We start from the raw sequence: 57,671 nt of genomic DNA on the forward strand, positions 1-57,671 counted from the left end.
CGTCGGCCAGCCGGTCATGAAAGATCGCCTCCGCCTCCTGCAACCGCTCGACCGCGCGCAGGGTCATGGGGTCGCCCCCCGGCGCTGCGCCGACCAGAGAGACCTGCCCAACGCGCGGCCCGCCGCCATGGCGTCCTTGATCATCCCCGCCAGCCCGGCGATTGCCTCGGCCGTCTCGCCCGTCATCCGGAGCAGCATCAGCAGCGAGCTCACCGCCTCGGCGTGGCCACTTCGCCCAGCATCAGCGTCATGTCATCGGGCACCTCACCCTGCGGCAGCGACCGCAACCGCCCCGGCCCCCGGTCCAGCGTTCCGACAGGCTCATTCGCCCTCTTGATCGCGCTGCCGATGGCGGCAAGACGGCAACGGCCGAGGAAGGGCCCACCCGCCCGCCGGGTAGGCCAGGTCAAAGATCAGCGCCTCGCGCATGTGGCTGAGGTCGACCCCATCGTGGATCAGGCCAAAGAACCCGGTGCGGTCGCCGTGTCCTTGACGACAAGACCGGCAGGCTGGCGGGTCCGCGTCGCCCCCCCTGGCCTGCTCATAGAGCGGCGCGGCCGAAGAGATGCCCGTCGACCTCCAGGCATTCACCCGCGGCCAGCACGTCCGGGTCCGATGTCAGCGTCTGCGCATCCACCACGATGCCGCGACCGCCTCGATACCGGCGCGTTGGCCAGCCGGATCTCGGGGTGGATGCCCACAGCCTTGAACACGAGGTCGGCCACCAGCCCGGTGTTGTCCTGCACGAGCACGCGCTCGACACGGTCCTTGCCCAGGGGCGCGGCGGCAGCGACCTTGGTCACAACCTCGATGCCGCGCGCCTCCAGGTCCTTGCGCGGCAGGTCGCCCGTTGCCGGGTCGAGCTGACGCTCCAGCAGGTGCAGCGCCGTGACCTCCCGGCCGCGTTCATGCAGGCCCCCGCCCATGACCACCGCCTTTCCGCCCTTGGCAGAGGCCTCGATCATCGCGTTGGTGTCGTCGAGATCGCGGTATGTGACCTCGCCCTTCAGGTCCCGCCCCTCGACCGGGATGATGAAGGGGGCCGACCCGGTGGCGATCAGCAGCTTGTCGCGCCGTTCTGCCCGTGCCCCCCCCTGGCGGCGCGGTCGATCCGGGTGACGTGCTCGCCGACCCGGCAGGTGATGCCATGCGCTCAGCGGTTCGTCCAGCGGCAGCGCCGAGCGCAGCGCCGGCTTGGTCGCGGTGGCCGACAGACCGGCGGAAAACAGCGTTTCGTTGCGCTGTTCGACCATGGTGTAGGGCCTGGCCCGCTTGGCGGCCTTGGCCTGCGCGTCCTCGTGCAGGGTGACCGCCTCGGCCCGGAGTTGCGCCGGACCGGGCACCGCCAGCAGGCGCCACAGCTCCGTCATCCGGTCCCGCGGGTTGACCCCGGCGGCGGCCTTCAGCGCCGGGGTGATCCAGCTCAGGCCCGGCACCCGGAACCATGTGTCAGCGGCGTTGATGCGGGTGAACAGGCGCGCGCGCCGGGCCTCGCTTGTGGCATAGCTCGGGTCGATGGCGGTCGTGTCTGCGGTCTCCTGTGCCGCCGGTCAGCGTGGCGGCCCCCGGGAATGCATGTGCTGCGGTGGCGGTTGCGCGCGCGGGGAGCGGGGCGCCCGCGGCCGGGGACGGTGGGCGGGGCGTCGCGCTTGCGCGCGCGCCGTCCCCCGGCCCGCGGCATCAGCCCTTGACCTCGGTGCCGACCACCGCCTGCACGCCCTTCAGGCCGATCGGCAGACTGTCGAGGCAGGCGCTTGGCGTGCGGCCGGGGTCGGCGCCGTGTAGCCGTCGCCCTCCCGGGGGAAATCGGCCGCGTCGGCCAGTCCCTCGTCGACCGGCCGGCGCGCCGCCTGCAAACAGGTTTCGGGGCGGGAGACCTTGCGCGCCACCTCGTCGCACCAGCTGTCCGGCTGGGCTTCCGGGATCTGCGCCCAGCGGCGCATCTGCGTCAGCTCCCACACCGCGTCCGAATAGAACGGTCAGGTCGCCTTGTGGCGGAAGAACTTGACGTCGGGAATGTCCCGCTTGTCGCCCCTCTCGAACTCAAAAAGCCGGTCATCGCGTTGGCGATCGCCTCGGCATCGGCGCCCCCGATTTCCGGCCGCGCCACGATCTCCACCGCCTGCGCGGTTGGCGTTGTCGTTCTCGTCCGGCCAGATGGCAGCCGAGATGCGCCGCGCCGGCCCCGCCTGCCGCACCGGAGCGTCGTGCTGCCGTGCTCCGACCGGATCGCGCGCGCCTTGGGCGCCGCGGGGTCGTCGCAACGGCGGACAGGGCCGCGCCGTGGCGCCGCCCAGTTGCGGTGTGCCTCGGGTCGACAGGGCGCGCGTCAACGGACGCGCGCCCGCCGCGTGTTACTTGAACAGCGACAGCAGCGACTGCGGTGCCTGGTTGGCGATCGACAGCGCCTGCACGCCCAGCTGCTGCTGCACCTGGAGCGCCTGCAGACGGGCCGAAGCCTCTTCCATGTCGGCATCGACCAGGGCGCCGATACCCGATTTCAGCGCATCGGTCAGCGACGACACAAAGGCCGCCTGGGTTTCGATCCGGCCCTGCGCCGAACCGAAGGCGGCGGCCGAGTCGATGGCGATCTGGATCAGCGTCTCGACCTCGGTCAGGGCCGCGTCCACGCCGGTCTGGGTCGTGACGTCGATGTTGGCCAGTTCCTCCAGCCGGCCGCCGACGGTGGTGTCGGTGGTGGCATAGCTGCGCACCTGCACCGAGAAGTTGTCGCCGGTGTTGTTGGCGCCGGTGAAGTTGATCTGGTTTGCGCTGGTTCCACTGACCGCCGCCGCGATGCCCAGACCGTCGGTGATCGACGAATTGTCCGAGACGTACTTGTTGAAGGCCGCGACCAGGCCCGCGGCCACGTCCGCCTCGGTATCGCCGTCGCGGGCGACATAGGTGATCTCCTGCGCGCCGGCGGTTGCGGTGGTGTTGAAGGTGGTCAGCCCACCCGCGCCCGCGGTGATCTCGATCGAGAAACCGGTGCCGGCGGCGACCTCCGCGGTGCCCGCGCCCGCGGCCTGGCCGACGACGGCCAGCGTGGTGGGCTGCACGGCCGCACCGGTCAGCGCGACAGCGGCGGTGTTGGCCGCACCCGACAGCGCGTCCGTACCGACCGCCACCGCCGCGGCCGAGGCCACGTTGATCGACGACGCCCCCACACCCAGGTCCTGCTTGTTCACGGTGATGTCGGAGGCGGTCACCCCGGTGCCGGACCGGTCGAGCGAGGCCAGCACGTTGATCCGACCCGTCCCTGCGGTCTTTGCGGTGTTCGACAGCAGGTTCAGGCCGTTGAACTGCGCCGCGCCGACCACTGCGGCGATCTGGTCGCGCAGCGCATTGATGTCGGCCTGGATCTTGCCGCGATCGACGTTTTCCTCCTGGGCGGCAACGATGCGGCCCTTGATCTCGGTCAGCAGGTCGGTCGTCGTCTCGGCCGCCTGGCGGGCGACGGCGACGGTCGACTGGCCCAGGTTGAGACTGTCGGAGATGCCTTTGAAGCCCTTCACGTCCGCTTCCATCACCTTGGAGATGGCCCAGACGGCAGAATTGTCCTTGGCGGTGGCGACGCGCTTGCCGGTCGAGATCTCCGACTGCGTGTCCAATAGGTTGGCGTTGATGGATTTGAGGGTTTGCAGCGCCACCATGGCGCCGTTGTTCGTCAGGATGCTAGACATATTCTTGCCCTTGCTTTTCGAAAGCGCGTTTTGGCGCCGGTTTCATTTGCCGCGATCGACATTTTCTGACGTCGTTCTGACGGATGCAGTCCGAACTCCTTGCCGGCCTGCGCCACCGCTTCAGGTGCGAGGCCAACCTCGCGCTTTCGTATGAACAGAAGCCTAAAAGCCTCTTCTTGCTTGCCTAGAATTTGTCTGAAACCGGAAGCATCGCCGCGGGGCCCCCGCAACGACATCGCGCGCGCAGGGGTCTGTCCCTGCGCGCGCGTCCGGGGCCTGCACCCCTGTCCTGCTCGAAAATTCGTGACTGCGGTCCGGGCGTCAGCCCAGGTAGGCGCGCAGCGCCGCCTCGGTGCCCTCGGCCCAGATCCGCGTCAGCGCCTCGGCAAAGGCGGCGGAGAACCGGGCGTCGTCGGCCAGCTTGCCGTAGAAATGGCGCTGTTCCAGCCAGGCCTGCGGGCTCTCGCGCGCCTCGATCGACGCCTTGACCAGGTCGTCCCAGACCGGATCGTTGGCGATGATCTCGGATCCGTCCTCGCGCGTGCCGTAGCACATCCGCGCCCACAGCGCCTGGCTCAGCGCCAGCCCCTGCAACGGCGTGCCGGCGGCCACCGCGTCGCGGATCACCGGCAGCACCGCGCCGGTGTGGCGGGACGACCCGTCAAAGGCCACGCGGCGCACGGTGTCGATGATCCTGGGGTTGGAGAACCGTTCGTCGATCAGGTCGACATAGGCCTGCGGGGTCATGCCCGGCACCGCGTGCACATGCGGCGCGATCTCGTCCAGCGCCACCTTGCGCAGCAGCCCGCGGATCAGCGGATGCGCCATCGCGCCGTCGATCGACTCGATGCCCAGGATCTCGGCCGGGGCGGCGATGATCTGGTGGCCGCCATTCAGCATCCGCAGCTTCATCGCCTCGTAGTCATGCACCAGGTCGGTGATCGTGGCGCCGACCTGTTCCCAGGCCGGCCGCCCGGCGCAGAACTTGTCCTCGATCACCCACTGGCGGTAATTCTCGTGCGTGACCGGCACGTCGTCGTCGATGCCGAATTCGCGCACCAGCGCCAGTTCGCGCGGGCCGGTCGCCGGCACGATGCAATCCACCATCGAATTGGGGAACGTGACCTCGGCGGCGATCCAGTCCGCCAGCGCCGGATCGGCGAGGCGCGCGAGGCCCAGCACAACCTCTTCCAGCTTGGTGCCGTTGCCCGGCAGGTTGTCGCAGCTCTGGCAGGTGAACGGACCCGCGCCGCTGTCGCGCCGCTTGCGCAGCGCGGCGATCATCGCGCCAAAGGCGGTGCGCGGCGTGTCCAGGTTGGCCACGTCGTGCCGGATGTCCGGATGCGTGGGGTCAAAGCTCTTGGTCGCGGGGTCCAGGTAATAGCCACCCTCGGTCACCGTCAGCGCGACGATGCGGATCGCCGGATCGGCCATCTTCTCGATCAGCGGGCCGTTGCCCTCGACGATCGGCACGTAGTCGATCATCGCCCCCACCACCTCGGCCGAGGATCCCTTGGGGTCCAGCTCGATCAGCGTGGTCAGGTAATCCTGGTTCGCCATCTTCTCGCGCATCGCCGCGTCGTAGGCGCGGACGCCCGCGCCGACGATGGCCCAGTCGTGCGCCTGCCCCTGCTGCATCAGCCGGTGCAGATACCACGCCTGGTGCCCGCGGTGGAAATTCCCCAGCCCGATGTGCACGATCCCGGGGGTCAGGGCCGAACGGTCGTAGGTCGGCACCAGAACGCCCTCGGGCAGGTCGGATAGATTGGCGGCACAAAGCTTGATCGCCATGGGGTCCTCACAGGCTGGCCGGGGGGTGTCCCCGGTCTCGGTCTTGTTTGCGTGCGGCGGGATGCGCGGTCAGCTCATCCACTGGCCGCCGTCGACATTGTAGGTCTGCGACACGATGTAATCGGCCTCGGACGAGGCCAGGAACACCGCCATTCCGGCCAGGTCCTCGGGCCGCGCATAGCGCCCGGCGGGCACGCTGGCCTCGACCTCGCGCTTTTTCTGGCCCGGCGCCTTGCCTTCCAGCTTGGCGAACATGGCGTCGACATGGACCCAGTGGTCGCCCTCGACGACACCGGGGGCGATGGCGTTGACGTTGATGCCGTGCTTGATCAGGTTCAGCCCGGCCGATTGCGTCATCGAGATGACCGCCGCCTTGGTCGAGCAGTAGACCAGCACCAGCGCTTCGCCGCGCCGCCCGGCCTGGCTGGCCATGTTGATGATCTTTCCGCCGTGGCCCTGCGCGATCATCTGCTTTGCCGCCGCCTGCATCGTGAACAGCGTGCCCGCGACGTTGATGGCGTACAGCCGGTCATAGCCCTCGCGGGTGATGTCCACCGTCTCGGCGGCGTCGAACACGGCGGCGTTGTTCACCAGGATGTCCAGCTTGCCCGCGCGGGCGACGACACCGGCGATGGCCGCGTCGATGCTGTCCTGTCGCGTCACGTCCAGGTGCAGCGCATAGGCGCCCGGTCCGATTTCGGCGGCGGCCGCCTCGGCCGCCTCCATGTTGATGTCGCCGATGGCGACGGTCGCGCCTTCGCGGACATAGGCCTCGGCAAAGCCCCGGCCGATGCCACGGGCCGCACCCGTGATCAGGGCGGATTTCCCAGTCAGGCGTGTCATGCGATGCGCAGCCCCTTGGCGTCGAACCGGTGCAGGTGCTCCAGCATCGGCGACATGAAGACCTTGTCGCCGTGCTTGACCGGGATCTCGCCGCCCACGCGCACGGTCATCGGGTCGCAGCCCGGCACGCCGTGAACGTGGATGAAGGTGTCCGATCCCAGGTGCTCGGCCACGCCGACGGTGCCCTGCCACTTGCCCTCGGAGGTCGAGACATGGATGTGCTCGGGCCGGATGCCGATGGTCTGCGCGTTGTGCTCGGCGGCGGCGGGTCCCTCGATGAAGTTCATCTTGGGGCTGCCGATGAAACCGGCAACGAACTTGTTGCGCGGCGCGCGGTACAGGTCCAGCGGGCTGCCGACCTGCTCGATCACGCCGGCATGCAGCACCACGATCTTGTCGGCCATGGTCATGGCTTCGACCTGGTCGTGGGTCACGTAGATCATCGTGGTTTCCAGGCGCTTGTGCATCTCGGAGATTTCCAGACGCATCCCGACCCGCAGCGCCGCGTCGAGGTTCGACAGCGGTTCGTCGAACAGGAAGGCCGAAGGCTCCCGCACGATGGCCCGGCCGATCGCCACACGCTGGCGCTGACCCCCCGAAAGCTGGCCGGGGCGCCGGTCCAGGTAGTCGGTCAGGTTCAGCGCCTTGGCCGCCGCGGCGATCCGCTTGTCCTGCTCGGCCTGGTCCATGCCCGCCATCTTCATCGGAAAGGCGATGTTCTTGCGCACCGTCATGTGCGGATACAGCGCGTAGGACTGGAACACCATGGCCAGGCGGCGCTTGGCCGGGGGCAGGTTGGTGGCGTCCTGGCCGTCGATCTCGATCTTGCCCGAGGTGATGTCCTCGAGCCCGGCGATCAGGCGCAGCAGGGTGGATTTGCCGCAGCCGGACGGGCCGACGAACACCGTGAACTCCCCGTCATGGATGGTCAGGTCGAGCGGCGGGATCACATTGACTTCGCCAAAGCTCTTGGTCACTTGCGTGAGCTGAATTTGTCCCATGGTTTCAGATCCTTATTTCACAGCGCCGAAGGTCAGGCCACTGACAAGTTGCTTCTGGCTGAACCAGCCGAGGATGAGGATCGGCGCGATGGCCATGGTCGAGGCCGCCGACAGTTTGGCGTAGAACAGGCCCTCGGGGCTGGAATAGCTGGCGATGAAGGCCGTGAGCGGGGCCGCCTTGGCCGCGGTCAGGTTCAGCGTCCAGAAGGCTTCGTTCCAGGCGAGGATGAAGTTCAGCAGCAGTGTCGATGCGATGCCCGGAATGGCCATCGGGGTGAGGATGTAGAGGATCTCGTCCTTCAGGCTGGCGCCGTCCATCCGCCCGGCTTCAAGGATATCGACAGGGATTTCCTTGAAGTAGGTGTACAGCATCCAGACGATGATCGGCAGGTTGATCAGCATCAGCACGATGACCAGTCCCGCGCGGCTGTCCAGCAGGCCCATCTGGATGAAGATCAGGTAGATCGGGTAAAGCACGCCGACCGCCGGAAGCATCTTGGTCGAGAGCATCCACAGCAGGATGTCCTTGGTCTTTCGCGAGGGCACAAAGGCCATCGACCAGGCCGCGGGCACCGCGACGATGATGCCCAGGATGGTCGACCCGCCGGCGATGATGATCGAGTTCCACAGGAAGCGGGCGTAGTTGGACCGCTCCAGCACGGCTTCGTAGTTTTCCAGCGTCCAGTCGAAGGCCAGGAACACCGGCGGATCGGAAATGGCCTGCGCTTCGGTCTTGAAGCTGGTCAGGATGGTCCAGAGGATCGGGAAGAAGATCAGCAGACCGACTGCCCAGGCGGCGGTGGTGTTGATCACCTTGCGTTGTGTCGTGACGGCACGTGCCATGATTGTTCTCTCCTCACGCGTCCAGGTTCTTGCCGACGATGCGCATCAGGAAGATGGCAACGATGTTGGCGAGAATGATTGCGTAGACACCACCTGCAGATCCCAGGCCGACGTTCTGGCTTTCCAGCACGCGCTGGTAGATCAGGTATGTCAGGGTCCGGGAGCCGAAGGCGCCGCCGGTGGTCACAAAGATTTCGGCGAAGATCGACAGCAGGAAGATCGTCTCGATCAGGATGACGATGGTGATCGCCCGGCTCAGGTGCGGCAGGATGATGTACCAGAACCGCTTGAGCACCGGCGCGCCGTCCATTTCCGAGGCTTCCAGCTGTTCGCCGTCCAGCGACTGGATCGCGGTCAGCAGGATCAGCGTGGCGAAGGGCAGCCATTGCCAGCTGACGATCATGATGATCGACACCAGCGAGGCGTCAGACACCCAGACCACGGGATCGGCCCCGAAAAAGCGCCACAGATGCGCCAGCAGGCCGTTGGTCGGGTCCATGAACATGTTCTTCCAGACCAGCGCGGACACGGTGGGCATCACGAAGAAGGGCGCGATCACCAGGATCCGCACCATCCCCTGGCCCCACATGGGCTGGTTCAGCAGGATCCCGAGCAGCACGCCGAATATCACGGTGATCAGCAGGGCGCCGCCCACGATGATCAGCGTCGCCTGGATGCTGGGCCAGAACGAACTCGAAGAGATGAAGCGGACGTAGTTGTCAAACCCCGCAAAGCTGGGCTCGCGGTCGGGTCGCAGCGGAAAGTAGTTCCGGAATGAGAACCACAGCGTCATAACGAGCGGCACCAGCATCCATCCCAACAACAGGATAACTGCGGGTGCCATCATCAGGCGGGCTGCGGAGCGTGAGTGCTGGGTGGCCATGACACATCTCCTCCATGTGCGGACGGGCGCCGCATGAGACGATCCAGGAAATCGTGGTATCGGGGTGTGGGGTGCCGGGGGGCGGTGCGTCGCCGCCCCCCGCAGTCATGCAGGGCCGCGTTTAGCGGTAACCGGCCGCTTCCATGGCTTCGTTGGTCAGAGCCTGCGCCTTCTCAAGCGCCTCGTCAATCGTCTGCTGACCTGCGTAGACGGCCGAGAACTGCTGGCTGACTTCGGTCGCGATGCCGGCGAACTCGGGGATCGCCACGAACTGCACGCCGACGTAGGGAACCGGCTTGACCGTCGGGTTGTTCGGGTCTGCGGCCAGGATCGACTCCAGGGTCTTGGCGGCAAACGGAACCTTCTGGTACTCGGGGTTCTCATACAGCGAGGTGCGCGCGCCCGGAGGAACGTTGGCCCAGCCTTCTTTCGACGCGACAAGCTCGACGTAGCTCTTCGAGGTCGCCCACTCGATGAACTCCTTGGCAGCCGCTTCCTTCTGCGTGCCGGCCGGGATCGCCAGCGCCCAGGCCCAGAGCCAGTTCGCCTTCTTCTCGACACCTTCGGCGTTCGGCGCCAGGGCAAAGCCCACCTTGTCGGCCACGGTCGAGTCGTTCGGGTTGGTCACGAAGGACGCCGCAACGGTGGCGTCGATCCACATGCCGCACTTGCCCTGCTGGAACAGCGACAGGTTCTCGTTGAAGCCGTTGGAGGCATAGCCCGGAGGACCGTAGTTGTTCATCATGTCGACAAAGAATTCCAGAGCGGCCTTCCACTCCGGCTGGTCGAACTGGGCGTTCCAGTCCTCGTCGAACCAGCGCGCGCCGAACGAGTTCGCCGTCACGGTGATGAAGGCGCCGCCTTCACCCCAGCCGGCCTTGCCGCGCAGGCAGATGCCGTTGATGTCGTTGTCGCGGTCGGTCATCGCCGCCGCGGCGTCACGGATGAATTCCCAGGTCGGGGCGTCGGGCATGGTCAGCCCGGCCTTTTCCATCAGGTCCGTGCGATACATGATCATCGAGCTTTCGCCGTAGAACGGTGCCGCATACAGCGTGCCGTCGTGGCTCAGGCCGTTCCGCATGGCGGGCAGCAGATCGTCGACGTCGTATTCCGCGGACAGGTCGTCCAGCGGGACCAGCCAGCCGTTGGCGCCCCAGATGGGCGTCTCGTACATGCCGATCGTCATGATGTCGAACTGGCCACCCTTGGCGCTGATGTCGGTCGTCACGCGCTGGCGGAGAACGTTCTCTTCCAGAATGACCCACTCGACTTCGTGGCCGGTCGCCTTGGTGAATTCGTCCGACAGACCCTGCATCCGGATCATGTCGCCGTTGTTCACGGTGGCGATGGTCAGCGTTTCGGCGGTCGCGCCGGTGACGGCAACCGACACCAGAGCGGAGGCGGCAAAGAGTGCGCCTTTCAGTTTCATCAGGTATCCTCCCTTGGAGTGCTCACTGCACCACTGCAACCTAGAGGAACGCCCGTTAGCGAGTCAATAATAAAGTTTACGGGAGTAAACTTTTATCTTTCCGCAGCGCAGCATAATTCTTTCCGCGACGCAGCGTAAACCTTGCCGCAATGCAGCATTCTCACGCCGATTGGCGCATCAGCAGCTTGCCGTCAAAAAAGACTTCGACCCGCTCCGCAGCACCAAGCCCGCTTTCGATCAGGGAAAACAGCAGTTCTACGCTGCGTTCCGCGATTGCCGAATAGTCGTGCGACACCGTGGTCAGCGGCGGGCAGGTGTAGCGCGAAAACGGATGGTCGTCGTGGCCGGCGATGCGCAGCGCGGTGCCCGGCCCCCGGCCGACTCGCAGCCCCTTGTGAAAGGCCGCCGCCAGCAGGCCGATGGCCAGGCGGTCGTTGCTGCACAGCACGGTGTCGGTGGGCAACCCGTGCGCCTCGATCAGCTTGATTCCCTGCTCCATGCCGATTCGCTCGAACTCCCAGCCGTCGCCCTCGACCTGCAACAGCATCGGCTCATGGCCCAGCCCCTCCATCACCTCGCAATAGGTCTGGCGGCGGCGGTAGGCGTTCGGGTTGGAGGGGGTGCGCATCTCGAAAAATGCCGGCGGCTGGCCGGTCCGGCACAGGTATTCGCAGATCAGCGAGGTCGCCTGCGAATTGTTGTGGCCGATGAACCCGTTACCCAACCCCTTGATGTTACTGTCAAACAGGACCGACGGCACGGCATCGCAGAAACTTTCCACGGCACTTCGGTCCGATGTCCGGCCCAGCGGCGCCAGCAGCGCGCCGGCGGGCTTGATGGCGCGCAGGCTCTCGAGGTTCTCGACCTCCTGCGCGCTGTCCCCGTGCGAGCTCAGCAGGATCGGGCGAAAGCCGGCGGCGTTCACCAGCATCTCCAGCTTGCGGGCGAATTCGGCGAACACCGGGTCGGCCAGGTAGGGCACCACGATGCCGATGTTCTTGGTCAGCTTGCGGTTCTGGTTGATGGCAAAGATGTTCGGACGGTAGTCGTATTCCTCCAGCGCGCGTTCGATCCGCGCGCGGGTGGATTTGCGGACACTGTCCGGGTCGTGGAAATACTTCGACACCGTCGGCCGCGAGATACCGCTGACCTCGGCGAACTCTTCCATATTCCGGATCTTGCGGCCGCTCATCGGCACGTCCTCCCTCTACATCGGCACGCGCCTTTGACAATGCAGTCAGTCCAGCCGCCTGCAAAGTATTATTTTTACGCGCGCGATGATTTCAGCATGTGATGTCAAATCCGATCCGTCAAGAGCATCCCGGAACTACGGGCGTCAAGACCCCGGATTATCGGAACGCGCGTTCCGTCACGGCGACCCCTTCGCCGATGGTGTCCGGCGGGTGCAGGATCACCCTGTCGCCGGCGCTCAGCCCCGCCAGCACCTCGGCGTGCCGACCGTCGCGCCGGCCGATCGACAGCTCCACCTCGCGCGCTTGCCCGTCGTCGTAGCGGTAGCAAAACCACCGCCCCTCGCGCCGGAACACCGCCGCCAGCGGCACCAGCAGCGCGTCCGGGGTGCGCCACTCCTCGATCCGTACAAAGACGGCAAAGCCCTGCCCCAGCCCCGCCCGCGCCTCCGGCGGCGAGGTGAAGTCGAGCACCGCGTCGACCCGCTGCTCCTCGATGCCCAGCGCCGACACCACCGTGCGCGCCGCCGGTTCGATCAGGCTCAACTCCGCCTCCAGCACCCCCGCGCCGCCCCAGCGTTCCACCGTGGCGGGCGCGCCGATGCTCAGCCGCGTCGCCTCGGAGGACAGCAGGTCAGCGACGATCTCCAGCTCCGCCGGGTCGCCGATGGTCAACAGCGGCGCGCCGGCCTGCACCGGCCGCGCGCTCTTGCCCTCGATCGACAGCACCACGCCGTCCGCCGGCGCGCGGATCGTCAGGCAGCAGCTGTCGGCCTCCGCCGCCTCCGCGACCGGGTCGACCAGCACCGCCGCCGCGCTGTCCAGCGCCGCGCGCGACATCGCCAGCCGCGCCTCGGCCGACTGCCGGTCCGCCTCGGCCAGGCTCAGCTGCTGGCTTGCCGTCTCCAGCGCGGTCAAGGAGGTGGTGCCCCGGTCGGCCAGCGCCTTGGCCCTTTCGTACTGCGATTTTGCATAGGCCGCCTGCGCCTCGGTCCGCACCACCTCGGCCTCGGCGAACTTCACGTTCGCCTCCGCCTCGTGCAGCGCCGCCACCGCCTGCGCCCGGCTGCGCGCGTCCAGCAGGGTGGGCGCGGCGGGCTGCACCTCCGCCACCACGGTCACCCCCCTGGCCACCATGTCGCCCACCGCCACGGGCGAGCGCAGCACCGTCCCGGCAATCGGCGCGGCCACCGCGTAGACCTCCTTGATCCGCGTCTTGCCGTCGGCGTCCACGGTCACGCTCAGCGCGCCCCGCGCCAGCACCGCCAGGTCCACCGGGACCGGGTCGGTGCGAAAGGCCGTCGCCACCAGCCCGCCGACAATGGCGATCCCGGCAACCGACAGCCCGATGGTGCGCAAGGTCCACATCGGTTCACTCCCTCGTTTTCATCACGGCAATCAGGTCCAGCCGGGTCAGCCGCCGCGCCACCAGCGCAACGGAGACCACCGCCGACCCCAGCACGATCAGGCTCGCCCGGGCATAGGTCCGCGGCTCCAGCACCAGCGGGATGGCATAGAGGTCGCTGGAAAACCCGCTGGTCATCAGCTCGGCCACCGCATGGCCGATCCACCAGCCCAGCGGCTGCGCCAGCAGCGCCAGCAACAGCACCTCTCCGGCCAGGATATAGGCCACCTCGGACTGCGAGAAGCCCAGGATGCGCAGGCAGGCCAGCTCCCGCGCCCGTTCCGACAGCTGCACCCGCGTCGCGTTGTAGGCCACGCCCACGGTGATGATCGCCCCCAGGATGGCATAGACCGAGGTCACCACCAGGATGTTCTGGCTCAGCGTCTCCATGAAGCTCTGGCGGTTCTCGGTCATGTTGATGGTGCCCACCAGCCGGGGGAAATCCTTGATCGCCGCCTGGAAATCCTCCGCCGCGCCCGGATCCTCGAGCGTGACGTTCACGGTCGACACCCGCGGGCTCTGCCGGAACATCCGGTTCAGCGTCTCGTGCGAGACATAGGCGCCCAGGCCAAAGAACTGCGTCACCACCCCCGCCACCGGCAGCTGGTAGGTCTCGCGCCGCCCGGTCTCGAAGGTGACGGTCAGCGTGTCGCCCACCTCGATGTGCAGCGCCCTGGCCAGCCGGTCCGACAGCAGCACGCCGAACGGATCGGGCGCGATCACCTGCCCGTCGTCGTCCACCACCCGCGCCAGGTCCGCACCCTCGGCCACGGTGGACACCGGCACCTGCTTTTCATAGGGCCCGTGGATCAGCCGCGCCGCGTGCATCTGCTGCGGCTCGACCTGCAACACGCCGGGCAGCCGCGCCACCTCGGCCAGTGCCGAAATCGGCGCGTCCGGGTCGAACAGCAGCAGCATGTCCTGCCGGTTGGACTGGTAAAAGGCGGTGTCGATGATCTTTCGCACCGCGTCGGGAAAAAAGGTCGAGGCGACCAGGATCGCCACCGCCAGCGCCATGCCCAGCAGCGTCATCGCCGCACGCAGCGGCCAGCGCGTCAGGCTGCGCAGGATCATCCGCGTCGGCTGGCCCAGGTGCAACACCTCGGCCAGCGTGTCAAAGACCGTGCCGCGGAAATTCGGCGGCGCGGGCGGCGCCATCGCCACCGCCGGGGCCAGCCTTGCCGCCCGCATCGCCGCGTTCAGCGCCCCCGCGCTGGTCGCCGCCAGCCCCAGGATGGCCGAGGCGGCATAGACGCTCAGCGGCACGCCGAACACCAGGAAAGGAAAGTCGAAATACTTGGCATAGAGCTGCGCCATGGCCTGCGCCAGCCAGCTGCCCGCCGCCCAGCCGATGCCCACCCCCACCAGCGCGATCAGCCCCGCCAGCATCAGGTAATGCAGGCCGATCTCCCAGTTGGTGTAGCCCACCGCCTTCATCAGCCCGATCTCGGCGCGCTCCAGCTGCACGATGCGGCCCATGACCATGTTCACCAGGAACACCGTGATCCCCAGGAAGATCGGCGGCAGCACCCAGGCCATGACCTCCAGCTGCTGGATCTCGGCGTCGAGAAAGGCATTGGACTGCTGCGTGTCGCGCCCCTGCGGCGTGGTGGCGCCATAGGGGTCCAGCAGCGCCTCCACCGCCTGCTTGACCGGCTCCACCGGGGTACGCGGCAACAGCGTCAGCGCGGCGGTGTTGAAGGCCCCCGCCATGCCGAATCCCGCGTCCATCACCGAGGCGTCCAGCCACAGGATGCCGAAGGTCTCGTTCTGCGGCATCAGCGCGCCGGGGCCGATGGTGTAGATGAACTCGGGCGACAGCGCGGTGCCGGTGATCGTCACCGCCCGCTTGCGCCCGTTGAGATTGACCGAGAACACGTCGCCGGGGTCAAAGCCGTTAGCCTCGGCAAAGGGCTGGTTGACCACCACCTCGCCGGGCCCCTCCGGCCAGCGCCCCTTGCGCAGGATCGGCAGGTTGAGCAGCGGCTCGCCGCTTTCGGGGCGCGAGATCAGCAGCCCGGTGGCGGGCTTGGCCCGGCCTGGGATGTCCAGCACGGCATAGGCCCGGACCTGGGTCTCCACCTGCACCACGCCCTCGATGTCGCGCAGGTCATGCACCAGGCTGTCCGGCGCGCGCCGCGCCGAGGCAAAGACATGGGCAAAGCGGTTGGTGTCATAATAGGCCGCGCGCGTGTCGTTCAGCGCCCGGCCCATGCCGACCGACATCAGGATCACCGTGACGCCTGCCGCCAGCACCAGCGCGATGGCCAGCCCCTGCAACCAGAGCCGCCGGAAATCGCGCAACAGCTTGATGTCCATCGCGTGCATCGGGCTACCAGTCGATCTCGGAGGCGGCCAGCCGGGTGTCGTTCACCTCGACCCGGTCGATCCGCCCGTCCTGGAACCGGATCACCCGGTGCGCCATCTTGCGGATCGCCGCGTTGTGCGTGATGACGACCGTGGTGGTGCCGAACTGGTCGTTGATGGTCTGCAAGGTCTCCAGCACCTGCACCCCGGTCTTGCTGTCCAGCGCGCCGGTCGGCTCGTCGCACAGCAGCACGTCGGGCCGCTTGGCAATCGCCCGCGCGATGGCGACCCGCTGCTGCTCGCCGCCCGACAGCTGCGCCGGGAAATGGTCCATCCGGTGCGACAGCCCGACCAGCGCCAGCGCCTCGGCGGGCGTCATCGGGCGCTTGGCGACATCCGTCACCAGCTGCACGTTCTCCCGGGCACTCAGCGACGGCACGAGGTTGTAGAACTGAAAGACAAAGCCGACATGCGCCCGCCGATACCGTGTCAGCGCCCGGTCGGAGGCCCTGGTCAACTCGGTGTCGCGGAACCAGAATCGCCCGCCGGTCGGCCGGTCCAGCCCGCCGAGGATGTTCAGCAGCGTCGACTTGCCCGACCCCGAAGGCCCCAGCAACACGGTCAGCTCCGCGCCGAACAGGTCCAGGTCCACCCCCGCCAGGGCATGCACCTTCACCTCGCCGGTGTCATAGATCTTGGTCAGCCCTTCGGTGCGAAAGACCCGCTCGCCTGTCTGCGCCATACCCTGCTCCGCTTGCGCCGCCAGTGTGCAGCAAAAGCGGCCCCCGCGTCTTGACCGGGATCAAGCCCACGGACATCTCCCGGCCGGACCGTCGCAAAGGCAGGGGGCGCTGCCCCCTCGCCCCGGAACAGGTCCGGGGCTCACCCCCGGAGGTATTTTGTCCAAGAAGAAGCCATCAGCGGCTCTTTGCGTTTCTTCTTGGTCCAAATATCTCCGGGGGAGTCGATGCGCAGCATCGGCGGGGGCAGCGCCCCCAGCCCCGGTCAGGTTCAGCGCAACGATGGGATCAGAGCGCCACCGCCTGCCCGGTTGCCGCGCTTTGCTGCGCCGCCAGCCCCATGCGCACCGCCGCGATGCCGTCTTCCAGCGTGACTTCGGGCCGGCCCTCGCCGCGCACCACCGCGTTGAAGCGTTCGTGCTGGTAGAAGGTCGACCCGTTGTGATCCCCCGCCGCCAGCAGCGTCGGATCCACCGGCACCTCGACCAGGCGCGGGCCCTTCGGCACGCGGGGCGAGACGATGACCTGCGGCACCGGCGCGTCGCCCAGGTGCGCCGGCCAGAAGCGGCCCGGGCCGGGCACCAGCGCCTCGATCTTGCCGCGCGGGCCGATCGCGCTGATCTCCTCCTGGTAGCGCGCGCCCTCGGCGAACATGCACAGCTCCAGCATCGCCCGCGTGCCGCGCGCGAAGTCGACGATGACATAGCCGTTGTCCCAGATGTCCGGCGCCTTGCCGTCGAAGACCTCATCCTTGTGGTTCACCGCCTGCCCGGCGGAGGCCATCACCCGCACCGGCTCGTCGCGCAGGATCAGCCGCATCAGGTCGAAGAAGTGGCAGCATTTTTCCACCAGCGTGCCGCCGGTGCGCGCGTTGAAGCGGTTCCAGGCGCCGACCTTGGGCAAAAACGGAAAGCGGTGTTCGCGGATCGTCAGCATGGCGATGCCGCCGGTCGCCTCGGCCACCTCGTCGCGCAGCAGCGCCACGGGTGGCATGTAGCGGTACTCCATCGCCACCCAGACCGGCGCAGGATAGCTGCGGGCGAAGTCGCGCAGAAAGGCCTCGTCCTCGGGCGCGGTGTAGATCGGCTTTTCGCACAGCACAGGCAGCGGGCGTGTCGCCGCGATCTGGCGCAGCTGCGGCACGTGGCAGTCGTTGGGCGAGACGATGACCAGCGCGTCCAGCGACTCGATCGCCAGCAGCGCCTCCAGCGAGGGACAGACCTGCGCGCCGCCGGCCTGTTGCGCGGCGCTTTGCGCCAGTTCCGGCACCGGGTCGTAGACCGCCGCCACCCGGCCCTGCGGCAGCAGCGCGATGTTCTGGATGTGCTCGCGCCCCATCATGCCGCAGCCGACAATCCCGTAGTTGACCATGCTCATCCTCTGCCGATCCTGTTGATGTAGGTCACGGTCCCCGGGTCGAACCAGGTCCGCGAGAATTCCACCGGCTCTCCGGCGGCATTGCGCGACAGCCGCTCGACGTAGCCCGCCATCTGCCCGGGGTCCGGCGGGAACCGCGCGTCGCGCCAGTCCGGCACCGGGGCCAGCGACACCCGGTCCTCGGCCGACAGGATCACCAGGCCCAGCCTTTCGCGGTAGAACAGGTAGAGCGATTCCGACACCTCGCGCGCCACGATGTCCCGCGCCTGCGCCCCGTCCAGCCAGATCTCCTCCAGCGCCGCCGGCACCCCCGACAGGAACCGCAGCCGGCGGAATCGCCAGCCTTGATCGGACGGGCCGAACCCCGGCGCATCGGCCGGTTTCGCCAGCCGGTCGACCGACAGCAGGTCCGCCGTGGGCAATCCGCCGCCCGCCGCCAGCTCCAGCCGCAGCATCGAGTAGATCGAGGCCACCCCCGGCCGCGCCCGCACGTAGTTGCCGGACCCCTGCACGCGGTCCAGCAGCCCCTTGTTCGCCAGCGTTTCCAGCGCCTTGCGCAGGGTGCCCACGGCAATCCCCAGGCTCTCGGCCATCTCGCGTTCGGGCGGCAGGCGCACGCCGTCGGCCAGCCGCCCCGAGGCGATGTCCCGGATCAGCATCTCGCTGATCTGCGCGTGTTTGGGCAATGCCGCCGAGGTCTGTCCCCGCGCCACGATGCGTCTCCTCCCGTGCCGGGTCCTGTCGCCCGGATCGAATTAATACACTATTGATGCATGAATCGGAGGATGCTACGCAAGACGAAATCGACGCCGAATCCGGCGCGCTACTGGGAGGTCCCGCCATGACCGTCGTGCCCGTCACGTCGCCCGATCTCGACGCCTCCGAGGTCAGCTGGTTCTCGGCGCTCTGCTCCGACGACTACCGCTACCTCGGCGTTCCCGACGGCGCCCTGCGCTCGTCGTGGGAGCATTGCCGCGACATCGTGCTGGAGGCCGAGAAGCAGGGCTTTCGCAACATCCTCGCGCCCTCGTCCTACCAGGTCGGCCAGGACACGCTGAGTTTCGTCGCCGGCATGGCGCCGCTGACCAGCACCATCAACATGCTCGCCGCCATCCGCTGCGGCGAAATGCATCCCATCATGCTGGCGCGCACCGTCGCCACGCTGGATCACATGATGCAGGGGCGGCTGACGCTGAACGTGATCTCCTCGGACTTCCCGGGGGAGAAGGCCGAAAGCAGCTACCGCTACCAGCGCTCGCGCGAGGTGGTGGAAATCCTGAAACAGGCCTGGACCCGCGACAGCATCGACTTTGCCGGCCAGGTCTACAATTTCTCCGGCCTCACCACCGACCCGGCCAAGCCCTACCAGACCGGCGGGCCGATGCTGTATTTCGGCGGCTACTCGCCCGACGCGCTGGACCTCTGCGGCCAGCATTGCGACGTCTACCTGATGTGGCCCGAGCCCAAGGAACAGATCGCGCAGCGCATGAAGGACGCCAACGCCGCCGCCGAACGCCACGGCCGGACACTGGATTACGGCCTGCGCGTCCACATGATCGTCCGCGATACCGAGGCCGAGGCGCGCGAATACGCCGAAAGCCTGGTGTCAAAGCTGGACGACGAATACGGCAAGCTGATCCGCGAGCGGGCGCATGATTCGATCTCGCTCGGCGTCTCGCACCAGGCCCGCGCGCGCGAACTGGCGGACAAGTTCGGCTATGTCGAACGCCACCTCTGGACCGGCATCGGCCGCGCGCGCTCGGGCTGCGGTGCTGCGCTGGTCGGGTCCGCCGACCAGGTCCTCAGCGAAATCGAGGAATACCGCAAGATGGGCATCCGTGCCTTCATCTTCTCCGGCTACCCGCACATCGACGAATGCCGCCATTTCGGCCGGCTGGTCCTGCCGGAGCTGAAAACCTGCTCGTTGCCGCACGAATATGGCCGTGTGCCCGCAGACACCCCGGCCACGCCGCTGGGCCAAGGAGTGCGCAAGTGATGGAACGCATCGACCTGACCGATGACCTCAGCTTCAGCCGCATCGTCTATGGCATGTGGCGGCTGGGCGACGATGCCGACACCTCGGCCGATCACGTCCGCAACAAGATCGCCGCCTGTCTCGACCAGGGCATCACCACGCTGGACCAGGCCGACATCTACGGCGGCTACATGGCCGAGGAAATCCTGGGCCAGGCCCTGACCCCGGAGCTGCGCCGCCAGGTCGAGATCGTCACCAAATGCGACATCGTCGCGCCGGTGGGCCGCCATTCCGGCGCGCGGGTGAAGCACTACGACACCTCGCGCCGCCACATCCGCGCCTCGGTGGATCAGTCGCTGCGGCTGATGAAGATCGACGAGATCGACCTGCTGCTGATCCACCGCCCCGATCCGCTGATGGACCACCGCGAAACCGGCGAGGCGCTGGATGATCTGGTTTCCTCGGGCAAGGTGCGCGCCGTGGGCGTGTCGAACTTTCGCCCGCACGACTGGACGCTGCTGCAATCGGCGATGCAGACGCCGCTGGTCACCAACCAGATCGAGCTCAGCCTGCACGCGCACCAGGCCTTTACCAACGGCGACCTGGCCTTCCTGCAGGAACGCGACATTCCCCCGATGGCCTGGTCGCCGCTGGGCGGCGGCGCGCTGATGACCTCGAACACCGCGCTGACGACGGTGCTGGACCGGGTCGCGGCGGAACAGGGCGTGGACCGCGCCGCCGTGGCCGTCGCCTGGCTGCTGGCGCATCCGGCCAACATCCTGCCGGTCATGGGCACCAACACGCTGGAGCGGATCCGCGGCTTTGCCCAGGCCTTTGCCGTGGCCATGACGCGCGAACTGTGGTTCGAATTGTACAGCGCCGCCCTGGGACACGAGGTTCCGTGATGGACGGCAATTGGAGCCACGCCATGCAGGTCATCGACCCCGCCGCGGACTCCCGCGCCTTTCGCGCCGCCCTTGGCAGCTTTGCCACCGGCGTCTGCATCGTCACCGCCCCTTCGGCGGAGGGGCCGGTGGGCATCACCGCCTCCAGCTTTGCCAGCGTCTCGCTCGACCCGCCGCTGGTGCTGTGGTCGCCGCAAAAGGCCTCGCGCCGCTACCCCTGGTTCCGCGACGCGCGGCACTACGCGATCCACATCCTGGATGGCCACCAGCAGGCGCTGTGCAATGCCTTCACCCGCGACCCACACGCCTTTGACGGGCTGGACTGGGCACCGGACGCCAACGGCGTGCCCCGGATCGACGGCTGCCTTGCCCGCTTCGACTGCACGCAGGAGGCCACGCATGACGCCGGCGATCACCTGATCATCGTCGGCCGTGTCGCGCAGGCGGCGTTCCGCCCCGGCCTGCCGCTGCTGTTCCAGGGCGGCCGTTTCGTCAGCCTCAAGGGCTGAGCACAGGACCTAGGGACTGGGGCGCCAAAGACCCCGGCCGGCAAAGTGAAGGGGCGCCACACGCCCCAACCCAGGGAGGAGCGCCATGCCGGTGCTGCTGACACTGCTCTGGCCGCTGGAGCGGCTGAACACGGCCGTGCTGGCCGTCGGCCGGGTGATCGCCGTGATCGCGCTGGCCATCATGGTCTGCCTGATCCTGGGCCAGGTCTTCTGGCGCTACGCCCTCAACGACGCCCCCAACTGGACCGAGGAAGGCGCCCGCTTCGGCATGCTCTGGCTGGTCGGGCTGATGGCGCCGCTGGCCTACCGGCAGGGCGGGTTCGTCGCCATCGACATGCTGGCCCGCGCCCTGCCCCGCCTTGTCGCGGCGCTGCTGACGCTGGTGCTGCTGGTGATCTCGCTCTGGGTGCTGGTCATCGCCTGGGACAAGGGGCTGAACAACCACGTCGACAGCCTGTCCGGGCGCGGCTGCTCGTCCTCTCTGCGCTGGCCCTTCGGCATCGAGATCGGCAAGTGCAAGGCCAAATTCGCCAACCAGTACCAGTACGCCGCGCTCTGGGTCGGGATCAACCTGCTGATCCTGGTCAACGTCGAGCTGATCCTGCGCCAGCTGATCACCCTGCTGGGCGGCGGCAACCGCCTGACGCCGCTGCACACCGATGACATGGCGGGGGCCGACTGACATGCTGCTGTGGTTCCTTCCGGTCTTTCTCGTCCTGATCATGATCGGCCTGCCGGTGGTCTTTGCCCTCTTGGCCGCGCCCTTTGGCCTCTTGGTGCTGGACGACCAGAGCCGCCAGCTCTCGGTGCTCTATCGCAACCTCTACAGCGGCATGGACAGCTTTCCGCTGATGGCGCTGCCCTTCTTCATGCTGGCGGGCGAGATCATGAACCGCGGCGGCATCACCATCCGCCTGGTCGAGTTCTCCCAGGCCATCATGGGCCACCTGCGCGGCGGTCTCGCCCACGTCAACATCCTGTCGTCGATCCTGTTCGCGGGCCTCTCGGGGTCGGCGGTGGCCGACACCTCGGCGCTGGGCTCCACCCTGATCCCGGCGATGGAAAAGAACGGCTATACCCGCCGCTTTGCCGCCGCCATCACCGCGGCCAGTTCGGTCATCGGCCCGATCATCCCGCCCTCGGGGATCATGATCATCTACGCCTATGTCATGGGCGAATCCGTCGCCGCGCTGTTCCTGGCCGGCATCGTGCCCGGCATCCTGGTCGGCGTCGGCCTGATGGTCATGGTCCGCCTGATGGCCGACCGCTACGACCTGCCCAAGGCCGAACGCATCGTCGTCAAGGGCCAGACCATGACCACCACGGAATACTGGGTCAGCCTGCTGCTGGTGCGGGTGAACGTGGCGGGCCTCTTGATGGCGGTCTACGGCTGGCTGTCGGTGCCGCTGGGCCTGGCCTCCTGGGACCAGAACGGCGACCGCGTGCATGACCTCAACCTCTGGGTCGTCTTCGCCGTCATGCTGATGATCGCCCACGCGCTGATGCTGCGCTGGCGCCGCAGCGTCAGCCATGACTTCCGCATCGTCTGCAAGAAGGCGGTCGCGCCGCTGCAAACCCCGGTCATCATCCTGGGCGGCATCCTGATCGGCGTCATGACCCCGACCGAGGCCAGCGCCGTCGCCGTCGCCTACGCGCTGGTCATCAGCTTTCTGGTGCTGCGCTCGATGAACATGCGCGACCTGGTGCAAGTGCTGTCGCGCTCGGCGCTGTCGACCTCCGCCGTGCTGCTGCTGGTCGGCGCGGCGGTGGCGTTCAAGACGGTCGTCTCGCTGTCCCACGCGCCGCAGATCCTGACCGAGATCATCCTCGGCCTGTCGGAAAACCCGCTGATCCTGCTGTTCCTGATCAACGTGCTGCTGTTCATCGTCGGCATGTTCCTCGACGCCGGACCCGCCATCATCATCCTCGGTCCGATCCTGGGCCCGATCTTTGTCGAGCTGGGCGTCCACCCGGTGCATTTCGCCATCATCATGAGCGTCAACCTCACCGTGGGCCTGGCCACGCCGCCCATGGGGCTGGTGCTGTTCGTCGCCTCCACCGTCAGCCGCGAGAGGGTGGAAACCATCGCCCGGGCGATCCTGCCCTTCCTCGCGGTCGAGGTGGTGGTGATCTTCATGATCACCTACATCCCGGCGATCTCGATGACCGTGCCCTATCTCACGGATTTCATCCGCTGCCCGCCAAACACCGGCTTCATGGCTTGCATCAGCCCCGGACCCGTGTCCAACTGACCGCAAAAGACACCACGACAGACACCAATGGGAGGAAACACATGATGAAACATCTCTTTGCCGCGGCGACCCTGGGCGCTGCCTCGCTGACCGGGGGCGCGGCGCTGGCCGCCGCCCACGGCGACCCGATCAAGCTGGTGGCCACCGCCAACTCGAACGAGGCCGACGAGGATTACGCCGGCCTGATCGTCTTCAAGGACTACGTCGAAGCCGCCTCCAACGGCGGCATCGAGGTCGAGATCTACATGGGCACGCAGCTGTGTTCGGACGGCGCGGAATGCATCGAGGGCGTCTCCGAAGGCGCGATCGACATCTACATCTCCACCTCGGGTGGCGCGGCGGGGATATTTCCCTACGTGCAGGTGCTGGACCTGCCCTACCTGATGTCCAGCGACCGGGTGGCGGAAAAGGTGCTGTCGGGCGATTTCGTGCGCACCCTGCGCGACATGGCGCTGGCCGATTCGGACAACACCGTGCGCCTGATGACCGTCGGCAACACCGGCGGCTGGCGCAACTTCGCCAACACCAAGAAGCGCATCCAGATGCCTTCGGACCTCGAAGGGCTCAAGATCCGCACCGTGGTCGCCGACCTGCCGCAGGAACTGGTCAAGTCGCTGGGCGGCGCGGCGACGCCGATCCCGTGGCCGGAGCTGTTCACCTCGTTGCAGACCGGGGTGGTCGACGGCTCGCAGAACGGCATCACCGACATCATGGGGATGAAGTTCCCCGATGCCGGCCTCAAGTACATCACGCTGGACGGCCATTCCTACATGGGCGCGCTGTGGTGGATGAACAACGAAAAGTTCATGGCGATGGACCCGGCGATGCGCCGCGTCGTGGTTGACGGCTTTTACGCGCTGCAACAAGCGACCTTTGCCGCACCCAAGCGTGGCGCGATCCAGGCCTACGCCGACTTCACCGCCGGCGGCGGCGACATCTACGTGCCCACGCCCGAGGAAAAGGCCGCCTTTGCCGAGGCCGCCAAGCCGGTGCAGGACTGGTTCCGCGCCAATGTCGAAGGCGGGGGCGAGATCCTCGATGCGCTGATCGCCGCCGTGGACGAGGCCGAGGCCGAGCTGGCGGCCGACTACGACGCCGACCTGAACTGAGCGGTTTCGGATCGCCTGACGGCGATCCGACGTGCCGGGGGGCTTTGCCCCCCGGACCCCCCAGAGGTATTTCGGCCAAGAAGAAGCAGGGGCCGGGTCCTGTTCGGCGCGCGGCCCTCCCGGCCGAAGCGAGGCCGGTCAAAAGGACAGCTGGCCCAGCACCTGCCGCAGATAGGACATGTCGAGGCTGTCGGTGTCGCGGCTCTCGTGCAGGCAATACCGCCACAGGAACAGCGTGTAGACCTCGTGTGTCTCGGCGAAATCCGGCGAAAAGACCGGGGGCAGTTCCTGCCGCAAGCGTCTGACCCCGTTTTCCGGCGGCGGGTCGTACAGGTGGACCGCATCAGTTCACCGATCGGGTCGCCGAGGCGAAACCTGTCCGCGCAGGTGCCTTTGCCCAGCCGCCGCGTCAGGAGCAGACCGTCGATCAAAGGGATGTCCTGCGCGACGCCATCGACGATGTGTTCGCCCCGGACCAGGCCACCGTCGAAATCGTCGTCGGGCGGCACCATCTCGGGGCCGCGGTTGAACACCAGCCAGTAGGGCGTCCTTCCGTCCGGCGCGGTAAAGACCGCGCCGAATTCCTGCGTGGTGCCGTCGCGCGCCGCGTCGTCGCCGTCCTCATCGCTCAGGACCAGCAGCGGGAAGCCGTCAAGGCTGTCCGTCGCCGGGGTGGCGATCTCTTGCCGTTGACGTCGATGTACCACAGCTTTTCGGTCATGTCGGTGACGGTGGCAAAGCCGTCGAACCGGGCGGCGTCCCGCCACGGCCAGACCTGCGCCAAGTGCCGGTCGATCTACATCGACAGCCTCGTCCTGATTTCGGCCAGCATCGGGAACGCCAGGTACAGCAGGACGCCCACCGCCAAGGCGAACTTGTGACCGCGACCAAACGGGATGCTGATCCCCCGGGACTCTGCCCGAGGAATGATCCAGGTCAAGTCGGCCGGTCGGACAGGGGCAGGCGGCCGGGGACGGTGGGCGGGGCGTCGTTGCCGCAGGCAACGCGCGCCGCTCCCGTCCCGGCGGTTAATTTTTCCTGAACGCTTTGTACAAAAAGACATTTTTCGCGTACAGGACGTACAATTTGTACAAACCTCGTCAGCGGAACGGGTACATCCACACGCGGTAGTCGTCGACCAGGACCTGCGCCCTGACGCGCTGTTCCCGGCTCATCCGCGGGGTGAGTTCCGCCAGCGAATCCGGCGCGTCGACGTCGCCGCCGATGGCCGATAGCGCGTACCACAGGTAGGCCCGCACCAGGTCCGGCGCGGTCAGCCCGCGCCCCGTCTCATAGTACCAACCGATCCCCGACTGCGCCCCCGGATGGCCCTTCATCGCCGCGCGCAGATACCACTCAAAGGCTCTTTCGTCATTCTTTTCAACGCCCAGGCCCAGCGCGTACATGACCCCGATCAGCTCTTCGGCGTCGGCATTGCCCGAGCGGGCCAGCACCCGGAACTGCTCCATCGCGGCGGTGAATTTGTCCGCCTCCATCAGGTCGCGCGCCACTTCGAGATCGGCTGCGAAAACGGGACTTGAGAAGCCCAGCAGCCCTGCCAGAATGATCCCATGCGCCTGTTTCACTCTGCCCTTGCCCTGCATTGTCTCTGCCTCCTGCTGGTGTCGGCCTCCGCACGCGCCGACCCTGTCACCCTGGATGATTTCCTGCCCGTCGACCCGGCGCAAGCCCGTCTGGGGCAGCTGCTGTTCTACGACCCGATCCTCAGCGGAAACCGCAACATCTCGTGTGGGACCTGCCACCATCATACCATGGCCAGTGGTGACGGGCTAAGCCTGGGCATCGGCGAGGGCGGCGCGGGGCTGGGGGTGGAGCGCACGGCGGGCGAGGGCCGCGACCGCATCCGCAAGCGTATCCCGCGCAACGCGCCCGCGCTGTGGAACCTCGGCCACAGGTCGGTGCGGGTGATGTTCCACGACGGGCGGCTGGAGGTGTCGGACCTCTACGGCAACGGATTCGACAGCCCGGCCGAGGAATGGCTGCCGCGGGGCCTGGACAACATCCTGGCCGCGCAGGCGCTGTTCCCGCTGACCGCGCAGTTCGAGATGGCTGGCAACGTGGGCGAAAACAGCGTGACCGGTGCGGTGCACAACCGGATCGACCTCGGCTGGCCGATCCTGGCCAAGCGCGTGCGGGTGATCCCGGAGTATGGCGCTCTGTTTGTCGAAGCCTTTGATCACATTGAGGATCCCAGCGAGGTGACCATCGTCGAGATCGGCAATGCGCTGGGGGCCTTTGTCGCCTCGGAGTGGATCAGCATCGACAGCCCCTGGGATGCCTGGCAGCGCGACGGGGTGCTATTGCCGGAGGCGGCAGAGCGCGGGCGTGTGCTGTTCTTCGGCAAGGCGGGTTGTCACACCTGCCATTCCGGCCCGCTGTTCACCGACCAGGAGTTCCACGCGCTGGGCCTGCCCGCCTTCGGGCCGGGGCGGACGCGCACCTTTGACCCGATGCCGCGTGACGTGGGCCGGATGGGCGAAACGGACCTGCTTGAGGATGCCTACCGCTTTCGCACGCCCTCGCTGCGCAACGTCGCCCTGACCGCGCCCTATGGGCACAACGGCGCCTTTGCCACGCTGGAGGGTATCGTGCGGCACCACCTGGACCCTGTGGCCAGCCGCACGGCCTGGAAGGAGGCCGACGCGCGTCTGCCCAGGGTGGACTGGCTGGCCGAGGGGGATTTCCTGATCCGGCAGGACGCGCACGAGATGGCGCGGCAGGCCCGGGCGCTGGACATCAAGCCTGTGGCGCTGGACGACGGTGAGGTGGCGGACCTGCTGGCCTTTCTCGCGGCGCTGACCGGGGCGGGGGTGAATGACCGCCCGCTGGGGCGGCCAGAGCGGGTGCCTTCGAGGCTGCCGGTGGATTGACCCCATTGGGGTAGAGGTCCCGGGACAGGCCCGGGACGGGATCGCGCGCTGTAAGCGGTCAGGCCCGGTTGGCGGCCGGCAGGCCCTGTTCCTGCGCCCGCGCCTCGGCGTCGAAGTCCATGTAGCCGCGCTGAATGGTGATCTGGTCGGCGATGAAGCGCGCGTCGTGCCAGACGCCCCAGATGAAGGACGAGCCGCGCCGCGACTGCCAGGGCAGGCCCAGGAAGTAGACCCCCGGTTCGGTCGAGATGCCGCGCCGATGCGCCGGGCGGCCCTGTTCGTCGAAGGCGTCGACCTTGAGCCAGCCGTAGTCCAGCGCATAGCCCGTCGCCCAGAGGACCGTGCTGATGCCCGCCTGCGCAAGGTCCAGCGACAACAGAGGATCGCGCAGGCAGGCCGGATCGGGGCCGATGGCCCGCGCCTGTGGCTCCTCCGGCAGGTCCAGGCCCATGCGGGTCACCCAGGCGTCGGCCTCGTCCAGCACGGAAAGGTAGTTGGCATCGCCCTGCGCCACCGTCTGCGCCACGTCGCCGGCAAAGCGCACCGTGCCGTCCGCAAAGCCTTCGGTGCGGCCGGTCAGCACCATGCCGCGTTCGGCCAGTTGGCGGAAATCCACCGTGTGCCCGCCGTGCGCGCCGCTGACGGCGATGGTCACATGCTCGGCCCCCGCGGGCGGTGTCGTCATGTCCCATTTGCCCAGCACGCCCAGCCACCAGACGAAATCCCGGCCGCGATAGCTGCGCGGCGGGCGGTCATGCGGGCCGACGGACAGATACACCTTGCGGCCGGCGCGCAGCAACTCATCGGCGATCTGCACGCCTGACGACCCTGCGCCCACCACCAGCACCGCGCCTTCGGGCAGTTGGTCGGGGTTGCGGTAGGTGTTGGAGTGCAGTTGCAGCGGAACCGCGCCTTCGGGGATCATCGGCGGAAAGATCGGCTTTTGAAACGGGCCGGTGGCGGCGACGATGCGCTGCGCCTCGATCACGCCTTGCGAGGTCTCGGCGCGGAATCCGGGGCGGCCGTCCAGCCGGGTGACCGATGTTACCTCGACCCCGCAGCGGATCGGCGCGCGGATCATCCGGGCGTAGGCAGCGAAATAGTCGGCAACCCCCTCCTTGGGCACGAAGTCGCCCGGATCGCCGGGGAAATCCATGTTGGGAAAGCGGTCATGCCAGGCCGGACCGTTGGCGACCAGCGAATCCCAGCGCTCGGACCGCCAGCGTTCGGCGATGCGCGCGCGTTCCAGCACGATGTGCGGAACGCCCGCCAGGCCCAGGTGCTCGCTCATGGCGATTCCAGCCTGGCCGCCGCCGACGATCAGCGTGTCCGTGGTCTCAGGGGTCATGCAGCAGGTCCTTTCGCGGTTTCGCGGCACTCTAGGGGAGCCGGGGGCCCTGCCAAACCAGCATTTGGCGAAGCCTTGGTTGGGATGGGGCTAAGGCGGCGGCGCGCTTAGGCCCAGCCTAACGGCGGCTGAGGCAGGGATTTCTTTGGCTTCACCCGCGATTTGTGAAATCCTGCATGGGGCGCGCCTCTTTGCGGCCGCCCCTAATCCCATCACCCATGGAGGATGACCTTGGCCAAGGACCACCTTGATCCCGCACCGTTGCAGGCGCTGCGCGCCAACACCGAGGTCCCGTTCGAGCGCGCCCGCGCCATGCCGCCCTCGGTCTACACCTCCGACGAGTTCCTCAAGCTGGAAATCGAGCATGTGTTCGGCAAGGAGTGGTTCTGCGTCGGCCGGGCCAGCGCGCTGGCGCAGCCGGGCGACTACGTGACCTGCGACCTTGCCGGCCAGCCGATCCTGGTGATCCGCGACCGCGAGGGCGGATTGCGCGCGCTGTCGAACGTCTGCCTGCACCGCATGTCCACGCTGCTGCACGGGCGCGGCAACACGCGCGCCATCGTCTGCCCCTACCACGCCTGGACCTACAACCTGGACGGCAGCCTGCGCGGTGCGCCGGCAATGACGAAAAACGCCGATTTCTGCAAGGACACCTACCGCCTGCCGCAGGTCCGCTGCGAGGAATGGCTGGGCTGGGTCTTTGTCACGCTGGACCCGCAGGCCGAGCCGGTGGCCACGCGGCTGCGCGAGGTCGAGTCGCTGGTCGCGGGCTACGACATGACCAACTACACCGAAAGCTTCTACGAAGAGCACGTCTGGGACACCAACTGGAAGGTGCTGGCCGAGAACTTCATGGAAAGCTACCACCTGCCGGTCTGCCACGCGGGCACCATCGGCGGGCTGTCCAAGCTCGAGGAGATGGTCTGCCCGCCCGGCCTGCCCACCTTCAACTATCACACCATCCTCAAGGACGACCGCCTGCGCATCGCCATGGCGCATCCGTCGAACACCCGACTGAAGGGCGACGAACGGCGCACCACCTTCCTGCTGGCGATCTACCCGTCGCTGCTGATCACGCTGACGCCGGGCTATTTCTGGTATCTGTCGCTGCACCCCAAGGGGCCGGGGCAGGTGCACATCCGCTTTGGCGGCGGCATGTCGGACGACTACGCCGAGGACGCCGACGCGGCGCAGAACTTCGACGCGCTCAAGACGCTGCTGGACGAGGTCAACGTCGAGGATCGCGGCTGCACGGAAAAGGTCTATCGCGGGCTCTGCTCGGATATGGCGCAGCCGGGGCACCTGTCGCACCTCGAACGGCCGAACTACGATTTCGCGCGCTACCTGGCGGCGCGCATGGCCCACGTGGCCTGACCCACCGGAAAAAGACCCTGTCGAAAGGACACGCCTGATGGCGCATACCCGCATCCGCCCGTTCAACACGCGCGACACCTACCCCGAGCAGAAGCTGGACAACGACCTGAGCCACGCGGTCGTGACCAGCGGCGGCCGGACCATCTGGCTGCGCGGCCAGTGCCCGCAGAACCTGGACGACGGCAAGAACATCGCCAGCCACGACCCGACCGAGCAGGCGCACAAGGTGATGCAGAACATCCGCCAGCTGATCGAGGAAGCGGGCGGCAAGATGGAGCACCTGGTCAAGCTGGTGGTCTACCTGACCGACGTGCGCCACCGCGAGGCCGTGTACCGGGTGATGGGTGAGTACATCAAGGGCGTGCACCCGGTCTGCACCGGGCTGGTGGTGGTGGCGCTGGCGCGGCCCGAGTGGCTCGTGGAGATCGACGCCACCGCCGTCATCCCCGACTGAGACGCCGCGCCGGGGGGCCAGCCCCCCGGGCCCCCCGGAGTATTTGGACCAAGAAGAAGCACAGATGACCTTTTCCCTTGTTGCCCGTTGCGCAGAAACCGGAATGTTCGGCGTGGCGATCTCTTCGTCTTCGCCGGCGGTGGCGGCGCGCTGCGCCTATGCGCGGGCGGGTGTGGGGGCGGTCGCCTCGCAGAACGTGACCGATCCGACGCTGGGGCCGCTGGCGCTGGACCTGATGGAAGGTGGCCTGGGCGCCGCCGGGGCGGTGGACGAGGTGACGCGGCGCGGCGCCTTCATCGAGTACCGGCAGGTGCTGTGCATCGACAAGGACGGCGGCACGGCGATCCATTCCGGGCCGAACAGCCTGGGCATCTGGACGCAGGCGCAGGGGCGCGACGTCGCCTCGGGCGGCAACCTGCTGGCGAACGACGGGGTGCCGGCGGCCATCGTGGCCGGGTTCGAGGCGTCGAAGGGCCACCTGGGCGACCGGCTGATCGCCGCCCTTCGCGCCGGGCTGGCGGCGGGGGGCGAGGCCGGGCCGGTGCATTCGGCGGGCATGATGCTGGTCGACAAGGTGCCGTGGAAGGTGGCCGACCTGCGCTGTGACTGGACCGAGGACTGCCCGATCGAGGCGGTGGCGCGCGCCTGGGAGGTCTACAAGCCGCAGCTGGAGGCCTACGTGCAGCGCGCGCTGGACCCGCGCGCGGCGCCCTCTTACGGCGTGCCGGGGGACGAATAGCCACGGCTTGCCAAGCACCATCGGGCGGGAGAGGATGGGTCCTCCCCAGAGGATCCGCCCGATGTTGCGTTACACCCTCAGACAGCTGGAATATTTCGTCGCTGTCGGCGAAACCGGCAGCATCGCGCGCGCCTCGGAGCGGGTGAACGTCTCGTCCCCGTCGATTTCCGCCGCGATCACCCAGCTGGAGCAGGAATTCGGCCTGCCGCTGTTCGTGCGCCAGCACGCGCAGGGGCTGTCGCTGACCCAGGGCGGGCGGCAGATGCTGGAACAGGCGCGCGTGGTGCTGCGCGAGGCCTCTGTCATGATGGACATCGCCGGCGACATCTCCGGCGCGGTCCGGGGGCCCCTGGCGGTGGGCTGCCTTGTCACCTTTGCGCAAGTGGTCCTGCCGGCGCTGCGGCGGGCGTTCGAGGACCGGTTCCCGGACGTGCGCCTGCGCCAGCACGAGCTGAACCAGGTGGAGATCTACAGCCGCCTGCGACGGTCCGAGATCGACCTCGCGCTGAGCTATGACCTGGACCTGCCATCGGACCTGCGGTTCTTTCCGCTGATCGAGTTGACGCCCTTCGCGATCCTGGGCGAAGGGCACCCGCTGGCGGACCGGGCAGAGGTGAGCATCGACGACCTGCGCCCGCATCCCATGGTGCTGCTCGACCTGCCACTTAGCTCGGATTACTTCCTGTCGCTGTTTGCCGAGGGCGCGCGGCCGCGCATCGCCGAGCGCACCCGCGACATGGCGGTGATGCGCAGCCTTGTGGGCAACGGGTTCGGCTACTCCATCGCCAACGTGCGGCCACTGAACGACCGTGCGCCCGACGGGCGGCCGCTGCGCTTTGTGCCGCTGGCGGGGCCGGTGCGGGCGCTGCGGATGGGCTTGCTGACCGCGCAGGATGCGGATCGGTCCAACGCGGTGCGCGCGTTTCTCGAACACGCGACGCAAATGGTGCGCGACGGGCAGCTGCCCGGGCTGAGGGGCGTTGCCAGCGCGGGGCCCGGCACCTTAGCCTGAGACTAATCAGGGCTTTCGCAGCGGCGACTTTCGCGGCCAAGTCCCATGCGTATCCTTGCGCGACCCACGAAACGGAGGCCCCTCTTGCGCGATCCCCGCTATGACATCCTGTTCGAGCCGATGGCGATTGGCCCGGTGACCGCGAAGAACCGTTTCTACCAGGTGCCGCATTGCAACGGCGCGGGTTACCGCGACCCGTCGGCCGCCGCCGCGATGCGCGGAGTCAAGGCCGAGGGCGGCTGGGGCGTGGTGTTCACCGAGCAGTGCGAGATGCACCACACCTCGGAGATCACGCCATTTATCGAGCTGCGGCTGTGGGAGGACAAGGACATCCCGATGCTGGCCAAGATGGCCGAGCGGATGAAGGAACACGGCGCGCTGGCCGGCATCCAGCTGGCCTATTCGGGGGTGAACGGGCCGAATTTCTACACCAAGGAGGTGCCGCGGGCGGTCTCTGCCGCGCCGATCCGCACCTTTACCAACGACCCGGTGCAGGCCCGCGCGCTGGACAAGGAAGACATCTGCGACCTGCGCCGCTGGTTCGTGAACGCGGCGAAACGGGCCAAGCTGGCGGGCTTCGACCTGATCTGCCTCTACGGCGCGCATGGCTTCGGCATCTTCCAGCACTTCCTGTCGCGCGCAACCAACCACCGGACCGACGAATACGGCGGCAGCCTGGAAAACCGCGCGCGCTTCGTGAACGAGGTGATCGCCGACCTGCGCGACGCCGTGGGCGACGACATGGGGCTGACGCTGCGGGTGTCGCTGGACGAGAGCATCGGCGATCTGGGCTTTTCCAACGCCGAGGTGCGCGACTTCGTCGAGATGAACCGCAACCTGCCGGACCTCTGGGACCTGGCGCAAGGCACCTGGGAGGCGTGTTCCGGCCCCTCGCGGTTCAAGGAGGAAGGTGCGCAGGAGGCGCTGGTGCGCGGCATCCACGAGCTGACCGACCGGCCGATCGTGGGCGTCGGGCGCTTTACCTCGCCGGATGTCATGGTGCGGATGATCAAGTCCGGCGTGCTGGATTTCATCGGCTGCGCGCGGCCCTCCATCGCCGACCCGTTCCTGCCCAGAAAGATCGACGAGGGCCGGATCGAGGACATCCGCGAATGCATCGGCTGCAACATCTGCATCACCGGTGACATGACCATGTCGATCAGCCGCTGCACGCAGAACCCCACCTTCATGGAGGAATGGCGCAAGGGCTGGCACCCCGAGCGCATGAACCCCAAGGGCGACAGCGAGAGCGTGCTGGTGGTCGGCGCGGGGCCGGCCGGGATGGAGGCGGCGCGCGCGCTGGCTGAACGTGGCTACGACGTGGCGTTGGCGGAGGCGGGGCGGACATTGGGCGGACGCGTGGCGCGCGAACGGCTGTTGCCGGGGCTGTCGGCCTGGGGGCGCGTCGCGGATTACCGCGAATTCCAAATCAGCCAGAAGCCCAACGTGCAGGTCTATTTCGACAGTCGGCTGGATGCCGAGAGCATTCTGGAGTTCGGCTTTCAGCATGTGTGCATCGCCACGGGCGCGAAATGGCGGCGCGACGGGGTGGCGCGGCAACACGTGGTGCCCTTTGCCATCGACCCCGCGATGCCGCGGTTCACGCCGGATGACCTGATGGACGGGCAGCGCCCTTCGGGACATGTCGTGATCTACGACGACGATCACTACTACATGGGCGGGGTTCTGGCCGAATTGCTGGTGCAGGCAGGCAACAAGGTCACGCTGGTGACGCCCTCGGCCTATGTCTCGGACTGGACGGTGAACACGCTGGAACAGCACACCATCCACCGCCGGCTGGCGCAGATGGGGGTGGAGATCGTGCTGAACCGGGGGGTGGTGCAGATCGGCGCCGGGCACGTGGTGACCAACTGCACCTATACCGAGACGCTGCGCGAGATCGCATGCGACGCCGTGGTCATGGTCGCCTCGCGGCTGGAGGAAAACGCGGTATTCCGGGATCTCAAGGCGCGGCAGGCAGACTGGGCCGATGCCGGGATCCGGACGGTGAAGATCATCGGCGACGCGCAGGCGCCTGGGCCGATCGCCTGGGCGACCTATGCCGGGCACCGCTACGCGCGCGAGCTGGACATGGTCGAGATCGGCGACGCCCTGCCCTTCCGGCGCGAGATCACCGGGCTGGCGGTGGACTGATGGACCTGTTTCCCTTCGACGCCGACCAGACCGGCGAAATCCTCGACTGGACCGCGCGCCGCATCGCCGAGGGGCCGGACCCCAAGCACGGCGCGCAGAGCTTTGCCGTGCTGGACCCGGTGCTGGGCGGGTCGATCCGGGCCGAAGGGATCGGGGCGGACCGCGCCTTTGACCTGTTCACCCGGACCATCGTGCCCTCCACCCGCCCCTTTGGCCATCCCACCAGCCTGTCCTTTGTCGCCTCCGCCCCGACGCGGGCGGCGCTGTCGTTCGACGCGGCGCTGGGGGCGGCGGGGATCTTTGCCGGCAACTGGGACGGCGGCGCGGGGGCGATCCATGCGGAGAACCAGGTGCTCGCCTGGCTCAGCGGGCTGGCCGGCTGGCCGGAAACGGCGGGCGGCGTGTTCGTGGCGGGGGGCACCCTGGGCAACCTGTCGGCGCTGCACGCCGCGCGCGAGGCAAAGGCCGGGCCGCGCCCGGCCCGCTGGGCGCTGATGTGCTCGGCCGAGGCGCACAGTTCGATCCGCGCGGTCGCCCGCGTGATGGACGTGGACGTGATCGAGGTGCCCACCGACGCGCGCGGCGTCATGACGGCCGAGGCGGCACGCGCCGCGCTGGGCGATCCGGCGCGGGTCTTTGCCGTGGTGGCCAACGCGGGGGCCACGAACTGCGGCGCGGTGGACCAGATCGCCGGGCTGGCCGACCTCTGCCAGGAGCATGGGCTGTGGCTGCACCTCGATGGCGCCTATGGTCTGGCCGCGCTGGCGGACCCCGGCGCGCGGCCGCTGTTCGACGGGATCGAACGCGCTGACAGTTTCATCGTCGATCCGCACAAATGGCTGTTTGCGCCCTATGATTCCTGCGCGCTGGTCTACCGGGACGCGGGGCTGGGCGCGGCGGCGCACGGGCAGAAGGCGGTGTATCTCGATACGGTGGACAAGACGCACTGGAACCCGTCCGACTACGCGCTGCACCTGACGCGCCGGGCGCGCGGGCTGCCGCTGTGGTACTCGCTCGCGGTGCATGGGACCGACGCCTATGCCCGCGCCATCGCCCGCTGCCGGGACACCGCGCAGGCGCTGGCCGACGGGATCGCCGCGACGCCCGGGCTGAGACTGCTGCTGGGCCCGCAGTTGACCGTGGTGCTGTTCCGCCCCGAGGGGATGGCCGAGCCCGACATGGTGGCCTGGGCCGAGCGGCACCGCCGGTCCGGCGCGCTGCTCTGCCTGCCGACGCGCTGGCAGAGCGAAATGGTGTTCCGCCTCTGCGTCGTGAACCCCGAGACCGAGGCCGCCGCCATCCTCGACGTGCTGAGGACTCTGGTGCCATGACCGGAACGGCGGAGGTACTGGAGCGGCTGGTGGCCTTCGACACCGTCAGCGCACGGTCGAACCTGGACCTGGTCGGCTACGTCGAGGCGTTCCTGAAAGAGCGCGGCTTTGCCGTCACACGGATGCCGGACGACACCGGGCAGAAGGCGGGCCTCTATGCGCAGATCGGGCCCGAGGGCGCGGGCGTGCTGCTGTCGGCCCATACCGACGTGGTGCCGGTCGAAGGGCAGGCCTGGACGCGCGACCCGTTCCGCCTGACGGCGGAGGGGGATCGGCTGTACGGCCGCGGAACGACCGACATGAAGGGCTTTCTCGCGGCGATGCTGTCGGCGGCGGACCGCGCGGCCCGGCGCGACCTGCGCGAACCGCTGAAGCTGTCAATCTCCTACGACGAAGAGGTCGGCTGCCTGGGAATGGCGCGGATGGCGCCCGAGTTGCAGACCTTGGTGGGCAAGCCGCGCGCCTGCATCGTCGGCGAACCGACCGGGATGCAGGTGGCCGTGGGGCACAAGGGCAAACGGGCGTTCCGCGCGATTTGCCACGGCCAGGCGGGCCATTCGGCGCTGGCACCACGCTTTGTCAACGCGCTGCACCTGGCGGGCGACTTCATGACCGAACTGCGCGGTATCCAGGATTGGCTTGCGGCCGAAGGCGCGCGGGACGCGGCCTATGACGTGCCCCATGCCACGGTGCACGTGGGCACGCTGAGCGGCGGCACCGCGCTGAACATCGTGCCCGACCGGGCCGAGATGGCCTTTGAACTGCGCTTTCTGGGGGACGATGTCCCGGACGCCATCGTCCGGCGGATCATGGCGGCGGCCGAGCGCGTCAGCGCCGCCCATCCCGGCGGCCGGATCGAGGTGGAGACTGTGAACGCCTACCCGGGCCTTTCCGTTGCACCCGGGGCCGAGGTCGTGCGCGTGGTCCGGCACCTTGCCGGGAACGCGGGCACGCTCAAGGTCGCCTTCGGCACCGAGGCGGGGTTCTTTGACCGGATGGGGGTGCCCACGGTGGTCTGCGGCCCCGGGTCAATGGAGGGACAGGGGCACAAGGCCGACGAATACATCGAAACGGCCCAGCTGGCGCTGTGTGACGCCATGCTGGACCGGGTTCTGGACAGCCTGACCTGAACGACATGCATGACCGTCAACGGTTGTATGGCCATGACCATCGGTGCAAGGCGACGAAAGATCGGGGCCTGGACGGGTTGTGATATCCACGCAGAGGACCGCGACTCGCGGGCGCGGATGAAGCGCCGTTTCAGCCGCGAAAGCTGTCCTGGTTGTCGAGGAACCACTGGTAGGTCTCGCGCAGCCCCTCTTCGAGGTCGATCGACGCCTTCCAGCCCATGTCGGCCAGACGGCTGACGTCCATCAGCTTGCGCATGGTGCCGTCGGGCTTGGTCCGGTCCAGCTCGATCCGGCCCTTGAAGCCGGTCACCTCGGCGATCAGCTGCGCCAGCTCGTGGATCGACACGTCGACCCCGCTGCCGACGTTGATGTGGCTCAGCTGCGGCTGGGTGTTGGCGTCATAGGTCTTCTTGTCGAGGTCGAGCACAAAGAGCGAGGCCGCCGCCATGTCGTCGACATGCAGGAACTCGCGCCGGGGCTTGCCCGTGCCCCACATCACGACGCTTTCCTTGCCGTCCTGCGCGGCCTCATGAAAGCGGCGGATGAGCGCGGGCATCACGTGGCTGTTTTCCGGGTGAAAGTTGTCGCCCGGGCCGTACAGGTTCGTCGGCATGACCGAACGGTAGTCGACGCCGTATTGCCGGTTGTAGCTTTCGCACAGCTTGATGCCGGCGATCTTGGCCACGGCGTAGGGTTCGTTGGTGGGCTCCAGCGGGCCGGTCAGCAGCGCCGCCTCGCGCATCGGCTGCGGTACGGCCTTGGGGTAGATGCAGGACGACCCCAGCTGCAGCATGCGCTGGACCCCCGCCTCCCAGGCGGCATGGATCACGTTACACTGCACCATCAGGTTGTCGTAGATGAATTCGGCCGGGTAGGTGTTGTTGGCGTAGATGCCGCCCACCTTGGCGGCGGCCAGGATCACGATGTCGGGCCGTTCGGACAACATGAAATCCCGCACCGCAGCCTGGTCGGTCAGTTCCAGCTCGGCATGGGTCCGGGTGACCAGGGTGATGTCCTCACCTGCCGACTTGCGCGCCTCGAGCTTGCGGGTGATGGCCCCGCCTACCATTCCACGGTGACCAGCGACATAGATCTTCGGCATGGCGTGCCTCCTGTCTTCGAAATGGTACCCGGTCGCGCCCGGTCTCAGCCGTTTTCCTGCGCCATGGGGATGTCGTATCCGTGATCTTTCAGCAGGGCGTGGCGGCGCGCGGTCTTGAGGTCGGCGGCGACCATCTCGACGCACATCTCCTGCGCCGTGATCTCGGGCACCCAGCCCAGCTTTTCCTTGGCCTTGGCCGGGTTGCCCAGCAGGGTCTCGACCTCGGCGGGGCGGAAATAGCGCGGGTCGATGCGCAGGATCACGTCACCCGGTTTCACCGCCGGCGCCTTGTCGCCGGTGACCGCTGCCACCTTGGCAACCTCATCCACGCCCGTGCCCGAGAATTCCAGCTCGATCCCCAGCTCCCTGGCGGTCCACTGGATGAACTCGCGCACGGAATACTGCACGCCGGTGGCGATCACGAAATCCTCGGCCTGGTCCTGCTGGAGCATCATCCACTGCATGCGGACGTAATCCTTGGCGTGACCCCAGTCGCGCAGCGCGTCGATGTTGCCCATGTAGAGGCAGTCCTGCAAACCCATGGCGATGTTGGCCATGCCGCGGGTGATCTTGCGGGTGACAAAGGTCTCGCCCCGGCGCGGGCTCTCGTGGTTGAACAGGATGCCGTTGCAGGCATACATGCCATAGGCTTCGCGGTAGTTCACCGTGATCCAGTAGGCGTACATCTTGGCCACGGCGTAGGGGCTGCGCGGGTGGAACGGCGTGGTCTCGGTCTGCGGGGTCTCCTGCACCAGGCCGTACAGTTCAGAGGTCGACGCCTGGTAAAAGCGCGTCGTCTTTTCCATCCCGAGAAAGCGGATCGACTCGAGCAGGCGCAGCGCGCCGGTGGCGTCGACGTCGGCGGTATATTCCGGCGCCTCAAAGCTCACGGCGACGTGGCTCTGCGCGCCAAGGTTGTAGACCTCGTCCGGGCGGACCTCGGACAGGATGCGGGTCAGGTTCGAGGTGTCCGTCAGGTCCCCGTAATGCAGGGTGAAGTCTTTGCCGCGGGTGTGCGGGTCATGGTAGATGTGATCGACCCGCTCAGTGTTGAACAGCGAGGCGCGGCGCTTGATGCCGTGAACTTCGTATCCTTTTTCAAGAAGGAACTCGGCAAGATAGGATCCATCCTGGCCGGTGACACCGGTGATCAATGCGCGTTTCGTCATGGCAACCTTTGAAGTGTCTTGAGTCTTGTGCCCACCTGAGTGCCGGGCGTCGGCGGTTCCTTACACCATTGATCCCGGGTCCGCGAGGGCAAGCGACGCGAAAGCGGCCGGAAATTGCCGCTTTGCAGCGTGACCGGACAGGCCACCACACAACCGCCGGTGGCCCAAACGGAGAACCCCGCCCTGGGTCCAGGACGGGGTCAGATCCAGGCGCGGGCGGCGTCGGTCAGTTCGCGGCGCCGGCCGCCGCGTTCAGGATGGACGGAAAGGCCTGTTGCAGAGCGCGGCCCCATTTGGTGATCGGCTGTTCCTCGATGAACACGATATCGTTCGGCCGCATCTCGAACCGGGTCATCAGCAGCAGGTTCGCCGCATTGCCCGCATCCAGGTGAAAGGCGACAACCTCGCCCGCCCGGCCCGGATCGCTGTTGCCGCGCAACACGTAGATTTCCGTCGGATCGCCGGTCGTGGTGTCGAACCCGCCTTCGCTGTACAGCACGTCCGCCAGGGTCGCCACGTTGCCATAGGGCAGGGCAAAGCGGCTTTGCTTCGACACTTCGCCGCTCAGATAGACGTAGTCACGCCCTTCGGCGCCCAGCTCGGTGCGCTGCTTGAACAACGAGCGGCGTTCGTCCAGCGCCGCGCGGCGCAGGCCGATCTCGGTGCTGAGCGCGTTCAGCGCATTGCCCCGCGCACTGGACCGCAACGAGATCACGTCGATCTTGGCCTTGTAGAACTCCAGCGCGCGATCCAGGTCATAGGTCGTGTCCACGAACACCGCGTCGCCGTTGACCAGCAGCTTGTCGTTCAGCTCGGGCTGGGCGCGGTAGGTTTCGACCGGGATCTGGTACAGCGTGCCGTCGCGGTAGATGCGGATCGAGGCGAATTCCGCGTCGCGGACCGTCAGACCGCCCGCCGCGATCAGCGCCTCGCCCAGCGTCAGGTTGCTGGGCGTGACGGGCACCACCCGCGGCGACTTGACCGCACCGCCGACAACCACGCGGCGCGAGTTGAACTCGGCCACCTCGAGGCTGAAGGACGGGTCGATCTGGTTCGACACGAGGGTCTGGAACAGGCGGTCCTCGGCTTCCTGGAGGGTCATGCCGGCCAGCTGGACGGCGCCGATCTCGGGGATGGCGATCGAACCGTCGTCGCGCACCGTGTAGCCCCGGCGCTGGTTCGTGGCCGCAAGCAGGCGGGACAGCTGCTCGATCGTGCTGCCCGCGCTGCGGGTCGCCAGCAGGAGCACGTCTCCTACGCCGATGCGGTAGGGCTGCGGCGCGTATGGCTCAACCGCTACTCGTTACCGGAGCACTGAAAAAAATTAGCAAACCGGGTATGAAGTTCTCAGACCCGTATATTACTGGGGTCGACAGTAAAAAATTAAAGGGCCCACCCATTCCACGCAAAAATTATTAGCAAAATAGCTATCCCTTTCGATGAGCGCCTTTTGCGTGGCTCTCATAACTCCTTGACGCCCGGCCTCATACCCAATGGGATATTTATTACTGCAGGTCGCCGCCCCACTGATGCCTGACCATTTCCGCACACTGAAGCCCCAAGCTCCGCTTTGGATATTTCTTGCTCGACTATCTCTTTTAGGATAGTGATCGCCTTACAACTGGAAACCAACCCTTCATTTGCCGCAAATGTGGCCAAGTCATCAAAAACATCAATCATCCACGAGAATTTGGTCGGTTCATGTTTCAAGGTGTTCACCCTCTTTCCGCTTGCCGTACACGGTCACGTTGTTTTTCAAGCATCGATAAACCGAAAAAATGGTAAACAAAGCGTTTACTGCAAGATCAGAGCGCAAAAAACATTCAAGGAAAACAGACTGTTGAATAAATGTCGCACAATGCTTTCGCGCCTACCATGATCTCGGAAGGATTGATAGCTATTCGGAAGTATGTTGGCACATCGCATTTTCGAACAACCATTGGTTGATTGCCTTCCTTCTTGTAAAACCCAGTGGGGAATTCGACTTGTTTTATTGAAACCTTTTACCCTTCCCAGCAGTGTGATTCGCGCCGCGCTCGGATACGAAGGGAGTGGCGGCTGGGTCCGATCACGAACTCTCGGCGGGTTAGGCACGGGCACCTGATCGCGTCGCCTCAAAGCCCTCGGCATAGCCGAGTTCGGTCTGCGCCAGCCCGCTGACGCCCGGCCGCACGATGTGGCGTTCGCGGTAACCCGGCACAAGCTCCAGGTACTGCACGGCGTGGTCGTAGTAATCCGGGCGCGGGCCGATCAAGCTCATGTCACCGCGCAACACGTTGATAATCTGGGGCAACTCGTCGATGCGCGACTTGCGCAGGAAGCCGCCAAGCCGGGTGATGCGGTCGGTTTCCAGCGGCGCGTCGGCGCCGCGCTCCACCTTGGGCGCGACGCGCATGGAGCGGAACTTGATCGCCTGGAAGGCCTTGCAGTTCCGGCCCATCCGGGACTGGACATAGAACAGCGGTCCGCGGTTGTAGAACGGGTTCAGGATCAGCAGGAAAAGGGCACAGCCAAGCACGACGGGAAGCAGCAAGACACTGAAAACCAGATCGAATGCCCTCTTTGTCGCGCGGAACAGGCGCCGATGACCCGCCGCGCGCCCTTGCACCGCCTTGGTTGCGGGAAAAACCGCGTCATCCACAAACCTCACATCAAACATCCTGCCCCCTCAGAGCGGTAACACGTCGGTTTGGCCCGGAAAATTCAGACCTCCGCCTCAGAGCCGGTCTAAGGAATGCCCCGACGTGAAGTCAATTAACAAAACCTTAATGCCCGCGCTTTATGGAGCAGTTGGTAAAGAAACAACTCAAATTGGCAGCACCTGGTGTTTGCAACTGTCAGTTTGCAGTTTTTCATTCCTTTCCCAATTCCCGAATTTCCAGGCATGTATGAATTTACGAGTTTCAAAACTGCCAATTGCAACTCCTGGGTGTGCGCCCTCCGCAAATCCTGCTCGACCCAAAACCGTAAGCCAGCCATCGCCTGAATCCATTTTTACAGGTAGTCAGCTGAGAGGCCGAGATGGACCCGCCCTGAAGAGCGGTCAGCCCCGTTCAGGCGGAATGAAAGGTGACGCTGTCGGTTTCGACCAGGGCGGCCGTCAACACGCCCGTTGCGTAGGCGCCGGTATCGGTGGTAATGCGCCCCTCGGCCGCCTCGGGGGTTTGCGTGATGGTGTGGCCATGCACCACCCACAGCCCGTCGGAACGCGGAAGCCGCAGGAAATCGGGATGCCCCCACAACAGGTTGTTGGCGGACTGGGTCTCGATCGGCGCGGCCGGGTCGGCGCCGGCGTGTGTCACCACGACGTTGCCCGTCTGCCAGGACAAGGGCAGGTTGCGGAGCCAGGCGATCGTCTCCTCGCCCATGGCGTCGACCAGCCGGTCGCGCATGTCCAGCCAGTCCTTTTCGGGCCGCTCGCCCAGAACGGGCGGCACTCTGTAGCTGGCCAGGGTCTGCAATCCGCCATGCCGCAGCCAGCGCGGCCCGTGTTTGGCGGGGTTGTCCAGCGTGTCCAGCAGCATCGTTTCATGGTTGCCCATGATGCACTGCATCGCGTCGCCGGCGGCCTCGCTCAAGAAACGGACCCGCCGCAACAGCCGCGCGGTGTCCTCGCCGCGGTCCACGTAGTCGCCGACCGTGACCAGGACGGCATCGGGATGGCGGAGGCGGTCCAGGTGCCGCAGCAGGCGGTCGAACAGGTGATCGCAGCCATGCAGGTCACCCACCGCGAAAAACGGAGTTTCGGGGCGGATCGGGGCCAGTTCGGCAGAGGGCCTGTCCGGCTCGGGCGTGCGGCGGCGAAAGATCATGCCGTGAAACTAAGCGCTTCGCGTGCCTCTGAAAAGCGGGATCGCAGACTTCGTAAACACGGTCCCCGACAGTCCGCGCATGGTCACGCCACCGCGGACGCCCGCCACGACGCAACCCCGAATTAACCCAGTGTGACGATCTGATTTGCCTTGCGCGGCCGTGTCGGCGACACTGGCCTGAATCAAAAAGAACGATCCCGAGGCAGAGCGATGATCCTGATCACAGGTCTTCTTGGCATGATGGCCCTTGGCTCTCTGGCCTTTCTCACCTTCAACGACGAGTCGGAGGACGAGCCGGACCCGGAGCGTGACGAGACCGAAGACGCCGCAGGCGGCTCTGACCCGGACGTCGAGCCGGACGGCTGGGAAGCGCTCTTGCCTGACAACTGGTCAGGATCGCTGCTGGACGACGACCCGGATGATGACCCGGAAGACGATGGCCCGGATGACGGCTCGGAGTCCGATCCGGACGATGAAACAGCGTCTTATCCGGACGACACTCCCCTTCCCGGCGATGCCCCCCTGCCGCCGGCCGACATAAAGGCGCCGGCCGACGTTGCGGACCCGACAGCGGACCCGGACCCCGCCGCGCCGGGCGCCGGGGCGCAGGAGTTCATCGGCAGCGACGAGGGCGAGTCGATCCAGGGTGGCGACGGCGCTGATCTGATCCGCGGGTTCGGTGGCGGGGACACCCTGCTGGGCGGGGCGGGCGATGACACGCTGACCGGCGACACCGGCGACGACGATCTTTACGGTGATGCCGGGGATGACGTGATGTACGGCGGCACCGGCGATGACACCATGATGGGCGGACTGGGCGCGGACATGCTGCACGGCAATGCCGGGCACGATGCGCTGCACGGGCGCGAGGACGCGGATACGCTGATCGGCGGTCGCGGTCACGACACGCTGTACGGCGGCGCAGGCGATGACCTCCTGTTCGGCCTCGACCGGGGTCCGGACGGCGAGGACCAAGACGGACGCGACTACCTGAACGGCGGCATCGGGGATGACACCATCGTCGCCGGTGAGGATGACGTTGTCTGGCTTGGCACCGGGGCCGACGTGCTTGTCCTGGGGGACTGGATGGTCTCGCAGGGCGCGCAGGTGCTCGACTTCGACGAGGACGAAGACCAGCTGATGGTGGTCTACAACGACAGCGCCCATGGCGACGCACCCGAGATCGGCCTGCGCCTGAACGCCGAAGATCCCGGCCTGACCGAAATCGTGCTGGGCGACGAGGTGCTTGCCACCCTGCCCACCGAGGACGCGCCCGCGCTGTCCGCGATCGTGCTGATCGGTGAAAGCACGCTGGCCGATCTCGACCTCGAAGAGCTGGATTCGCGGCAGTTCGGCTAGGTCCGCAGCTTTGCCGAACGGCTCTCACAGGGGCTTGGCGGCGAGCTCCGCCCGACCCCTTAAAATCCAGATAAAATAGCGGGTTAAGTTCCACTTTTCGCCACGGTTCAGCCCCGTGGCGGCACGCCTTGCAGCCGAGCGTCTACCCCGAAGAAGGGGTGTGTCATGGCTTCATACAGCGTCTCGTTGTCGTCGTCCGCAGCGACCGGAACCTACGTCACCGACGGGCATTTCGGCGCCAACGCGCTGCACGACATCAACATCAGCGCCACCGGGGATTTCCTGCCCAACTCCGGCTTTGCCGCAACCGTCGACGCGCTGGACCTGACGCGCCTGCGTTATCCCGGCGGCCATACCGAGAACACCATCGACATCACCCGGCTGGACAACGGCCAGCTGCGGGCCGAGGTGCGGGCCTTCATGGACTGGGTCGTCGCCAACAGCGCGCCCGGCAACCCGATCCAGGTGACCGTGGTCCTGCCCACCAAGGTCGACATTCCCGCCGCGCAGATCGAGGCCTTTGTCTACCTGCTGCTGGAGCAATACGGCGATCACGTCACCGGGCTGGAGATCGGCAACGAATACTCCATCGGCCCGCGCGACGCGAATTTCGACCGCAGCAGCCACCCCGAGACCAACCCCGACAGCAACTTCGTCTCCTCGATGACCGAGGAGGAGTACGGCATCGCTGCCAACCGGGTCATCAACGCCGCCCAGGACGCCATCGACCGGCTGGCCCGGGACCAACCCGGCCTGGACCACGACCCGATGATCCTGCTGCAGCTGGGCGACCCCAGCGGCGCCGGCAGCACTTACAAGGGCAACGGCAGCTGGGACGAGGCGAACGAGGCGATCCTGCAGTGGCTGGACACGCGCGCGCTGGGTGCCATCGACGGCGCCGTGGCGCATTATTACTACAACAAGTCGCACGAGGATTCGCTCGCCTTTGACGGCGATTACCAGCAGGTGCGCAGCATCGACGAGCGGATCGCCAACTTCAACACGCAGCTGGGCCGCGAGGTGCCGCTGTTCATCACCGAATGGAACGTGCTGAACAGCAACGACAACCAGCTGGGCATGGCCAGCCCCTCGGTTCTGCTGGAAATGTTCGAGTTCATGGTCCGCGTCGAGGCCGCCGAGGCCTTCATCTGGCCGCTGCAGCACCGCACCGCCAACACCATCGGCGGCAACCGCAGCGCAACCGACATGGACCTGACCGCCGGCGGCGCGGCCTTCCAGATGATGATCGACAGTCTCAGCCCCGAGACCAGCACGGAGACCGGGCACACCGAGGCCTTTGAAAGCATGGTCACCGGCTGGAATGGCACCGGCAATGGCGCGGTCGAAATCAACTACTACGCCAGCCCCTACCACGACGTGCTGTATGTCTCGCTGCGCGACCTCTCGCCCGGAACGGTCCGCGTCGACCTGCAACCCTTCCTGGCCGAGGCGACCTCGGTCCAGGTGACCCGCCTGACCATGGACCGCACCTCATCCGACGGGCTCAGCGATCTCGCCGATGCGGACGGGATGAACCGGCTGGGCCGCCGGACCATCGACCAGGCCGAGCTGGACGCGCTGTCGCGGCTGGCCTTCTTCGACGACGGCGACAAGAACCACCTCCAGGTCCTGTCCGGCGGCGGCTACCGCACCTATCTGCCGACAGCCTCGTCGATCGTCCCGCTGACGACCAACCCCCGCGGCCTGACCGACTACTATTTCGCCACCGAGGTCGACGTCGACCCGCTGCTCGTGTCCCTCTCGGGCGACTTCCTGGGCACCGGGCAGGTCAACGCCAGCCTGATGCCCTACGACGTGGTCGAGATCGTGATCGAGAAGAAGTGGATCCAGGAAGGCGGCAGCGGCAACGACCGGATCATCGGCGGTCTTGGCCAGGACGTGGTGCTGGGCCGTGACGGCGATGACTGGATCTCGACCGGCGAAGGCAACGACACGGTCAAGGGCGGGTTCGGCAACGACATGCTCAACGCCGGAACGGGGGACGATTCCATCGTCGCCGGGGCCGGCAACGACACCGTCTACGCCGGGGCGGGCAATGACCTGATTGTCGCCGGAACCGGCATCAAGATCATCCATGGCGGCGCCGGCAAGGATACCGTGCGCTTTGACGGCACGCGCGCCGCCTATACCGCCACGCTGGAAAACGGCGTGCTGCGGCTGCGCGGCGACGGCACGGATGCACGGCTCGACGGGGTCGAGACGCTGGCCTTTCGCGATCAGACCGTCGCGGTCAGCGACTACCTCAGCCAGCTGGGCACCATTCCCGTCGGCCAGTATGGCACCGCCTTCAATGACCGGCTGAACGGCACCACGGATGACGAGTTCCTCAGCGGCGACGCCGGTTCGGACGTGCTGGTGGGCCACAGCGGCTGTGACACGCTGATCGCCGGCGACGGCACCGACCTGCTGATCGGCGAGACGCGCGGCCTCTATGGCAGCGACGCCTCCGCACAGGTCTACCGCGCCTTCCAGGCGGTCTTTGGCCGCGAACCGGACCTGAACGGACACCAGTACTGGACCACGCAGCTAGCCTCCGGGGCGGTGGGTCTCGACCAGATGGTCGCCGCCTTTGTCGGCTCGGCCGAGTTCCAGTCGACCTACGGCGCGACCAGCGACACGCGCTTTGTCACCCTGCTCTACAACAACGTCTTTGGACGTGCCCCGCAGGCCGCCGGCCTGTCCGGCTGGACCGGCGAACTGGCCAACGGCATGTCGCGCGCCGAAGTGGTGCGCCACTTCGCCGAAAGCCCCGAGCACCTGGGCCTGACCCGTGCCGCGCAAAAGGCCTTTGACACCACGCACGACCCGACCGAATGGACCGACGACGTCTACCGCCTGTTCCGCGCGGTGTTTGACCGCGAGCCGGACCGCGGCGGCTTTGCCAGCTGGACCGACACGCTGGCCCGCGGCGCGGATTTCGGCCAGGTCGTCACCGCCTTCATGAACTCGCCCGAGTTCTTGGCCACCTATGGCACGACCTCGAACACGCAGTTCGTCACGCTGCTGTACCAGAACGTGCTGAAACGCGCGCCCGACGCGGGCGGCATGGCCGCCTGGACCGACGCGCTGGACAGTGGAACCTCGCGCGTCGCGGTGGTGACGGCCTTCATGGGCTCGCCCGAGTTCGTGTCGCGGACCGCCGGGGACGTGGTGGCCTTCATGCGCGCCATGGGTTCCGATGACGTGCTTGAGGCCGGGACCGGCAACGACATCCTGTCCGGCGGTCTCTACGCCGATACCTTCGTCTTCGAGGCCAGCGACGACGGCCGCCACATGGTCACCGATCTCGAGGCTTGGGACACCATCGCCCTGCGCGATTTCGGCTATGCCAACGCGGCGCAGGCCCTGTCCCGCATGACCCAGCAGGGCGATGACGTGGTGTTCCAGGACCAGGGCGTGACGGTGGTCTTCAACGACTTCGAACTGGCGCAGATCACTGCGGACATGCTGTCGCTCGGCTAGGCCGCGACGCCCCGCGCGCTTGACTCTGCGCGCGATCCTCGCCAATCCCGATAAAAATGCTCGGACCGAGGACCGGGCAGAATTCGGAGGCAGGGCATGCAGCGACCGCGGCGCACAGTGGCAGAGCGACTCCTGATCGGGATCGCCGTCCTGATCGCCGGCTTCTGTGCCCTGCCCCACGTCGGCGTGTCGCTCGCCGCGTTGTCGGCCGACAGCGACACGCTTTCGCACCTGGCGGGGACGGTGCTGGGCGGCTACACCCTCACCACGCTGATCCTGCTGGCGCTGGTCGGCACCGGCACCTTCCTGATCGGCACGGGTGCCGCCTGGCTGGTGGTGATGACCGAATTCACCGGCCGCCGCCTGCTAGAGGTCGCGCTGGTGCTGCCGCTGGCCTTTCCGGCCTATGTGATCGCCTATGCCTATACCCACCTGCTGGACCATCCCGGCATCGTCCAGTCGCTACTGCGCCACCTGACCGGCTGGGGCCCGCGCGACTACTGGTTCCCCGAGATCCGCTCGACCGGCGGTGCGGCGGCGATGCTGATCCTGGTTCTGTATCCTTACGTCTACCTGCTGGCGCGCGCCGCCTTCCTGGGCCAGAGCGCCAGCACGGTCTACGCCGCCCGGTCGCTGGGCCGGTCGCCACTGGGCACGCTGTTCAGCGTCACCCTGCCGATGGCCCGTCCCGCCATCGCCGCCGGGGTCCTGCTGGCAGCGATGGAGACCATCGCGGATTACGGCACGGTGTCCTATTTCGGCGTGCAGACCTTTGCCACCGGCATCTATACTAGCTGGTTCTCGCTGGCGGACCGGGCCGGCGCGGCGCAGCTGGCGCTGGGCCTGCTGGGCTTTGCCCTGCTGCTCGCCATGCTGGAGCGCAGCAGCCGCGGGCAGGCGCGCTACCACGCCGGCCGGCGGCAGGAGCCGATCCCGCGCACCCGGCTGACCGGCGCGATGAACGCGCTGGCGACCACCGCCTGCACCCTGCCCGTCCTGCTGGGCCTGCTCATCCCCACCGTGGCGCTGCTGACCATGGCCGTCGGCTCGGGGCAGGACCTGCTCAGCCGCCGCTACATCCGTTTCATCGAGAATTCGCTGACGCTGGCCTCGGTCGCCGCCGTGGTCACCGTGACCGCCGCCATCACCCTGGGCAGCGTCAGCCGCATCCTGCCGGGCCGCCTGTCCGCCGCCGCGCTCTACGTCGGGCGGCTGGGCTACGCGGTGCCCGGCGGGGTGATCGCGGTTGGCCTGCTGGTGCCCTTTGCCGGGCTGGACAACGCATTGGACAGCTGGATGCGCGACAGCTTTGGCGTCTCCACCGGGCTGCTGTTCACCGGCTCGATCTGGGTGCTGGTGGGCGCCTACATGATCCGTTTCCTCGCCGCCGCCATCGGCGCCTATGAGGGCGGTATTTCCGCCGTCAGCCCCAACATGGACGCCGCCGCCCGCGTGCTGGGGCAGAATGCCGTGGGCACCGTGCGGCGCATCCACATGCCCCTGCTGCGGCCCAGCCTGCTGACCGCCGCGCTGATCGTCTTTGTCGACGTGATGAAGGAACTGCCCGCAACGCTGATCATGCGGCCGTTCAACTTTGACACCCTGGCGGTGCAGGCGCACCGGCTGGCCGCCGACGAACGGCTGGAGGGCGCCGCCGTGCCCAGCCTCGTGATCGCCGGACTGGGGCTGTTGCCCGTGGTGCTGCTGATCCGCCGGATGCGGCGCAGGGAGTAGCGCTCAGCCCTGCCGCGCCGGCAGCCCGCGCGTCGCCAGCCAGACGCCCACCACCACCAGCACGATCGCCTCGACGTTGAAGCCCAGCGCCCGGTGCGCGCCGATGGCACCCAGCGCCAGCATCACCAGCCCGGCACAGGCCAGCAGCGCCCCGACAAAGGCGAGGCCATAGCCGGGCAGCGCCTCCGGCCCTCGCTTGCCCGCGCTTTCATAGCGGAAAAACAGCGCCACGAAGGGCACCAGCGTCACCACCAGCGCCAGCAACCAGGGCGCGCGCAGGACCCACCATTGCGCCGTGCCCGGCGCGGTGCCCAGCCCGATGCCGCCCGCCAGCAAAGACAGCCCCACCAGCGCGATCACCGCCGTCAGGTGCCAGAGGTAGATCGTCATGATCATCTGGTTCAGCAGGATGACCGAGGCCCAGACCCGCGCGCCGTCCAGCCAGCGCCGGATCGGCCGCTCGATGGCGATAAGAAGGCCGATCTGCACGAGGCCGATGGCCAGCATGGCGGTTGTCGGCGGGCGCGTGTTGGAAATCTCCTCGCCCGGGACGCTGATCATCGACACCGGAAAGCCCAGGCCAGGGATCAGCACGATCATCCAGACCACGCCCAGCGCCGAGATCAGCCACCACGGCGGCAGGCGGTGCCGGTCGGACTGCCACCAGAACCCCAACTGGTGCACCGCCAGCCAGATGAAGCCGTAGTTCGTCCAGCGCAGCCAGCCCATGCCAAAGCCGAAGGCCAGCGTGTCGACGGCAATCGCCCCCGCCATCAGCAGGAGAACCGAGGCCGGGCCCAGCGCGTCCCAGACCCGCGCCGCCACCGGGACGACAACCGTGATGACGATATAGACCGCCAGGAACCAGACCGGCACCAGCGCCGCCTGAGAGGAGGCGTCGATCAGATCCAGCGGCACGCCGGTCAGCTTGGCGATGGCCGCCGCGGCCGCCCAGACCAGCACCAGCGGCACGATGGGCGTCAGCAGGCGCGACAGCCGTGTCGCCGCCCAGCCGCGCTGCTGTACCGGGTCGTGCCGGGCCGAAGCCCAGGACACCGCGTTGGCAAAGCCCCCGACGAAAAAGAACACCGGCATGATCTGGAACAGCCAGGTGGCGTATTGCGTCCAGGGCGCCTCGGCCAGCAGGATGGTCAGCTGCACCTCGCCCCCCGCAACCATGGGCGCGATCAGCAGCCAGTGGCCCAGCACCACCATGCAGATCGCCACCGCCCGGTACAGGTCGACCGCGCGGTTGCGGCTGGGCGGCGTATGCGCGGCGGCATATTGCGCCATGGCCCAGAGGCCGCGCGGGCGCGGTGTCGTGTCGTTCGCTGGCATTCTTGTCCCCCGCGCTGAGGCGGCCACCCTGTCCCGGGGGTCCGCGCCGTCTGCCTCGATTACCAGGGCACGATAGGACAGCCGTCACCAGCTGGATAGTCCCGGACAGGCCCGGTCCGACAGTCGCACCGCGGACAAGACAGTTCAACAGCCGCCCGGAACACCGACGCTGCGGACTCGACAAACGAAAAAGGCGGGGACTTGCCCCGCCTTTCCGCCAGCCTGTGAAAGGATCACTTCCAGCCGACCTCGTTGAACAGCTTTTGCGCCGTCGGGATGTTCTTGGCGACCTCGCTCAGGTCCACGTCATCCGGCTTGAAAAAGCCCAGCTCGGCCACCGCGGGGCTCAGGCCCACGCCCGGCACCGCCGGGTATTCATCGTTCCCGGCCGAGAAATACTTCTGCGCCTGGTCGCTGGCGAGATACTCGAGAAACTTGATCGCGTTGTCGCGGTTCGGTGCGTGCACCGCCACCCCGGCGCCCGACAGGTTCATGTGCGTGCCGACGCCGTCCTGGTTCGGAAAGACCCAGCCGATCCGCTCCATGCCTTCGCTGACGCCGTCCACCGTCTCGCGGAAGGCGCGGGCAAAGTAATAGGTGTTCGACAGGGCGATGTCGCATTCACCCGACACGATGCCGCGCAGCTGGTCGGTGTCGCCACCCTGCGGGTCGCGGGCAAAGTTGGCCACCACGCCCGCCGCCCAGTCGCGTGCCGCGTCTTCGCCCAGGTGCTGGACCAGCGCCGCCATCAGCGTCTGCATGTAGGCGTTGGTGCCCGAGCGGATGCAGACCCTGCCCTTGTACTTGGGGTCGGCCAGCGCCTCGTAGGTCAGCGGCGGCTCGGTCACGTCCACCTTGTCGTAAAAGATGATCCGCGCGCGCTGCGAAAAGCCGAACCACTGGTTGTCCGCGTCCTGGAGGTAGCCCGGCACGCGGGTTTCCAGCACCGGGCTGTCGATCGCCTGGAGCACGCCGGCGTCCTTGGCCCGCACCAGCCGCGAGGTGTCCACCGTGATCAGCACGTCGGCGGGCGAATTGCGGCCCTCGGCCTGCATCCGCGCCAGCAGTTCGTCCGCGTCGCCTTCGATCCGGTTGACGGTGATGCCGGTCATCTCCTCGAAGTCCGAGTACAGCCGTTCGTCGGTGTCGTAGTGACGCGCCGAATAGAGGTTCACTTCGCCCTGCGCCATTGCCGCAACCGGGACGAACCCCGTCACTGCTGCCAGCGAAATCGCGGCCAGCCCGCTCTTGAAGGTCATGTCTTACTCCTGTGGGTGCAATTCCTTACTCTTTTACTCGGTTACATCGGTTCTGGACGCATTGCAACACGGTACGCGCACCTCCCGCCGAAATTCCGACGAAAAAAGTCATCTATACGAGTTCACCGGGGTCGGGGGCCCTCAAATCGGCACAATTGTGCCTGCTTCGTAAACAATGGCGGCGGATCGGCGCGGATTGACCGCGAAAACAGCCACGCAATGGCCGATCCGATTCATCCTTTGGCGACGCCCGTTTACCGGCAGTTAACCAGTATGTCGGAAAACATAAGGCATGGACGGCCCAACGCGCCGACCACGACAAGAGGAGCACCGCTTGGTTGCAGACGCCACACACCCGGGAACGATCGACATCCTGTTGCAACGGGTCTCAGCCACAGACCCCTTTGCCATCAGCGAAGTGTGCCTGAAACGCACCGGGCACGACATCGTCGTGCGGCCCGAGGTCTCGCACCCGCTGCGTGACACCGTGGTCACGGAGGTTGCCCAGATGCTGGACGATCACTTGGCCGCGCAACAGGAATCCATGGTGCTCAGCCGTGCCCTGTTCGGGTTGAAGCTGCCCGGCCTCACGCTGACGGGGCTTCGGCTGCTGACCCGCATCCGCAAGGGCGGCGCGGCCTCGGCAACGGTCCGCTTCCTGCGCAGCGAGGGCGAGCCGACGGCGATCCTCGCGCCGCACCTGCGCGGCCCCGGGCCCGGCGGCAATGACCTGGACAAGACCGCGCTGCCGGTGCTGCGCGACCTGCTCTGCCCGGCGCTGGAGGTCTTTGACCACATCCTGGCCCACGGCCTGTCCGAAGCGGACGCCCGCGTGCTGGCCGCGCGGCTCAAGACGATGCGCGCCCGTCGCGACGAACTGTCGGATTACATCGAGTTGCTGACCGGGGCGCTGCGTTCAGGCGCGGATCGCGCCCCCGATCCGTGGCACGGTCGGCCGGGCGACCGGATCGAACTGCCCGAACCCCGCGACACGCCGGTCCGGTCGATCAGCTGGTCCCCCTCCGGCGGCACCGTGCGCGGCGAACAGGCCTCGATCCTGCACGGCCACCACGCAAGGGTCTAGGCCACGAACAGACCTCAGGCCATCTGCGCCCGATGGCTCAGCACCCAGCTGCCCGGGCTTTCGGCGGCCAATGCCCGCAGGGTCGCCGCCACCCGGTCCCAGCCGGTCTCGGCGGCGGCCTGCATCGGCCCGCCGCGCCAGCGCGGAAAGGCGTAGCCGTGGATCTGCACCATGTCGACGGCGGCGTCACTCTCGGCGATGCCTTCCTCGACGATGCGCGCGCCCTCGTTGGCCAGCACCGCTAGGATGCGGTCGGCAATCTCGGCCCGGTCAAAGCTGCGCCGGGCGATGCCCTGCGCCGCCGAATAGCCAAGGATCGCCGCCTCGACCTCGGCCGACGGGCGCGGGGTCCGGTCACCTTCGGCATAGTCGTACCATCCCTTGCCGCTGCGCTGGCCCAGGCGGCCCATCTCGCACAGTTGGTCGGACAGGGTCACGTAGCGCTGCGCCGAGTCGCGCGTGGCGGCCTGCCGCTTGCGGTTGGCCCAGGCGATCTGAAGCCCGGTCAGGTCCTGCAGTTCGAACGGCCCCATCGGGAAACCGATCGCGCGCGCGGCGGCGTCCACCTCCTGCGGCAGCGCGCCGTCGGCCAGCATGTATTCCGCGGCCCGGCGGTATTCGGCCAGCATCCGGTTGCCGATGAAACCGTCGCAGATGCCCGCCAGCACCGACACCTTGCGCAGGCTCTTGCCAAAGGCAAATCCGGTTGCCAGCACCTCGGCCGAGGTCTCCGGCAGCGGCACCACCTCCAGCAGCTTCATCACGTGCGCCGGTGAGAAGAAGTGCAGCCCAAGGCAGCGCTCCGGGTGCGGCACCCCGGCAAAGATCTCGCGCGGGTCGATGTAGGAGGTGTTGGTGCCCAGGATCGCCGTGGGCGACATGACCTCCGCCAGCCGCGCAAAGACCGTGCGCTTGACTTCGAGATCCTCGAACACCGCTTCGACCGCCAGGTCGGCGCCCGCCGCCGCGGCGTAATCGTCGGTGGCCGAGAACCGCGCCTTTTGCTCGGCGGCCCGGGCCGCGCTCAGCTTGCCGCGTTTCACCGCGCCGTCGATCAGCCCGGCAACCCGCTCCGTCGCGGCCTGTGCCGCCTCGGCATCGCGCTCGATCAGGATCACGCGCAACCCGCCGCCCAGCGCCGCCACGGCGATTCCCGCCCCCATCAGCCCGCCGCCGACCACCGCAATCCGATTGAGGTCGCGCGGAGTCGCCCCCTCGGCCGCCTTTGGCCGGGCGACCTCGCGCTCGGCAAAGAAGGCGTGGCGCAGGGCGCGGCTCTCGGCGCTGTCACGCATCGCCAGGTGCTGCGCGCGCTCTTTCGGCTGGCCCTCGGCAAAGGGCAGCCAGGCCCATTGCACCGCTTCGAAATTTGCCAGCGGCGCGGCCTGTCCGCGCGCCCGGGTCGCGATCTCGGCGCGCTTTGCCTCCAGCAGGTCGGAGGACAGCATCGGCACCGCCCGCTCGGACACCTTTGATGGCCGGTCCGGCAGGTCGGCGACAAAGGCGCGCGCCGCCTCGTCCGGGTCGCCGTCGAACACGAGGTCCAGCCCTCCCAGCGCCAGCAGCCCGTCGGCGTCCAGCATCCGCCCCGAGGCCGCCATGTCGACCGCCGCCTCCATCCCGATCAGCCGCGGCGCGCGCTGCGTGCCGCCCGCGCCGGGGATCAGGCCCACGTTCACCTCGGGCAGGCCAAAGCGCGTGCCCCGTTGCGCGATGCGAAAGGCGCAGGCCATGGCAATCTCGAACCCGCCGCCCAACGCCGTGCCGTGCAGAACGGCGACAAAGGGCGTCGCGCTGTCCTCGATCATCTGCACCACGTCGGGCAGGTGCGGCTCTGCCGGGGGGGCGTCGAACTCGGACATGTCGCCGCCGGCGACAAAGGTCCGGCCGGCGCAGGTCAGCAAGGCCACCCGCGCGCCCTGCACCTCGGCCACCGCCCGTTTCAGGCCCGCCCGGACGGCGGTGCTGGTGGCATTCACCGGCGGGTTGTCGATGCTTACCCAGGCCAAGTCGTCCTCGCGGGTGACGGTCACGGGGCTGTCGGCGGTCATGGTCAAGGCTCCTCATCCGCGCCCCTGGCTTGGGCGTGTCACACAGGCGATAACCCAAACGCGCGGTCGGTCAAAGCGATTCAGCCCTCGTAGGCCAAGATCGCCGCCTCGATCCGCGCCCGCGTGTCGGCCACGGCCTGCGCCTTGACCGGGCCAAAGCCGCGGATCTCCATGACCAGCGCCGCGATGCGCGCCGCCTCGTCGCGGTTGTCCTCGGTCAGCCCTGCGGCGAGACGGTCGAGCAGCGCGCGGTACTCCTCGATCAGGGCGCGCTCCATCCGCCGTTCCTCGGTCCGGCCAAAGAGGTCCCAGCGGGTGCCGCGCAGGTGCTTCATCCGCGCCAGCCGGCGAAAGACGACCTGCACCCAGGGACCAAAGGCCCGCTTCAGCGGCCGGCCGCGGGCATCCGTGCCGCGCGACAGCAGCGGCGGGGCGAGGTGGTGCTTCACGGTGAAATCGCCCTCGAACCGCTCTTTCAGCCCCTCGACAAAACCGGTTTCCGTGTGCAGCCGCGCAACCTCGTATTCGTCCTTGTAGGACATCAGCTTGAACAGGCCCTTGGCCGACGCCTCGGTCAAGGCGCCGGGGGCACCGGCGGCCGCGGTCTCGACGGTGCGGATCCTGTTCAGGTCGTCGCGGTAACGCTGCGCCCAGGCGGCGTCCTGGTAGTCCGCCAGGAACGCCGCGCGGCGCTCGATCATCTGCTCCAACGTCTGCACCGGGCGGGCGGCGATCCCGGCGGCGCGCTCCACCGCGTCATGATCCGCGACGGCGATCCGGCCCCAGGCAAAGGCCTGCTTGTTGAGGTCCGGCTTGACCCCGTTCAGCACGATCGCGCGCATCAGCGCCGCCTCGGACAGCGGCACAAGGCCTGCCTGCCAGGCCGCGCCCAGCATCAGCACGTTGGCATAGACCGTGTCGCCCAGCAGCGCCTCGGACAGGGCATTGGCGTCCAGCCCGTGCAGCGACGCGCCATCCACGGCCGCGCCGATGCGCGACAGCCGCTCGGCCGGTTTCAGGTCCGCGTCGCGGTTGCGGGCGAAATCCCCCGTCGGCATCAGCGCGGTGTTTACCACCGCCCGCGTGTGCCCGGCGCGGTAGGTCGCCGAGGCCTTGGGCGAGGAGCTGACCACCAGGTCGCAGCCGATCAGCGCGTCGGCGCTGCCGGGTTCGATCCGCGCCTGGTTGACCTCCTCTGGCCGGGCCGACATCCGCAGGTAGCTGAGCACCGGCCCGAATTTCTGCGCAAAGCCCATGAAGTCCAGCACGCTGGCGCCCTTGCCTTCGAGGTTCGCCGCCATGGCGATCAGCTGCCCGACGGTGACCACCCCGGTGCCGCCCACGCCGGTCACGAGGATGTCCCACGACTCCTCCAGCGCCGGCAGCGCAGGCGCAGGCAGACGCCCCGTCAGTTCGGCCAGCGTGTCTGACGACACCCCGCCGCCCATTTTCAGCGTGCCGCCCTCGACCGTGACAAAGCTGGGGCAGAAACCGTTCAGGCAGGTGAAATCCTTGTTGCAGGAGTTGAGGTTGATCTTGCGTTTGCGGCCGAACTCCGTCTCCAGCGGCTCGACGCTGAGGCAGTTGGATTCCACGCCGCAATCGCCGCAGCCCTCGCAGACCAGCGGGTTGATGACGGCGAATTTCTTCGGGTCCACCATCTGGCCGCGCTTGCGCAGGCGGCGCTTTTCCGTGGCGCAGGTCTGCTGGTAGATCAGCACGGTGGTGCCGGGGATCTCGCGCAGCTCGCGCTGGATGCGGTCCATCTGGTTGCGGTGCTCGATCTTCACCCCCGGAGGGAACTCCGATGGACGGAAATTCTCCGGCTGGTCGGAAACCACGACCACCTTTTGCGCGCCCTCGGCCAGCACCGAATGGGCAATCGCCCGGACCGAGATCGGCCCATCCACGGTCTGCCCGCCGGTCATGGCGACGGCATCGTTGAACAGGATCTTGTAGGTGATGTTGGTGCCCGCCGCGATGGCCTGCCGGATCGCCAATGAGCCGGAGTGGTAATAGGTCCCCTCGCCGAGGTTCTGGAATATGTGGCGGTTGCCGTTGAACTGCGACCGGGCGACCCAATTGACCCCCTCGCCGCCCATCTGGATCAGCGAGGTGGTGTTGCGGTCCATCCAGCTGGCCATGAAGTGACAGCCGATCCCGGCCAGCGCGGCGCTGCCCTCGGGCACCCTGGTCGAGGTGTTGTGCGGACAGCCCGAGCAGAAATAGGGCGTGCGGGCCGCCCCCTTGACCTCGATGAGGGAAGGGGGCGGCACCAGCGCCTCGGCACGTTCCGTGAGTGATGTGCCAAGATTCAGGTCCAGACGTTTGGCGATGATCCGGGCCAGCATCACCGCGCCCAGTTCATGCGTCCAGGGGATCAGCCGCGCGCCGTGTTCGTCGCGCTTGCCGACCATGCGTTCGGGCTTTTGGCCCGGGAAGTCGTAGAAATATTCCTTGAGCTGGCTTTCGATGATGCCGCGCTTTTCCTCGATGACCAGCAGCTCCTGCTTGCCCTTGGCGAACTTCAGCGCGCCCACGTCCTCCAGCGGCCAGACCATGCCGACCTTGTAGAGGTCGATGCCCAGTTCCCGCGCGGCCGCCT

At 67.3% G+C, this 57,671-nt stretch carries 48 protein-coding genes and 2 pseudogenes (1 of these 50 running past the window's edge); 19 read left to right on the top strand and 31 right to left on the bottom strand.

The genetic code is table 11. The features are described from left to right. Window positions 1–63: 63 nt before the first annotated feature. The 17 genes and pseudogenes from MAA8898_RS26685 to MAA8898_RS08490 all read right to left on the bottom strand — a co-directional run bounded on the left by MAA8898_RS26685 (window position 64) and on the right by MAA8898_RS08490 (window position 18,205). Window positions 64–213, bottom strand: coding sequence for a hypothetical protein (locus MAA8898_RS26685; protein WP_245853302.1), 150 nt, complete (start codon window positions 211–213; stop codon window positions 64–66). Next, window positions 210–410: a hypothetical protein gene (locus MAA8898_RS26690; protein ID WP_245853304.1), complete on the bottom strand. Its 201-nt coding sequence runs from the start codon at window positions 408–410 to the stop codon at window positions 210–212. Before MAA8898_RS26690 ends, MAA8898_RS26685 begins: the two co-directional genes overlap by 4 nt. 177 nt (window positions 411–587) lie before the next feature. Beyond that, window positions 588–1,436, bottom strand: a complete 849-nt coding sequence (locus MAA8898_RS26695) for an FAD-dependent oxidoreductase (RefSeq protein ID WP_370738617.1) — start codon at window positions 1,434–1,436, stop codon at window positions 588–590. 244 nt (window positions 1,437–1,680) lie between these two features. Then, window positions 1,681–2,171: pseudogene (locus tag MAA8898_RS08425) on the bottom strand (nitrate ABC transporter substrate-binding protein); the annotation flags it as partial. Window positions 2,172–2,354: 183 nt separating this feature from the next. After that, window positions 2,355–3,683, bottom strand: coding sequence for a flagellin N-terminal helical domain-containing protein (locus MAA8898_RS08430; protein ID WP_094020556.1), 1,329 nt, complete (start codon window positions 3,681–3,683; stop codon window positions 2,355–2,357). Between the two features lie 321 nt (window positions 3,684–4,004). Then, window positions 4,005–5,474, bottom strand: a complete 1,470-nt coding sequence (locus MAA8898_RS08435; protein WP_094020557.1) for a mannitol dehydrogenase family protein — start codon at window positions 5,472–5,474, stop codon at window positions 4,005–4,007. Window positions 5,475–5,543: 69 nt separating this feature from the next. Continuing rightward, complete coding sequence (locus MAA8898_RS08440; protein ID WP_094020558.1) at window positions 5,544–6,317, bottom strand: L-iditol 2-dehydrogenase; 774 nt, start codon at window positions 6,315–6,317, stop codon at window positions 5,544–5,546. After that, on the bottom strand, window positions 6,314–7,318 hold the full coding sequence (locus tag MAA8898_RS08445) for an ABC transporter ATP-binding protein (protein WP_094020559.1): 1,005 nt from the start codon (window positions 7,316–7,318) through the stop codon (window positions 6,314–6,316). The genes MAA8898_RS08440 and MAA8898_RS08445 overlap by 4 nt, the downstream gene beginning before the upstream one ends. Before the next feature lie 12 nt (window positions 7,319–7,330). Then, window positions 7,331–8,161, bottom strand: a complete 831-nt coding sequence (locus MAA8898_RS08450; RefSeq protein ID WP_094020560.1) for a carbohydrate ABC transporter permease — start codon at window positions 8,159–8,161, stop codon at window positions 7,331–7,333. Between the two features lie 13 nt (window positions 8,162–8,174). Then, window positions 8,175–9,044 (bottom strand): carbohydrate ABC transporter permease, encoded by an 870-nt coding sequence (locus MAA8898_RS08455; RefSeq protein WP_094020561.1) that lies wholly within the window; start codon window positions 9,042–9,044, stop codon window positions 8,175–8,177. Window positions 9,045–9,165: 121 nt separating this feature from the next. Beyond that, window positions 9,166–10,473, bottom strand: coding sequence for an ABC transporter substrate-binding protein (locus MAA8898_RS08460; RefSeq protein WP_094020562.1), 1,308 nt, complete (start codon window positions 10,471–10,473; stop codon window positions 9,166–9,168). Window positions 10,474–10,633: 160 nt separating this feature from the next. Continuing rightward, on the bottom strand, window positions 10,634–11,665 hold the full coding sequence (locus tag MAA8898_RS08465; RefSeq protein WP_094020563.1) for a LacI family DNA-binding transcriptional regulator: 1,032 nt from the start codon (window positions 11,663–11,665) through the stop codon (window positions 10,634–10,636). A 157-nt stretch (window positions 11,666–11,822) separates the two neighbouring features. Then, entirely contained in the window at window positions 11,823–13,031 is a 1,209-nt protein-coding gene (locus tag MAA8898_RS08470; RefSeq protein WP_094020564.1) for an efflux RND transporter periplasmic adaptor subunit, read from the bottom strand. Between the two features lie 4 nt (window positions 13,032–13,035). Further along, on the bottom strand, window positions 13,036–15,396 hold the full coding sequence (locus MAA8898_RS08475; RefSeq protein ID WP_094020565.1) for an ABC transporter permease: 2,361 nt from the start codon (window positions 15,394–15,396) through the stop codon (window positions 13,036–13,038). 4 nt (window positions 15,397–15,400) lie between these two features. Next, window positions 15,401–16,117 carry an ABC transporter ATP-binding protein gene (locus tag MAA8898_RS08480; RefSeq protein WP_094020566.1) on the bottom strand — a complete coding sequence of 239 codons (717 nt, stop codon included), beginning with the start codon at window positions 16,115–16,117 and terminating at the stop codon, window positions 15,401–15,403. A gap of 286 nt (window positions 16,118–16,403) precedes the next feature. Then, entirely contained in the window at window positions 16,404–17,492 is a 1,089-nt protein-coding gene (locus MAA8898_RS08485; RefSeq protein ID WP_094020567.1) for a Gfo/Idh/MocA family protein, read from the bottom strand. Beyond that, window positions 17,489–18,205 carry a GntR family transcriptional regulator gene (locus MAA8898_RS08490; RefSeq protein WP_281252854.1) on the bottom strand — a complete coding sequence of 239 codons (717 nt, stop codon included), beginning with the start codon at window positions 18,203–18,205 and terminating at the stop codon, window positions 17,489–17,491. The genes MAA8898_RS08485 and MAA8898_RS08490 overlap by 4 nt, the downstream gene beginning before the upstream one ends. A 128-nt stretch (window positions 18,206–18,333) precedes the next feature. On the opposite strand from MAA8898_RS08490, the gene MAA8898_RS08495 reads away from it, so the two are divergent. From MAA8898_RS08495 to dctP, 6 genes are all read left to right on the top strand, one after another. Continuing rightward, the gene (locus MAA8898_RS08495; protein WP_094020870.1) at window positions 18,334–19,488 is read left to right on the top strand and encodes an LLM class flavin-dependent oxidoreductase; all 1,155 of its coding nucleotides are present in this window, start codon (window positions 18,334–18,336) and stop codon (window positions 19,486–19,488) included. Beyond that, entirely contained in the window at window positions 19,488–20,372 is an 885-nt protein-coding gene (locus MAA8898_RS08500) for an aldo/keto reductase (protein WP_094020568.1), read from the top strand. Before MAA8898_RS08495 ends, MAA8898_RS08500 begins: the two co-directional genes overlap by 1 nt. Beyond that, window positions 20,372–20,881, top strand: coding sequence for a flavin reductase family protein (locus tag MAA8898_RS08505; RefSeq protein ID WP_176445103.1), 510 nt, complete (start codon window positions 20,372–20,374; stop codon window positions 20,879–20,881). The genes MAA8898_RS08500 and MAA8898_RS08505 overlap by 1 nt, the downstream gene beginning before the upstream one ends. 85 nt (window positions 20,882–20,966) lie before the next feature. Next, a complete protein-coding gene (locus MAA8898_RS08510) occupies window positions 20,967–21,563 on the top strand; it encodes a TRAP transporter small permease (RefSeq protein WP_094020569.1) in 597 nt (198 codons plus the stop codon). Between the two features lies 1 nt (window position 21,564). After that, window positions 21,565–23,133, top strand: a complete 1,569-nt coding sequence (locus MAA8898_RS08515) for a TRAP transporter large permease (protein ID WP_094020570.1) — start codon at window positions 21,565–21,567, stop codon at window positions 23,131–23,133. A gap of 41 nt (window positions 23,134–23,174) precedes the next feature. Beyond that, window positions 23,175–24,242 (top strand): TRAP transporter substrate-binding protein DctP, encoded by a 1,068-nt coding sequence (gene dctP / locus MAA8898_RS08520; RefSeq protein ID WP_094020571.1) that lies wholly within the window; start codon window positions 23,175–23,177, stop codon window positions 24,240–24,242. 138 nt (window positions 24,243–24,380) lie between these two features. On the opposite strand, the gene MAA8898_RS26210 is transcribed toward dctP, so the two are convergent. After that, a complete protein-coding gene (locus MAA8898_RS26210; RefSeq protein ID WP_176445104.1) occupies window positions 24,381–24,539 on the bottom strand; it encodes a hypothetical protein in 159 nt (52 codons plus the stop codon). Window positions 24,540–24,703: 164 nt separating this feature from the next. On the opposite strand from MAA8898_RS26210, the gene MAA8898_RS08525 reads away from it, so the two are divergent. After that, the gene (locus tag MAA8898_RS08525) at window positions 24,704–25,123 is read left to right on the top strand and encodes a hypothetical protein (RefSeq protein ID WP_094020572.1); all 420 of its coding nucleotides are present in this window, start codon (window positions 24,704–24,706) and stop codon (window positions 25,121–25,123) included. A 219-nt stretch (window positions 25,124–25,342) separates the two neighbouring features. On the opposite strand, the gene MAA8898_RS08530 is transcribed toward MAA8898_RS08525, so the two are convergent. Continuing rightward, window positions 25,343–25,738: a tetratricopeptide repeat protein gene (locus MAA8898_RS08530; protein ID WP_245853338.1), complete on the bottom strand. Its 396-nt coding sequence runs from the start codon at window positions 25,736–25,738 to the stop codon at window positions 25,343–25,345. Between the two features lie 75 nt (window positions 25,739–25,813). On the opposite strand from MAA8898_RS08530, the gene MAA8898_RS08535 reads away from it, so the two are divergent. Further along, the gene (locus MAA8898_RS08535) at window positions 25,814–27,133 is read left to right on the top strand and encodes a cytochrome-c peroxidase (RefSeq protein WP_094020574.1); all 1,320 of its coding nucleotides are present in this window, start codon (window positions 25,814–25,816) and stop codon (window positions 27,131–27,133) included. A gap of 58 nt (window positions 27,134–27,191) precedes the next feature. On the opposite strand, the gene MAA8898_RS08540 is transcribed toward MAA8898_RS08535, so the two are convergent. Beyond that, the gene (locus tag MAA8898_RS08540) at window positions 27,192–28,481 is read right to left on the bottom strand and encodes a flavin-containing monooxygenase (RefSeq protein WP_094020575.1); all 1,290 of its coding nucleotides are present in this window, start codon (window positions 28,479–28,481) and stop codon (window positions 27,192–27,194) included. Between the two features lie 225 nt (window positions 28,482–28,706). Between MAA8898_RS08540 and MAA8898_RS08545 the strand changes: the two genes are divergently transcribed. The 7 genes from MAA8898_RS08545 to argE all read left to right on the top strand — a co-directional run bounded on the left by MAA8898_RS08545 (window position 28,707) and on the right by argE (window position 36,675). Then, on the top strand, window positions 28,707–29,855 hold the full coding sequence (locus MAA8898_RS08545; protein ID WP_370738618.1) for an aromatic ring-hydroxylating oxygenase subunit alpha: 1,149 nt from the start codon (window positions 28,707–28,709) through the stop codon (window positions 29,853–29,855). A 37-nt stretch (window positions 29,856–29,892) separates the two neighbouring features. After that, window positions 29,893–30,309, top strand: coding sequence for a RidA family protein (locus MAA8898_RS08550; RefSeq protein ID WP_094020577.1), 417 nt, complete (start codon window positions 29,893–29,895; stop codon window positions 30,307–30,309). A gap of 64 nt (window positions 30,310–30,373) precedes the next feature. Continuing rightward, window positions 30,374–31,048, top strand: coding sequence for a DUF1028 domain-containing protein (locus MAA8898_RS08555; RefSeq protein WP_094020578.1), 675 nt, complete (start codon window positions 30,374–30,376; stop codon window positions 31,046–31,048). 61 nt (window positions 31,049–31,109) lie between these two features. Then, the gene (locus MAA8898_RS08560; protein ID WP_094020579.1) at window positions 31,110–32,060 is read left to right on the top strand and encodes a LysR family transcriptional regulator; all 951 of its coding nucleotides are present in this window, start codon (window positions 31,110–31,112) and stop codon (window positions 32,058–32,060) included. Window positions 32,061–32,144: 84 nt separating this feature from the next. Further along, window positions 32,145–34,214, top strand: a complete 2,070-nt coding sequence (locus MAA8898_RS08565) for an oxidoreductase (RefSeq protein ID WP_094020580.1) — start codon at window positions 32,145–32,147, stop codon at window positions 34,212–34,214. Beyond that, window positions 34,214–35,545: a pyridoxal phosphate-dependent decarboxylase family protein gene (locus MAA8898_RS08570; RefSeq protein ID WP_094020581.1), complete on the top strand. Its 1,332-nt coding sequence runs from the start codon at window positions 34,214–34,216 to the stop codon at window positions 35,543–35,545. The genes MAA8898_RS08565 and MAA8898_RS08570 overlap by 1 nt, the downstream gene beginning before the upstream one ends. Next, window positions 35,542–36,675 (top strand): acetylornithine deacetylase, encoded by a 1,134-nt coding sequence (gene argE, locus MAA8898_RS08575; RefSeq protein WP_094020582.1) that lies wholly within the window; start codon window positions 35,542–35,544, stop codon window positions 36,673–36,675. The genes MAA8898_RS08570 and argE overlap by 4 nt, the downstream gene beginning before the upstream one ends. A 130-nt stretch (window positions 36,676–36,805) precedes the next feature. Here argE and fcl read toward each other — a convergent pair whose 3' ends face one another. The 7 genes and pseudogenes from fcl to MAA8898_RS08600 form a co-directional block, all read right to left on the bottom strand. Continuing rightward, window positions 36,806–37,777 (bottom strand): GDP-L-fucose synthase, encoded by a 972-nt coding sequence (gene fcl / locus MAA8898_RS08580; RefSeq protein WP_094020583.1) that lies wholly within the window; start codon window positions 37,775–37,777, stop codon window positions 36,806–36,808. Window positions 37,778–37,821: 44 nt separating this feature from the next. Continuing rightward, window positions 37,822–38,946 carry a GDP-mannose 4,6-dehydratase gene (gene gmd / locus MAA8898_RS08585; RefSeq protein ID WP_094020584.1) on the bottom strand — a complete coding sequence of 375 codons (1,125 nt, stop codon included), beginning with the start codon at window positions 38,944–38,946 and terminating at the stop codon, window positions 37,822–37,824. Between the two features lie 226 nt (window positions 38,947–39,172). After that, window positions 39,173–40,006 (bottom strand): SLBB domain-containing protein, encoded by an 834-nt coding sequence (locus MAA8898_RS08590; RefSeq protein WP_281252860.1) that lies wholly within the window; start codon window positions 40,004–40,006, stop codon window positions 39,173–39,175. Beyond that, window positions 39,980–40,216 (bottom strand): annotated as a pseudogene (locus MAA8898_RS27060) (polysaccharide biosynthesis/export family protein); the annotation flags it as partial. The pseudogene MAA8898_RS27060 and the gene MAA8898_RS08590, both read right to left, overlap by 27 nt. A 191-nt stretch (window positions 40,217–40,407) precedes the next feature. Beyond that, window positions 40,408–40,656: a hypothetical protein gene (locus tag MAA8898_RS25765; protein WP_141194816.1), complete on the bottom strand. Its 249-nt coding sequence runs from the start codon at window positions 40,654–40,656 to the stop codon at window positions 40,408–40,410. Between the two features lie 376 nt (window positions 40,657–41,032). After that, window positions 41,033–41,605 carry a sugar transferase gene (locus MAA8898_RS08595; protein ID WP_094020586.1) on the bottom strand — a complete coding sequence of 191 codons (573 nt, stop codon included), beginning with the start codon at window positions 41,603–41,605 and terminating at the stop codon, window positions 41,033–41,035. A gap of 394 nt (window positions 41,606–41,999) precedes the next feature. Next, on the bottom strand, window positions 42,000–42,758 hold the full coding sequence (locus MAA8898_RS08600) for a metallophosphoesterase (protein ID WP_094020587.1): 759 nt from the start codon (window positions 42,756–42,758) through the stop codon (window positions 42,000–42,002). 210 nt (window positions 42,759–42,968) lie between these two features. Between MAA8898_RS08600 and MAA8898_RS08605 the strand changes: the two genes are divergently transcribed. From MAA8898_RS08605 to MAA8898_RS08615, 3 genes are all read left to right on the top strand, one after another. Further along, window positions 42,969–44,117 (top strand): calcium-binding protein, encoded by a 1,149-nt coding sequence (locus MAA8898_RS08605; RefSeq protein ID WP_094020588.1) that lies wholly within the window; start codon window positions 42,969–42,971, stop codon window positions 44,115–44,117. A gap of 165 nt (window positions 44,118–44,282) precedes the next feature. Continuing rightward, window positions 44,283–47,600 carry a DUF4214 domain-containing protein gene (locus MAA8898_RS08610; RefSeq protein WP_094020589.1) on the top strand — a complete coding sequence of 1,106 codons (3,318 nt, stop codon included), beginning with the start codon at window positions 44,283–44,285 and terminating at the stop codon, window positions 47,598–47,600. Window positions 47,601–47,696: 96 nt separating this feature from the next. Then, window positions 47,697–49,334: an ABC transporter permease gene (locus MAA8898_RS08615; protein WP_094020590.1), complete on the top strand. Its 1,638-nt coding sequence runs from the start codon at window positions 47,697–47,699 to the stop codon at window positions 49,332–49,334. 3 nt (window positions 49,335–49,337) lie between these two features. Here MAA8898_RS08615 and MAA8898_RS08620 read toward each other — a convergent pair whose 3' ends face one another. Together MAA8898_RS08620 and MAA8898_RS08625 are read right to left on the bottom strand one after the other, a co-directional pair. Further along, window positions 49,338–50,672, bottom strand: coding sequence for an acyltransferase family protein (locus MAA8898_RS08620; RefSeq protein WP_094020591.1), 1,335 nt, complete (start codon window positions 50,670–50,672; stop codon window positions 49,338–49,340). A gap of 233 nt (window positions 50,673–50,905) precedes the next feature. Beyond that, window positions 50,906–51,862, bottom strand: coding sequence for a Fe(3+) ABC transporter substrate-binding protein (locus MAA8898_RS08625; protein ID WP_245853340.1), 957 nt, complete (start codon window positions 51,860–51,862; stop codon window positions 50,906–50,908). A 403-nt stretch (window positions 51,863–52,265) separates the two neighbouring features. On the opposite strand from MAA8898_RS08625, the gene MAA8898_RS08630 reads away from it, so the two are divergent. After that, window positions 52,266–53,015, top strand: coding sequence for a hypothetical protein (locus MAA8898_RS08630; RefSeq protein WP_094020593.1), 750 nt, complete (start codon window positions 52,266–52,268; stop codon window positions 53,013–53,015). Window positions 53,016–53,029: 14 nt separating this feature from the next. Here MAA8898_RS08630 and MAA8898_RS08635 read toward each other — a convergent pair whose 3' ends face one another. Next, window positions 53,030–55,066 (bottom strand): FAD-dependent oxidoreductase, encoded by a 2,037-nt coding sequence (locus MAA8898_RS08635; protein ID WP_094020594.1) that lies wholly within the window; start codon window positions 55,064–55,066, stop codon window positions 53,030–53,032. 80 nt (window positions 55,067–55,146) lie between these two features. Next, window positions 55,147–57,671 carry the 3' portion of an indolepyruvate ferredoxin oxidoreductase family protein gene (locus tag MAA8898_RS08640; protein WP_094020595.1) on the bottom strand. 907 nt of this gene lie beyond the right edge of the window, so only the last 2,525 of its 3,432 coding nucleotides appear in the window; its start codon lies beyond the right edge, outside the window — the gene reads right to left on this strand; its stop codon occupies window positions 55,147–55,149.

The sequence above is a fragment of the Antarctobacter aquimaris genome (genome assembly GCF_900184945.1).
Taxonomy (GTDB): domain Bacteria; phylum Pseudomonadota; class Alphaproteobacteria; order Rhodobacterales; family Rhodobacteraceae; genus Maliponia; species Maliponia aquimaris.

Bases quoted from the DNA above. Each gene is read 5' to 3' on its own strand.
- MAA8898_RS08430 (WP_094020556.1), bottom strand. From the start codon at position 3,683: ATGTCTAGCATCCTGACGAACAACGGCGCCATGGTGGCGCTGCAAACC.
- MAA8898_RS08435 (WP_094020557.1), bottom strand. From the start codon at position 5,474: ATGGCGATCAAGCTTTGTGCCGCCAATCTATCCGACCTGCCCGAGGGC.
- MAA8898_RS08440 (WP_094020558.1), bottom strand. From the start codon at position 6,317: ATGACACGCCTGACTGGGAAATCCGCCCTGATCACGGGTGCGGCCCGT.
- MAA8898_RS08445 (WP_094020559.1), bottom strand. From the start codon at position 7,318: ATGGGACAAATTCAGCTCACGCAAGTGACCAAGAGCTTTGGCGAAGTC.
- MAA8898_RS08450 (WP_094020560.1), bottom strand. From the start codon at position 8,161: ATGGCACGTGCCGTCACGACACAACGCAAGGTGATCAACACCACCGCC.
- MAA8898_RS08455 (WP_094020561.1), bottom strand. From the start codon at position 9,044: ATGGCCACCCAGCACTCACGCTCCGCAGCCCGCCTGATGATGGCACCC.
- MAA8898_RS08460 (WP_094020562.1), bottom strand. From the start codon at position 10,473: ATGAAACTGAAAGGCGCACTCTTTGCCGCCTCCGCTCTGGTGTCGGTT.
- MAA8898_RS08465 (WP_094020563.1), bottom strand. From the start codon at position 11,665: ATGAGCGGCCGCAAGATCCGGAATATGGAAGAGTTCGCCGAGGTCAGC.
- MAA8898_RS08470 (WP_094020564.1), bottom strand. From the start codon at position 13,031: ATGTGGACCTTGCGCACCATCGGGCTGTCGGTTGCCGGGATCGCCATT.
- MAA8898_RS08475 (WP_094020565.1), bottom strand. From the start codon at position 15,396: ATGCACGCGATGGACATCAAGCTGTTGCGCGATTTCCGGCGGCTCTGG.
- MAA8898_RS08480 (WP_094020566.1), bottom strand. From the start codon at position 16,117: ATGGCGCAGACAGGCGAGCGGGTCTTTCGCACCGAAGGGCTGACCAAG.
- MAA8898_RS08485 (WP_094020567.1), bottom strand. From the start codon at position 17,492: ATGAGCATGGTCAACTACGGGATTGTCGGCTGCGGCATGATGGGGCGC.
- MAA8898_RS08495 (WP_094020870.1), top strand. From the start codon at position 18,334: ATGACCGTCGTGCCCGTCACGTCGCCCGATCTCGACGCCTCCGAGGTC.
- MAA8898_RS08500 (WP_094020568.1), top strand. From the start codon at position 19,488: ATGGAACGCATCGACCTGACCGATGACCTCAGCTTCAGCCGCATCGTC.
- MAA8898_RS08505 (WP_176445103.1), top strand. From the start codon at position 20,372: ATGGACGGCAATTGGAGCCACGCCATGCAGGTCATCGACCCCGCCGCG.
- MAA8898_RS08510 (WP_094020569.1), top strand. From the start codon at position 20,967: ATGCCGGTGCTGCTGACACTGCTCTGGCCGCTGGAGCGGCTGAACACG.
- MAA8898_RS08515 (WP_094020570.1), top strand. From the start codon at position 21,565: ATGCTGCTGTGGTTCCTTCCGGTCTTTCTCGTCCTGATCATGATCGGC.
- dctP (WP_094020571.1), top strand. From the start codon at position 23,175: ATGATGAAACATCTCTTTGCCGCGGCGACCCTGGGCGCTGCCTCGCTG.
- MAA8898_RS08530 (WP_245853338.1), bottom strand. From the start codon at position 25,738: ATGGAGGCGGACAAATTCACCGCCGCGATGGAGCAGTTCCGGGTGCTG.
- MAA8898_RS08535 (WP_094020574.1), top strand. From the start codon at position 25,814: ATGCGCCTGTTTCACTCTGCCCTTGCCCTGCATTGTCTCTGCCTCCTG.
- MAA8898_RS08540 (WP_094020575.1), bottom strand. From the start codon at position 28,481: ATGACCCCTGAGACCACGGACACGCTGATCGTCGGCGGCGGCCAGGCT.
- MAA8898_RS08545 (WP_370738618.1), top strand. From the start codon at position 28,707: ATGACCTTGGCCAAGGACCACCTTGATCCCGCACCGTTGCAGGCGCTG.
- MAA8898_RS08550 (WP_094020577.1), top strand. From the start codon at position 29,893: ATGGCGCATACCCGCATCCGCCCGTTCAACACGCGCGACACCTACCCC.
- MAA8898_RS08555 (WP_094020578.1), top strand. From the start codon at position 30,374: ATGACCTTTTCCCTTGTTGCCCGTTGCGCAGAAACCGGAATGTTCGGC.
- MAA8898_RS08560 (WP_094020579.1), top strand. From the start codon at position 31,110: ATGTTGCGTTACACCCTCAGACAGCTGGAATATTTCGTCGCTGTCGGC.
- MAA8898_RS08570 (WP_094020581.1), top strand. From the start codon at position 34,214: ATGGACCTGTTTCCCTTCGACGCCGACCAGACCGGCGAAATCCTCGAC.
- argE (WP_094020582.1), top strand. From the start codon at position 35,542: ATGACCGGAACGGCGGAGGTACTGGAGCGGCTGGTGGCCTTCGACACC.
- fcl (WP_094020583.1), bottom strand. From the start codon at position 37,777: ATGCCGAAGATCTATGTCGCTGGTCACCGTGGAATGGTAGGCGGGGCC.
- gmd (WP_094020584.1), bottom strand. From the start codon at position 38,946: ATGACGAAACGCGCATTGATCACCGGTGTCACCGGCCAGGATGGATCC.
- MAA8898_RS08595 (WP_094020586.1), bottom strand. From the start codon at position 41,605: ATGTTTGATGTGAGGTTTGTGGATGACGCGGTTTTTCCCGCAACCAAG.
- MAA8898_RS08600 (WP_094020587.1), bottom strand. From the start codon at position 42,758: ATGATCTTTCGCCGCCGCACGCCCGAGCCGGACAGGCCCTCTGCCGAA.
- MAA8898_RS08605 (WP_094020588.1), top strand. From the start codon at position 42,969: ATGATCCTGATCACAGGTCTTCTTGGCATGATGGCCCTTGGCTCTCTG.
- MAA8898_RS08610 (WP_094020589.1), top strand. From the start codon at position 44,283: ATGGCTTCATACAGCGTCTCGTTGTCGTCGTCCGCAGCGACCGGAACC.
- MAA8898_RS08615 (WP_094020590.1), top strand. From the start codon at position 47,697: ATGCAGCGACCGCGGCGCACAGTGGCAGAGCGACTCCTGATCGGGATC.
- MAA8898_RS08620 (WP_094020591.1), bottom strand. From the start codon at position 50,672: ATGCCAGCGAACGACACGACACCGCGCCCGCGCGGCCTCTGGGCCATG.
- MAA8898_RS08625 (WP_245853340.1), bottom strand. From the start codon at position 51,862: ATGGCGCAGGGCGAAGTGAACCTCTATTCGGCGCGTCACTACGACACC.
- MAA8898_RS08635 (WP_094020594.1), bottom strand. From the start codon at position 55,066: ATGACCGCCGACAGCCCCGTGACCGTCACCCGCGAGGACGACTTGGCC.